Raw genomic sequence first — 55,772 nt, 5'->3', positions numbered from 1 at the left:
ACAGGGGTTTTGGGCCCTCGGCCTCACACCGGCACGCCCTAAGCCCCACACCCCACGCCCCACGCCCTCGCCCTCACAGCGGCGGCTTCACCCGCGCGAGGCCCCTCAGCGCCCCAGGCGCCCACCGCGACAGCCAGCGCGCACCCCGCGCCTCCGGAGTCACCGGCACCACCGCCTCGTTGCGCGTCACCGCCCGCAGGATCGCGCGGGCGACCTTCTCCGGCGGATAGTTCCGCAGCCCGTACAGGCGGGCGGTGCGCTTCTGCAGCCGCTTCTCCTCCAGGGCGTCGACCCCGGCGAAACGTGCCGTCGACGTGATGGCGGTGTTCACGATGCCCGGGCACACCGCCGTCACGCCGATCCCCTGCCCGGCGAGCTCCGCCCGCAGGCACTCGCTGAGCATCAGCACGGCCGCCTTGGAGGTGCTGTACGCGGGCAGCGTCCGGGACGGCTGGTACGCCGCGGCCGACGCCACGTTGACGATGTGTCCGCCCTGCCCGCGCTCGGCCATCCGCCGGCCGAAGAGCCGGCAGCCGTGGATGACCCCCCACAGGTTGACGTCGAGGACCTTCTTCCAGTCCTCCGGTGTGGTGTCGAAGAAGGAGCCGGACAGCCCGATCCCGGCGTTGTTCACGAGGACGTCCACCACTCCGTACTCCGTGGTGACCTTGTCGGCGAGCTTCTCCATGGCCTGTTCGTCGGAGACGTCGGCCGTCTCCGCCCAGGCGTCGGGGGCGCCCAGCAGGCGGGACGACTCGGCGGTGCGGACCGCGGCCTCCGCGTTCCGGTCGACGGCCACCACCCGCGCGCCTGCCTCGGCGAACGCGAGCGCCGTCGCCCGCCCGATGCCGCTGCCCGCCCCGGTGACCAGCACGAGCTGCCCGCCGAACCGCTCCGCGTGCTCACCGTTCGCCGCCGCCGGGGACCGCCCGCTCTCGACGGACGTCACGAACTCCTCGATCCAGGAGGCCAGCAGGTCCGGGCGGGTCCGCGGGATCCAGTGCCCCGCCTGGATCGTCCTGCGGGTCAACTGCGGGACCCACTGCTCCAGTTCGTCGTGGAGCCGCTCCGAGAGGAACCGGTCCTCCAATGGCGTGATGATCTGCACGGGCGCGTGGGCGTGCGCGTCCGGGCGCGGCCCGCGCAGCCGGGGCCGGACGTTGTCCCGGTACAGCCAGGCCCCGTGCGCCGCGTCCGACGGCAGGGACGCGGTGGGGTAGTCGCCCCGGGGCACCTTCTCGACGCGCTCCAGCACCCGCGGCCAGCGCTTGCCGAGCGGGCCGCGCCAGGCCAGCTCGGGCAGGACGGGCGTGTGCAGCAGGTACACGTACCAGGACCGGGCGCCCTGCCCGAGGAGCTGCCCGACCCGGCGCGGGGTGGGCCGCTGCACCCGCTCGCCGATCCAGTGGCCGAAGTGGTCGAGGGACGGCCCGGACATCGAGGTGAAAGAGGCGATGCGTCCCTCGGTACGCCGGACGGTGCTGAACTCCCAGGCCTGCACCGAACCCCAGTCGTGCCCGACCAGGTGCACCGGCGCATCCGGACTCACCGCGTCCGCGACGGCCAGGAAGTCGTCCGTCAGCTTCTCCAGGGTGAACCCGCCCCGCAGCGGCCGCGGGGCCGTCGACCGGCCGTGGCCGCGGACGTCGTACGCCACGACGTGGAAGCGTCCGGCGAGCCGCCCGGCGACCTCGGACCACACCTCCTTGCTGTCGGGGTAGCCATGGACCAGGACGACCGTGGGCCGCCCGGGATCCCCCATCTCGGCCACGCACAACTCGACTTCGCCCGTCCGCACCCTGCGCTCGCGCGCGCCCGTCAGCAACGTCATCCGGCGAATCTGGCAGTTGTTAGAGAGTTCGTCAATAGGGCGCTGCCCCGGCTCCCACCCGGCGTGGTAACTCTCGAGAACCAGCTCCCCTAGGGGCCCGTAATACTCAGGGCTGATCCGAAGACAGCTCTGCGGAGTGATGCCCGCCACGCGCACGGCCCCTAAGTTCGAAGGGTGACTGTGATCGCGACCGAAAGCCTGAGCAAGCGGTTCCCCCGGGTGACCGCGCTTGACCGGCTCTCCGTGGACGTCGGACCCGGTGTGACCGGACTCGTCGGAGCCAACGGAGCCGGCAAGTCCACACTGATCAAGATCCTGCTGGGTCTGTCCCCCGCCACCGAGGGCCGCGCCGAAGTGCTCGGTCTCGACGTCGCCACCAAGGGCGGCGCCATCCGCGAGCGGGTCGGCTACATGCCCGAGCACGACTGCCTGCCGCCGGACGTCTCGGCCACCGAGTTCGTCGTCCACATGGCGCGCATGTCCGGTCTGCCGCCCACGGCAGCGCGCGAGCGCACGGCCGACACCCTGCGCCACGTCGGGCTGTACGAGGAGCGCTACCGCCCCATCGGCGGCTACTCGACGGGGATGAAGCAGCGCGTCAAACTCGCGCAGGCCCTCGTCCACGACCCTCAGCTGGTCCTCCTGGACGAGCCGACCAACGGCCTCGACCCGGTCGGCCGCGACGAGATGCTCGGCCTCATCCGCCGCATCCACACCGACTTCGGCATCTCGGTCCTGGTCACCTCCCACCTGCTGGGCGAACTGGAGCGCACCTGCGACCACGTCGTCGTCATCGACGGCGGCAAGCTCCTGCGCTCCAGCTCCACCACGGACTTCACGCAGATCACCACCACCCTCGCGATCGAGGTCACGGACACCGACGAGCACCCGGACGGCACCCGCGCCGTCCGCGAGGCGCTGCACGCGCGCGGGGTGAGCGTCGAGGACGGCAGCGGCCTTCCGGGCGCCGGCCACGTCCTGCTGCTCACCACGCAGGGCGAGGAGACGTACGACGTGGTCCGGGACGTGATCGCGGACCTCGGACTCGGCCTGGTGCGCATGGAGCAGCGCCGGCACCACATCTCCGAGGTTTTCACCAGCACAGACGAGCGCGAGCAGCGGAAGGAGGCGGTCGGCCATGGCGGTTGAGCACTCCACGGGGACAGCCGCCCCGGCACCGGGCGACCAGACCCGCATCCACAACATCGGCTACCGCACGTACGACGGTCCCCGCCTCGGCCGCGCCTACGCCCGGCGCTCCCTGTACTCGCAGTCCCTGCGCGGCTCCTACGGCCTTGGCCGTTCGGTGAAATCCAAGGTGCTGCCGATGCTGCTCTTCGTGGTGATGTGCGCGCCAGCGGCCATCATGGTCGCCGTCGCGGTCGCCACCAAGGCCAACGCCCTGCCCGTGGACTACACGCGCTACGCGATCATCATGCAGGCGGTCATCAGCCTCTACGTCGCCTCGCAGGCACCCCAGTCCGTCTCGCGTGACCTGCGCTTCAAGACGGTGCCGCTGTACTTCTCGCGGCCCATCGAGACCGCCGACTACGTCCGTGCCAAGTTCGCGGCGCTGGCCTCGGCACTTTTCATCCTCACCGCCGGCCCCCTGCTCCTGCTCTACGTGGGCGCGCTGCTGGCCAAGCTCGACTTCGCCGACCAGACCAAGGGATTCGCACAGGGGCTCGTCTCGGTGGCACTGCTCTCACTGCTCTTCGCCGGCATCGGCCTCGTCATCGCGTCCTTCACGCCGCGCCGCGGCTTCGGTATCGCGGCCGTGATCGCCGTGCTGACCATCACTTACGGCGCGGTCTCCACCCTCCAGGCCATCGCCGACGCGCAGGGCAGCGGCGACGCCGTGCCGTGGATCGGGCTGTTCTCCCCGATCACGATCATCGACGGTGTGCAGTCCGCGTTCCTGGGCGCGACGTCCGCCTCCCCCAGCGGGGTGGGCCCGAGCACCGCCGAGGGCGTCGTCTACGTCGTCGTCGCCCTGGGCCTGATCGCGGCGAGCTACGGCCTCCTGATGCGCCGCTACAAGAAGGTGGGACTGTGACCACGCTCAACATCGACCACGTCTCCCGCTGGTTCGGCAACGTGGTCGCCGTCAACGACATCACCATGACGATCGGCCCCGGCGTCACGGGCCTGCTCGGCCCCAACGGTGCCGGAAAGTCCACCCTCATCAACATGATGGGCGGCTTCCTGGCCCCCTCCACCGGCACGGTCACCCTCGACGGCCAGGCCGTGTGGCGCAACGAGCAGATCTACAAGCACATCGGCGTCGTCCCCGAGCGGGAGGCGATGTACGACTTCCTCACCGGCAAGGAGTTCGTCCTCGCCAACGCCGAACTGCACGGCCTGGGCGCCAAGGCGGCGCAGAAGGCCCTGGCCACGGTCGAGATGGAGTACGCGCAGGACCGCAAGATCCAGACGTACTCCAAGGGCATGCGCCAGCGCGTGAAGATGGCGAGCGCTCTGGTCCACGACCCGTCGCTGCTGCTGCTCGACGAGCCCTTCAACGGCATGGACCCCCGTCAGCGCATGCAGCTGATGGACCTGCTGCGCCGCATGGGCGACGAGGGCCGCACGGTGCTGTTCTCGTCCCACATCCTCGAAGAGGTCGAGCAACTCGCCTGGCACATCGAGGTCGTCGTCGCCGGCCGGCACGCCGCCAGCGGTGACTTCCGCAAGATCCGCCGCCTGATGACCGACCGGCCGCACCGCTACCTGGTGCGTTCCAGCGACGACCGCGCCCTCGCGGCCGCGCTGATCGCCGACCCGTCGACGGCCGGCATCGAGGTCGACCTCGCCGAGAGCGCGCTGCGCATCCAGGCCGTCGACTTCGGCCGCTTCACGGCCCTGCTGCCGCGGGTGGCCAGGGACCACGGCATCCGGCTGCTCACGGTCTCGCCGTCCGACGAGTCCCTCGAGTCCGTCTTCTCGTACCTCGTCGCGGCGTAGGAGGCCCTGATGTACGACCCCACAGTCGCCCGGCTCACGTACCGGGCCCTGCTCGGCCGGCGCCGGGCTCTCATTCTCGGCGCCCTGCCGATGCTGCTGATTGTGATCGCCCTGGCGGTGCGCGGCCTGGCCGGGGCGGACGACCAGACCGCGGCCGACCTGCTGGGCGGCCTCGCCCTCGCCACGATGGTGCCGATCATCGGCGTCATCGCCGGAACGGGCGCGATCGGGCCGGAGATCGACGACGGCTCGGTGGTGTACCTGTTGTCGAAGCCGATCAAGCGGCCGACCATCATCTTCACCAAGCTGATCGTCGCGATCGCGGTGACCATGGTGTTCTCCGCGGTGCCGACGCTCATCGCCGGCTTCATCCTGAACGGCAACGGCCAGCAGGTCGCCGTCGCCTACACGGTGGCCGCGTTGGTCGCGTCCATCGCCTACGCGGCCCTGTTCCTGCTGCTCGGCACGGTCTCCCGGCACGCGGTGGTGTTCGGTCTCGTCTACGCGCTGGTCTGGGAGGCCCTGTTCGGCTCCCTGGTGCCCGGTGCGCGCACGCTGAGCGTCCAGCAGTGGTCGCTGGCGGTGGCCCAGAAGGTCTCCGGAGGGGACCTGGTCTCCTCGGACGTGGGCCTGACCACGGCGACGGTGCTGCTCGTGGCCGTCACGGTGCTGGCCACCTGGTTCGCCGGACAGAAGCTGCGTTCCCTCACCCTCGCCGGCGAGGAGTGACGTGCCCCGGCCTTGACGGAGGCTTCACCTCTGTCAGGGCACACTGGGTGAACGGGATGTAGGGGAATCAATACGGAAGTTGGACGGCGGGGAGGACGGGAATGGCGGGCGAGAGGGCTCAGTACGGCGACCGCGGATCCGAGGCTGGATCCCAGTCCGGGTCCCCTTACGGGGGCGAGGCCCCGGACGACCTCGACGGGGTCGTCCTGGACGAGGACTTCATACGCTCCGCCGGGACCTCCGAGCCGTCCGCCCGTGCCCGGATGCTCGCCGCGAAGTGGCGCCGTGAGGAACCGCAGCCGCAGCCCTGGCGCTCCGACGAGCCGCCCGCGGGCTGGTTCTTCAGCAAGGTCCGGCGGCGCAGGTGGCGCAGGAAGTAGCCGGCCACGCCGCCGGACCGGCAGCCGATTTAATCAGTGGCGTCCAATTCGCCCGGCGGGCACAGTGGTTGTCATCACGGCCGGGCGGAGAGCCCGGCGCCGCGTTCTGGGAGAGGAGCGGGACGATGTCCATGCACGGCAGTACGTCCAGCTCCCTTCAGGGCAGCCCGCGGCGGGATCCGGAGTAGCCACTACCCTCCGTCGAACCCGCCCCACACGGGGAGCTGCCCGGGGCGGCCGCTTCGAGCACGCGAATCACACATCGCGTGGGCCGCCCACCCGGAGGATTGGCCGAGTGGTAAGGCACTGGCTCGCGCTGCGTTTGATCAGAAGCGAGTCAAGATCGGGCCCAACAGCCCGCGCACGTTCGATCCGTGCATCCTCCGCCGAGCACCGCCCGACGCCGGGCGACCGTCCCCACACTCAGTCGAGCGTCGGGCGTCGGGCGTCGGGCGTCGGGCGACGAGCCACGGGCGACGAGCCAAGAGCCACGGGCGACGAGCGACGAGCGACGAGCGACGAGCGACGAGCTGCGAGCCACGGGCGACGGGCGACGGGCGACGGGCGACGGGCGACGGGCGACGAGCCACGAGCCACGGGCGGAGGCCCGACGCTCAGCCCAGCAACCGCTCCAGCACCACCGCGATGCCGTCCTCGTCATGGGAGGCCGTCACCTCGTCGGCCACCGCCTTCAGTTCCTCGTGGGCGTCCGCCATGGCGACGCCGTAGGAGGCCCAGGCGAACATCGGTATGTCGTTGGGCATGTCGCCGAAGGCGATCGTGTCGGCCGCCTTCATCCCGAGCCGGCGGGCCGCCAGGGACAGCCCCGTCGCCTTGGACAGGCCCAGGGGGAGAAGCTCTACGATGCCCTCGCCCGCCATCGTGACCGTGACGAAACCGCCGGCGGTCCGCGTGGCCGCCTCGCACAGCTCGTCGTCCGACAGGGTCGGGTGCTGGATGTACAGCTTGTTCAGAGGCGCGGTCCACAGGTCCGACGCGTCCGTGAAGGGCGTGGCGGGCAGGGTGCCCTGGACCGCGTAGCCCGGGCCGACCAGCACCTCGCCGTCGAGGCCGTCGCGGCTCGCCGCCAGGTACAGCGGGCCGACCTCCGCCTCGATCTTGGCCAGCGCCACCCCGGCCAGCTGCCGGTCCAGCGTCACCGACGTCAGCAGGCGGTGCGCGCCGGCGTCGTAGACCTGCGCGCCCTGGCCGCAGACGGCCAGGCCCTGGTAGCCGAGGTCGTCGAGAATGTGCCGGGTCCACGGGACGGCGCGGCCGGTGACGACGATGTGCGCGGCGCCCGCCGCAGTGGCCGCGGCGAGCGCGTCACGGGTGCGCGGCGACACCGTGTCGTCGGAGCGCAGCAGCGTCCCGTCGAGATCGGTGGCGACGAGCCGGTACGGGAAACCGCCCGGGGCAGCCGTGTCGCTCACTTGGCCACCGGCTCCAGGACCTCCCGGCCGCCCAGGTACGGGCGCAGCACCTCGGGCACGCGCACCGAGCCGTCGGCCTGCTGGTGGTTCTCCAGGATCGCCACGATCGTGCGGGGAACGGCGCACAGCGTGCCGTTGAGCGTGGCCAGCGGCTTGACCTGCTTGCCGTCACGGACGCGGATCGACAGGCGGCGGGACTGGAACTCGGTGCAGTCCGAGGTCGAGGTCAGCTCGCGGTACTTGCCCTGGGTCGGGATCCACGCCTCGCAGTCGAACTTGCGGGAGGCCGAGGCGCCCAGGTCGGCGCTCGCCACGTCGATCACGCGGTACGGCAGCTCCAGCGAGGTCAGCCACTGCTTCTCCCACTCCAGCAGGCGCTGGTGCTCGGCCTGCGAGTCCTCGGGAGCGACGTAGGAGAACATCTCGACCTTGTCGAACTGGTGCACGCGGAAGATGCCCCGGGTGTCCTTGCCGTGCGAGCCGGCCTCGCGGCGGAAGCAGGGCGAGAAGCCCGCGTAGCGCAGGGGCAGGCGGTCGGCGTCGAGGATCTCGTCCATGTGGTACGCCGCGAGCGGCACCTCGGACGTGCCGACCAGGTAGAGGTCGTCGTCGGCGAGGTGGTAGACGTCCTGGGCCGCCTGGCCGAGGAAGCCGGTGCCCGCCATCGACTGCGGACGCACCAGCGCGGGGGTCAGCATCGGAGTGAAGCCGGCCGCGGTGGCCTGCGCCATCGCCGCGTTCACCAGGGCGAGCTCCAGGAGGGCGCCCACGCCCGTCAGGAAGTAGAAGCGCGAGCCGGAGACCTTGGCGCCCCGCTCGACGTCGATCGCGCCGAGGATCTGGCCGAGCGCCAGGTGGTCCTTGGGCTCGAATCCCTCGGCGGCGAAGTCGCGGATCGTGCCGTGCTTCTCGAGGGTGACGAAGTCCTCCTCGCCGCCCACGGGCACGTCCGGGTGGACGAGGTTGCCGAGCCTCTGGAGCAGCTCCTGGGTCTCGGTCGCGGCGGCGTCGCGCTCGGCGTCGGCCGCCTTGACGTCGGCGGCGAGCTGGCCCGCCTTCTTCAGCAGCTCGGACTTCTCGTCGCCGGCCGCCTTGGGGATGAGCTTGCCGAGCGCCTTCTGCTCGGCGCGCAGCTCGTCGAAGCGGACGCCGGACGACCTGCGCCTCTCGTCGGCAGACAGGAGGGCGTCGACGAGCGCGACGTCCTCTCCACGGGCGCGCTGCGACGCGCGCACACGGTCGGGGTCCTCACGGAGCAGGCGAAGGTCAATCACGCGCCCAAGGCTACCGGTGCGGGGTGACCGCCCACGACTCACTATTCCGATAGCGAATTACGTACCGTTATGGGCGAATTGCGCACAGTGTCAATAAAGAAGATGCCTCTCCCCGGAACGAGGCATCCGGCGGGTGCCGTCTTGACTCGAATCCCTTGCGGGAGAAGGGACTTGGGCTTGAGTTGTCCACAGGGATCCACATCCCGGCAAGAGTTATCCACAGGTTGTGTGCAAGATCTGTGGACTTCGGAATTGATCACTCCGGATGGCGTCGACCACCCCATGAATTCCCTCCGCAAACCCGCTCTACCCTCACTTTCGAGTGGAAAGAGGTCACCCGGGAGAGTTATGGAAGGGGAAACGGTGGACGAAGGGTGACCTGCCCGGTGATGGACGCATCGGGGGCCTGTAGGTGATTTGTCGACTGACTCACGCTTCGTTGTCGACTTGTCCCCAGGTCGAGAAGCGGACCTGTGGATAACTTCTGTGGATAACGACTATCAGCAGGTACGACCGGCCGGGGAACGGGCTCGGAGCCCGGTCAGAAACGCCCGTCCTGGCACCGCGCGACCCAGTCCGCCGCCCCCGCGAACTCCTCGTCGGAGGTCCCCAGCCGCGGCGGCTGCACGTCCCCCGGCCGCATGTCCGCGCGCGGGTAGGAGCCGAGGTAGCGCACCTGGAGGCAGATCCGCTTCAGGCCCATCAGGGCGTCGGCCATCCGGCGGTCGGAGATGTGGCCCTCGGCGTCGATGCAGAAGCAGTAGTTGCCGATGCCCGCGCCGGTGGGCCGGGACTGGAGCAGCATCAGGTTGATGCCGCGGGTGGCGAACTCGCCGAGCAGGTCGCGCAGGCCGCCGGGGTGGTCGTCGCGCTGCCACAGCACGATCGAGGTCTTGTCAGCGCCGGTCGGAGCGGCCGGCCGGGCCGGACGGCCCACCAGCACGAACCGCGTCTGGGCGTTCTCCGCGTCGTGGATCCCGGTCTCCAGGGCCTCCAGGCCGTAGCGGGCGGCCGCGAACTCACCCGCGAAGGCCGCGTCGTACTGGCCCTCCTGGACCAGGCGGGCGGCGTCCGCGTTCGAGGCGGCGGACTCCCAGTGGGCGTCCGGGAGGTGCTTCTTCAGCCAGTTGCGCACCTGCGGCTGCGCGGCAGGGTGGGCCGAGACGGTCTTGATGTCCGACAGCTTCGTGCCCGGGCGGACCAGCAGCGCGAAGGTGATCGACAGCAGCACCTCGCGGTAGATCATCAGCGGCGCGCCGGCGACCAGCTCGTCGAGGGTGGTGGTGATGCCGCCCTCGACGGAGTTCTCGATCGGCACGAACGCGGCCTCGGCCTCGCCCGCGCGTACCGCGTCGAGCGCGGACTGGACCGACACGTAGGGGATCAGCTCCCGGGTGGCGGCCTCGGGAAGCGTGCGCAGGGCGACTTCGGTGAACGTGCCCTCAGGACCGAGATACGCATAGCTCGCTGGCATGACCTCACCCTAGTGGGCCCGCGGAAGCGCTATCCCCCACAAGCCCATACAGGGGGGAACTCTCACCCCTCCAGCAACTTCTGCCCCACGTACTCGCCCTCCGCCGCCCCGCCGGGCACCGCGAACAGGCCGCTCGACTCGTGGCGGATGAACTGCGACAGGGCGTCGCCACGGTCGAGCTTGCGCTGCACCGGCACGAACCCGCGCAGGGGATCGGCCTGCCAGCAGACGAAGAGCAGGCCCGCGTCGGGCACCCCGTCGGCGTCGATGCCGTCATGGAAGGAGAACGGGCGGCGGAGCATGGCCGCGCCGCCGTTCTGGTCGGGCCGGGTGATGCGGGCGTGGGCGTTGATCGGGACCACCAGGTTGCCCTTGGCGTCCGTCTTCTCCAGGTCCATCGCGGTCTTCTCCGTGCCCCCGGACAGCGCCGCCCCGTCGGACTTGCGGCGCCCGATCACGTCCTCCTGTGCCCTGACGGAGAGCTTCTCCCAGTCGTCGAGGAGCATGCGGATCCGGCGTACGACGGCGTAGGAGCCGTTCGCCATCCAGGCCGGTTCGGCCTTCTCGGGGACGAAGATGCGCTGGTCGAAGTCGGTTTCGCCCGGCTTCGGGTTGCGGGTGCCGTCGATCTGGCCCATGAGGTTGCGGGCTGTCATGGGGTGGGCGGTGGCGCCCGGGGAGCGGTTGAAGCCGTTCATCTGCCAGCGGACCCTGGCCGCCCGGCCCGCGTCCTTCTGGATCGCGCGCAGGGCGTGGAAGGCGACCAGGGCGTCGTTGGCGCCGATCTGTACCCACAGATCGCCGTTGCTGCGGTTCTTGTCGAGGTGGTCGGAGGAGAACTCGGGCAGCGGGTCCAGGGCGGTGGGGCGCTGCTTCTCCAGTCCCGTCCGGGCGAAGAAGCTGTGGCCGAAGCCGAAGGTGATCGTCAGCGAGGAGGGACCGGCGTCGCGGGCCACGTCGGTGTCGTCGTGACCGCCCGGCTCGCCCGCCATCAGCCGCCGGGCCGTCTCCGACCAGCGGCGGAGCAGGGCTGCGGCTTCCTTGCGGCCGGCGCCCGCCGCCAGGTCGAAGGCCACGAGGTGGCCGCGTGCCTGGAGGCCGTCGGTGATGCCGGGCTGATGTTTCCCGTGAAACATCGCTCGGTCGGTGCCGAGCGAGGTGAGCGGAGCGGCCGCTTCGGAGGGGGCGGCGGCGTAGCCCACGGCGGCACCCGCCGTGCCGAGGACGAGCCCGGTGGCACCCGCGGTGCCGAGCAGCCGCCGCCGGGAGAGGCCCTCGTGAGTGGGGGCCGCGTCGCTCTGCGCCGTGCTGGCCTCGGGGGTGCGGGCCTTCGGAAGGGACTGGTCAGGCATGGTGGTTCAGCCGATCTGCGCGTTCTTGGAGACGGTCACCTCGTCGATGTCGGAGGTCCGCACGGTCACGTCGACCTGCCAGTCCCCGGCCATGGGGATCTGCACTCCGTTCGCCGACCAGTGTCCGGTGGCGATGTGGTCGGGGATGACGGGCAGGGGCCCGATGTCCTTGGCTTTCAGGGTGAACTCGACCTTCACCTCGGGGATGTCGAAGGCCCGGCCGTTGGGGCGTTCCACGTAGACGTGCATCTCGTTGCCGCCCACGCGGGCGGGGTCGACGTCGATGGTGACGATGCCCTTGCCGTCCTCGCCGCCGGTGTCGAACGGCATGTTCAGGGTCAGCGCCCCGGACGCGCCCTCGTCGGCGGAGGAGACCGCGGAGGCCGCGGTGGCCGCCTTGGCCTCCTGCTCGGTGCGTCCCGGCTCGGTCTGCGTCAGGACGGTGGTCACGGCGAGCAGAACGACCGCGATACCGGCCTCGGCCAGCACGGAGCGGCGCAGCCCGAAGCGGTTGGAATCCGCGTCCCGCATCCGCTTCCGCTGGGCCGCGTCCCGGGCGGCCTGCTGCCGGGCGAGCTGCGCGGCGCGTTCGGAGTCGGCGGGCTCGGAGTCGGCGGGCTCGGAGTCGGCGGGCTCGGGGCCGGCGGGCTCGGGGCCGGCGGATTCGGGGCCGGGCTGCTCGTCGGTGTCGAGGCGGGTATCCCCCTCGCCCTCGGCAGGGGCATCCCCGTCGCCGGTGCCGACGGCCGCGGTCTCCCCGGTGCCGACGGCCGCGGTCTCCCCGGTGCCGACGGCCGCAGTCTCCCCGGTGCCGACGGCCGCAGTCTCCCCGGTGCCGACGGCCGCGGTCTCCCCGGTGTCGTCCGCCCTCGCGCCGACCCGCTCCTTCTCCCGTACCGCCGATGCCTCCACCGGCACCGTCTCCGCCAGTCGCCCTGTCCAGCGGCGTGAGATCCACGCGACGCCGACCAGGACGACCACGAGGGCGATCTTGGCCAGGAGGAGCTGGCCGTAGCGGGTGTCGGTGAAGGCCGACCAGGAGCCGAGCTGGCGCCAGGACTGGTACGTCCCGGTCGCGATCAGGGCGAGGACGCTGCCGAAGGCGACCTGGGAGAAGCGGCGTACCGCCGGTGCGTCGACGGGTGTCTCGGCGGGCGCGCGGTACAGGGCGACCAGCAGCGCGCCCAGCCCGCCGAGCCAGGCGGCGACGGCCAGCAGATGCAGCACGTCGACCGGCATGGCGATGCCCGCCTGGAGGCCGACCGAGGCGTGCTCGGACATCGCCCAGCTCGCCGCGAGCCCGGCCGCCACCACGACGCCGCCGATCGAGAGCCCGAAGGTCAGGTCCCGCTTCTCCTCGGCGTCCTCGCTTGGGTCAGGCTGCCGGCGCGAAGCGCCGTCGGGCGGGGTGGTGGTGGGCGACGGGCGGGCATAGGCGCCGAACAGCACGGCGATGAAGAGGGCCGCCGCGGCGAGCAGCAGCAGCCGGGACACCAGGGCCGCACCGCTCTTGGTCTGCAGCACCTGCCCGAGCAGGGACAGGTCGAAGATGTCGGAGACCTTCCCGGAGCCCGTGAAGGAGCCGCGCAGAAGCAGCAGGGCGAGGGTCGACGCGGTGAGCGCGACCCATCCGGAGACGACGAACCGCTGCACGGGCCGCACCCCGGCACCGCGCCGCCAGCAGGCGAGCACGAAGGCGGCACCACCGGCCATCACGATCAAACCGGCGTACGACACGTACCGTCCGAAGCCGTACAGCCATCCCACGATCCCGTCGTCGGTCGACTGCCCGGAGACCGACACGGACGTCTTGGAGGGGGCGCCGATGGAGAAGGTGTAGGCGCCGGCGACGGGGTGGCTGTCCGCCGAGACGACCTGGTAGGCCACCGTGTACGTACCGTCGGGCAGGCCCGAGTGCAGGGGCACGGCGTACGTCGTGCCCCTGACGGTGGCCGGTTTGGCCGTGTCGACGCGCTTGCCCTCGGGGTCGAGCACGCGCAGCGAGTCGTCGGACAGTGCGACCTGTTCGGAGAAGGTGAGCGTGATCCGGGCCGGGGCCTTGTCGACCACCGCCCCCTGCCCGGGGTCGCTGCCGGTCACCGCGGCGTGCGCGGAGGCCGGGTCGGCTCCGGCGAGGAGTGCGCAGGCCGCGGCCAGGAGCAGCAGCACCACTGTCCGGACGCGGGAGGCGATGGTCTGCGTCACAGGGGTCCCTCCCTCAGTGTCCGGTCGGCGGGGTGTAGGTCGCCGGCTTCACCGGCATCTCGACCTTCATGGGGCCGGAGTGGGCGAAGTGCAGTTCGACGGAGACCGTCTGACCTTCCTTCGGCTTGCTCTTCAGCTGTTCGAACATCAGGTGGTCGCCGCCGCTCTTCAGCTCCAGCCGCCCGCCCGCGGGGATCTTGAGGCTCTTGACCTCCTGCATCGCCCCGTCGACGGTCTCGTGCACGGTGACCTGCCCGGCGATGTCGCTGGTGACCGAGGTCAGCTCGTCGGGGGCACCGCCCTTGTTGGTGACGGTGAGGAAGCCGGCCGCCATGTCGTCGGACACCGGCTGCGGCATGTACGCGGAACCGGCGGACAGTTCCGCCTTCCCGGAGCCGGAGCCGGAGCCGGAGTCGCCCGAGTCCGAGCCGCCGCAGCCCGCCAGGGCCAGCGCTCCGGCTATGACCAGGGCCGCCGGGCCGAGCCGCCGCCTCACGGGTTCTCCCCCTTGATGATCTTGGGGAGGTCCTTGATGTAGTCGTCGACCTTGGCGTTCTCGCCGTAGAGCACATAGCCGCCGTCGGTCTTCGGGGAGAACGCGATGACCTGGGTGCCGTGCTCGGAGACGAGCTTGCCGTTCTTGTCCTTCCGCGTCGGCTCGATGCTGATGCCGAGGGTGCGGGCGCCGGCCTGGATGGTCGCGAAGTCGCCGGTGAGACCGACGAACTCGGTGTCGATGCCCTTGAGCCACTTGCCGAGCTCGGCCGAGGTGTCGCGCTTGGGGTCGGTGGTGACGAACACCACGCGCAGCTCGTCCTGTTCGGCCTTGGGCAGCTGCTTCTTGGCGACGGCGATGTTGTTCATCGTCAGCGGGCAGACGTCGGGGCAGTGGGTGTAGCCGAAGTAGATCAGCGTGGGCTTGCCCGCGGTCTCCTTGCGGAGGTCGTACTTCTTGCCCTGCGTGTCGGTGAGGACCAGGTCCGGCTTCTCGAACGGCTTGTCGAGGACGGTGGCGGCCTTGTCGGTTCCGGCCTCCTCCGACACCACGGCGACGGGCTTGTTGCCGTCGTCGCCGCTGCCGCAGGCGGTCAGGGTCAGGGAGGCGGCGGCGAGGAGGGCGGCCGCGGCGAAGGTTTTGGTGCGCATAGAAAAATGTCCCAGATGTCGGTGACCCGGCGCGCACCGGGAGTCCCCGCAGGGGGCGGGGATCCGGTGCGCGCCGTCAACGGAAGCGGCCTCAGGCGTTGGACCGCCGGCGCCCGGCGAGCACGCCGTAGGCGACGCCCGCGGCGCCGACCACGATGCCGACGATGCCCAGCACGCGGGCGGTGGTGTCGGTGCCGTCGGAGGAGGCGGAGTCGTCGGAGGCGGTGTGGGCGGAGGCCTTCTCGGCCGACTTGGCGTCGGAGTCGTCATCGGCCGCCGAGCCGTGGTGCCCGTCCTCGGAGGCGGCGGACAGCTCCAGCACCGGGGCCGGGTTGTCGGGCTCCTCCTTGCCCTTCTGCGGCACCTCGATCCAGCGGACGACCTCCTTGTTGGAGTACGTCTGCAGGGCTTTGAAGGCCAGCTGGTCGGTGTCCTCGGGGAGCTGGCCGACGGAGAGCGGGAACTTCTCGAAGTAGCCGGGCTCGATCCCCTTGCCGTCGGCGGTCCAGGTGACCTTGCTGACGGCCTCGGTGATCTTCTCGCCGTGCATCTCCAGCGGCTTGTCCAGCTTGGACTTGGTGACCTCGATCTTCCAGCCGGGCATGGGCTCCGGCATGACGGAGGCCAGCGGGTGGTCGGTGGGGAAGTTGACCTCGATCTTGGTGGTCGAGGCGTCGTCGCGCTCGTTGGGGACCTTGAAGTCGATGACCGCGTAACCGCCCTTGGCGGCGGTGCCCTCGGGCTGCACGGTGACGTGCGCGAAGGCGGGGGCGGACAGGGCGAGAACGGTGACACCGGCGGCGGCACCGGCCGCGACGATTCGGGAAGCCTTCATGGAAGGAGCACTCCGCTGTGAGTCGGTCTGGATGAGGAAGGAGGGATGCGCGCCCACGCGCGTGCCGCACGACGGCGGCCCCTCCTCCGCGGGATCCAGGAATCCGGAACTCCGAAAAGGAGGTCCCGGGGGCATCCGAGAAGCGGAAGTGGTGGGGTCGCGTCGCGTCAGGCGGCGAGAGCGAGGGCGGCTGCGGAAGCCGGGGCGGTCGGCGGGCCGCGCCGGATCACCGAGTGCTGGAGTGCCATGGTGCGCGGCATCGGGGGCGCGGGCCGGGCGGTGTGCGCCGGGCGCGGGTGAACCTCCGGGGCTCCCGGAAGCCCGGCGCGCAGGGCGCGTACCAGCGCGAGAGTGGCCCGCAGGGAGCGCACCAGCGCTCCCTCGGCGACTCCCTGCGCCGACAGTTCGGTGAGCCGCAGCAGCGCCAGGTCACCGTGGCGCAGCAGCCAGCCGGCGGCGAGCGCCGCGAGGAGGTGTCCGAGCAGCATCGACAGGGACGGCCACAGCGAGGCGGCGGAGCCGGGGACGGCGTCCGCGGCCAGATGCGTGTGGGTCCCGGTGGGCGGCTGGATCCGGGCGTCGGCGAGGATCTTCTGCGCCTGCACCGGGCTGATCGCCGCCGCCGTGGTGCCGCACACGAATTGCGCGGCCTGCTGGACCAGCGCGGCGTCGCTCCCGCTCGCGGGCACCGAGGACGTGACGGCGGCCGTACCGTGCTGGCCGAGGCCGAACAGGGTGTGCAGCACCGTCTGACCGACCGCGAGCAGCACCGTGATCCCCGCCAGCGAGCGCACGCGCCCGGCGAGCGGAGCCGCCACAGCGGCCACCCCGAGGAACCCGGCGCCCAGCGTCCACAGCGGGATGCCGTCGCAGGAGGCGAGTGCGTGACCTGCCCCGGCCAGCACGACACAGACCGCGGCGAACACCGCGGCCCGCAGGATCCGGAGCGTGTGTCCGGAGCGCGTCGCGCGCGCGTGGGGGGCAGTCATGGCGGGCTCATCATCGCACTGGCTCCGTACGCCCCGTGCGGCAGGTCCACAAGATGCCGTACGACCGGAACGTCACGCTCTGGCCCCGCGCGCCCCTGGATGCGCCGAAGTCTGCCCCCACATACACCGATCAGGACCAGCGCGCATCCGCCGTATGGGCGGCGTCACGTCAACTTCACGCTTACACAGGGGCACAGAGGGCAATACGTAACGGTATGTCGAGCCGCAGCCAGGAGGCTGGAGCATGAGCATCTGGTGGTCACTCCATCTGCGGCGCGAAGCTGCGAGCGTGCCGCTCGCCCGCCGCCTGCTGATCGGCACGATGGAGACCGCGGGCGTCGACCCCGACATCTCCTACGACCTTTCCGTCGCCCTCAGCGAGGCGTGTGCCAACGCCGTGGAGCACGGCGGGGACACGGGGCGCGGCCCCGGCTCGGAGGCGTACCGGGTCACCGCGTACCTCGACGGCGAGAAGTGCCGGATCGAGGTCGCCGACGCCGGCCCGGGCTTCCCCGGGGCGTCCGCCGGCCGGTCCCGTCCGCCGATCCGCCCCGCGCACTCCGACGCGGAGAACGGCAGGGGGCTGTGCCTCATCGAGGAGCTCGCCGACCACGTCCACATCGGCAACAAGCCGGGCCGGGGCGGAGCCGTGGTGAGCTTCGACAAGGTCCTGAAGTGGCGTTCCGGCGCACCACTGATGGCGGTCTGACCTCCCCGGCGGGGCGGTGTTTCACGTGAAACACCGCCCGTGACCGGCCGGGTGAAGCACTGACCGCGAGCGGCCGTGTGGATCACCGCCCGTGACCGGGCAGGCGGCCTTACAGTGCGCCCCAGTCCAGCGTCGTACGCGCCAGCCCCGCCACCTCCGTCAGCAGCGCCAGCCGCGCCGCCCGGACCGCCGGGTCGGGGTCCATCACCAGCACCTCGTCGAAGAACACGCCGATCGCGTCGACCAGAGGGGCGGAGACCTCGATCAGGGCGCCGAGATCGTCCTCGCGGCCCTGCAACGCCTGGCGCACGGCCTGCGCGCTCTCGGCGAGAGCCAGTTCGGCGGGCGCGGTCAGCAGGGACACGTCGGCCCCCTCGACACCGCCCTCGGGCAGGATGCGCACCACTCGCTGGAACGCGGCAGCGAGCGCCTCGAACGCCTCGCTTCCGACATGCCGCTCCAGCGTGACCAGCGTGCGATCGCCATGGGCGGGCCGGTCGGCCCAGACCAGGACGGCCTGGACGAGCCGGTGCTCGTGCCCGGCGTCCGTGAGCTGCTGCTCATAGCGCCGGGTGATGAGCTCGGCGGCCTCGGCGACCCGCTCGGCGGGCACCTCGACGCCTTGTGCGGCATACCGTACGGCCGCCGCGCGCAGCCCCTCGCTCACCCGCACCCCGGCCACGGCGGGCAGGCCCCGCAGCACGTTGAGCAGCCCGATCGCGGCCCGGCGCACCCCGTACGGGTCGGAGCTCCCGGTGGGTGCGGCGCCGATCAGGAACATGCCCGTCACCAGGTCGAACCGGTCGGCGAGGGACAGCACGGCCCCCGCGTCCCCGGCGGGCAGGGCACCACCGGCGGACCGGGGCAGCTCCATCTCGGCCAGCGCCCGGGCGACCCCCGGGGACTCGCCGGCCCGGCGGGCGTACTCCTCCGCCATGACCCCGGCCAGCCCGGAGAACTCGATCACCATCTGCGACGCCAGGTCGAACTTGGCCAGCGCACCGGCCCGCCGTACGACCTCCACCGACTCCTCCGTGAGCCCGGCCCGCCCGGCCAGGTCCTGGGCGAGAGAGGCGAGCCGGACGGCACGGTCGGCGACCGTGCCCAGCCGGTCCTCGAAGGTCAGCTTGTCCAGCCGCCGCCGGAACTCCTCCGGCGCCACCTTCAGGTCCGCCCGCCAGAAGAACGTGGCGTCCTCGTAACGCGCCCGCAGCACCGCCTCGTTGCCCGCCCGCACCACGTCGTCGTCGCACAGGGCGTTGGCGAAGGTCACGAAGTGCGGCATGAGCCGCTCGCCGTCCAGCACCGGCAGATAGCGCTGGTGCTTGCGCATCACGGTGGTCAGGACGCTCGCGGGCAGTTCGAGGTAGCGCTCGTCGAACGACCCCCGCACGGCGTACGGGAACTCCAGGATGTCGGTGATCTCGTCGATGAGCCCGGCCTGGCCCTCGACGTCGATGCGTCCGCCCACCTCGGCGGCGGCCTCCAGGGCCCCGCGCACGACCGCGCCGCGCCGGGCGTCCCGGTCGAGCAGGATGCCGTGCATGTGCAGGAAGTGCGGGTAGCCCTCGGCGGAGGTCACCCGGACCTCCGGGTAGGGGGCCTGCCGCTGCACCCGCGTGGTGTCGCCGGCCGACAGCGAGGAGACCACCACGGGCAGGGGAGTACGGCCCAGCAGCGCGAGCAGCCAGCGCACGGGGCGTGAGAACGACAGCCCGGGGTCGCTCCAGCGCATGTTGCGCCCGGCCCGCAGCCCGGAGACGACCTCGGCCAGCAGATCGCTGAGCACTTCGACGGCCGGGCGGCCCTCCTCGTGCCGGGTCAGGGCCACGTACTCGACCCCGTTGGCCTCGATGATCCGCACGTCCGTCGGTTCGGCGCCCTGGCTGCGGGCGAAGCCCAGCAACGCGGGGGTGGGAGCGCCGTCCTTGAAGGCGGCGGCGACCTTCGGGCCGCGCACGGTCTTCATGGTGTCCCGCTCGCGCGGCTGCACACCGTCGACGGTGATCACGATCCGGCGCGGGGTGGCCAGCACGTTGATCGTGCCGTGCCCCAGCCGGGTCGCGGCGAGCTTGGCGGTGACCGACTCACGCACCGCTTCGGTGGTCGCGGGGACGTCGGCGTAGGGCAACTCCTCCACGCCGATCTCGAAGAGCAGCGTCTCGACGCCGGGCACCTTGGGCAGCATGGCCCGCTCGGCCGGAGGGGGTGCCGCCGCCCGCCCGAGCGGATGCTCCAGCGCGGCCCGCCGCCGCTCCCACAGCTTGGCCGTCTCGTGGGTCAGGCCCCGCATCAGCGAGAACGCCTTGGCCCGCTCGGTGGTGCTGATCGCACCGCGCGCGTCGAGCACGTTGAAGGTGTGGCTGCACTTGAGCACGTAGGTGTACGCCGGGACCGGCAGCTCCAGGTCCAGCAGGCGCCGGGCCTCGGCCGCGTACGACTCGAACAGCCGGTGGTTGGTGTCGATGTCGGCGTCGTCGAGGTAGTACCGGCTCATCTCGTACTCGTTCTGCCCGAACACCTCGCCGTAGGTGATGCCCGGCGCGTACGCGATGTCCTTGAAGTGGGACACGCCCTGAAGGTTCATCAGGATGCGTTCGAGGCCGTATGTGATCTCCACCGACACCGGGTCCAGGGCGACACCGCCGACCTGCTGGAAGTAGGTGAACTGGGTGATCTCCATGCCGTCCAGCCAGACCTCCCAGCCCAGCCCCCAGGCGCCGAGGGCGGGCGAGGCCCAGTTGTCCTCGACGAACCGCACGTCGTGTGCGTTCAGGTCGACGCCCAGGGCGCGCAGGCTGCCCAGGTAGAGCTCCTGCGGGTTGCCCGGGTCGGGCTTGAGGATCACCTGGAACTGGGTGTGGGTCTGGAGCCGGTTGGGGTTCTCGCCGTAGCGCGAGTCGTCCGGCCGTACGCTCGGCTCCACGTAGGCGACGCTCCACGGCTCGGGACCGAGCACCCGCAGCGCCGTGGCCGGGTTGGCCGTACCGGCTCCGACCTCGGTGTTCAGCGGCTGCGTGATCATGCAGCCGTTGTCGCTCCAGTACTTCTGGAGGGTGAGGATGGCGTCCTGCATGGTCAGCGCCGTCGATACGTTCTTCATGATGATCGCGCCTGTTCCCCGAGTCGGACCGGCAAGGTCGGCCATGATCTCATACGTCAACTACCGCTGACCTGCTGTTTCTTGACCGACCGGTCGGACGAGTCCGGCCGGTACTCACAGGGAGTCCAAAGCCGGCCCTCATGCCCCTCACGGGTGGCGTCCCTACATTCCGGTTCCCATGACGGGACCGCAGCACGGCACTTGCCGCGACGAGGCACTCGCACAGACCGCCGTCGACGCCCTGGTCGGCCAGCTGGCCCTGGCACCCAAGCCGGGCCTGCCCGACCCGCGCGATCTGACGGCCAGGGCCACCCGCCGGGACCACAGCGCCCTGTGCTGGTCGGCCCGGGCACTGCTCCCCGGCCTCACGGCGATGGCCGCCACGGCCCGCCGCACGGGCGAGCCCAGTGCCCGCCTCAGGACGGACCTGGGCGCGATCGGCCGCTCCACGGAACACACGGTGGCGTTGGCGGGCGGTGGTCATCGAGGCGCCCTGTGGACGCTCGGGCTGCTGGTGGCGGCAGCGGCACTGCGACCGGGAGCCGGACCGGCCGACACCACGGGCCTGGCCAGACAGCTGGCCGCCCACCCGGACCGCCGCGCCCCGCGCCGCCCCTCGCGCGGCTCCACGATGTCGGCCCGCTACGGCGCGGCCGGCGCGAGGGGAGAGGCCAGGGCGGGATTCCCGCACGTCCGCCGCGCCCTGGCCGCCCTCACCACGGCCCGCGGTCAGGGCGCCACCGAACCCCAGGCCCGGCTGGACGCCCTGCTCACGGTGATGTCCACGCTCCAGGACACGGAACTGCTCTACACCGCGGGCCCGCTGGGCCTGCGGCAGGTCCAGGCGGGAGCGCGCGGTGTGCTGGAGGCGGGCGGTACGGCCACAGAGCGGGGGGCAGCGGCGCTGTCAGCCCTGGACGCAGACCTTCATGAGCGCGGCTGGGTCCCCAGGGGCGCCGCCCCGCTGCTCGCAGGCACGCTGTTCCTGGATGCCATGGGTGCGCGGGGCTGAGTCTCTGTGCGGCTCCGTCGCGAGGGCGCGGCCAGCCCCCCCCACATCCGCACCCGAAACTCAGCCCTTGAGCGCCACTCAGCCCTTGAGCGCCACTCAGCCCTTGAGTGAACCTCAGCCCTTGAGCGACGCCATCCACGCCTCGACTTCATCCGAGCGCCGAGGCAGCGCCGCACTCAGATTCCGGTTCCCGTTCTCCGTCACGAGGATGTCGTCCTCGATCCGGACCCCGATGCCCCGGTACTCCTCCGGCACCGTCAGGTCGTCGGCCTGGAAGTACAGCCCGGGCTCCACGGTCAGGCACATCCCCGGCTCGAGGACACCGTCCACGTACGCCTCGACCCGCGCGGCAGCGCAGTCGTGCACGTCCATGCCGAGCATGTGCCCGGTGCCGTGCAGCGTCCAGCGCCGCTGCAGTCCGAGCTCCAGCACCCGCTCCACGGGCCCCTCGACGAGGCCCCACTCGACGAGCTTCTCGGCCAGCACCCGCTGCGCGGCGTCGTGGAAGTCGCGGTACTTCGCGCCGGGCTTCACCGCCGCGATCCCGGCCTCCTGGGCCGCGTACACGGCGTCGTAGATCTTGCGCTGGAGGTCACTGAACCGTCCGTTGACCGGCAGCGTGCGCGTCACGTCGGCGGTGTAGTACGTGTGCGTCTCCACACCCGCGTCGAGCAGCAGCAGCTCGCCCGAGCGGACCGCCCCGTCGTTGCGCACCCAGTGCAGCGTGCAGGCGTGCGGGCCGGCCGCGGCGATCGTGCCGTAGCCGACGTCGTTGCCCTCGACGCGCGCGCGGAGGAAGAACGTGCCCTCGATGTACCGCTCGGAGGTCGCCTCGGCCTTGTCGAGGACCTTCACCACGTCCTCGAAGCCGCGCACGGTCGAGTCGACCGCCTTCTGCAGCTCGCCGACCTCGAACTCGTCCTTGACCAGACGCGCCTCGGAGAGGAAGACCCGCAGCTCCTCGTCGCGCTCGGCGGTGACCTTGTCGGTCAGGGCCGCCTCGATGCCGGCGTCGTAGCCGCGCACGACCCGCACCGGACCGGTGGCCTCGCGCAGGGCGGCGGCCAGCTCGCGCACGTCGGAGGCGGGGATGCCGTACAGCGTCCCGGCCTCGGTGAGGGAGTGCCGGCGGCCCACCCACAGCTCGCCCTGGCCGTCCAGCCAGAACTCGCCGTTCTCCCGGTCGGAACGCGGCAGGAGGTAGATCGTCGCCTCGTGGCCCCCGTCCGTGGGCTCCAGGACCAGGACGCCGTCCTCGGTCTGGTTGCCGGTGAGGTAGGCGTACTCGACGGAGGCGCGGAAGGCGTACTCGGTGTCGTTCGAGCGGGTCTTCAGGTTGCCCGCGGGGATCACCAGACGCTCACCCGGGAAGCGCGCGGAGAGCGCGGCCCGGCGGGCGGCGGTCTCGGCAGCCTGGGGGATGGGCTCGAGGTCGCGCAGCTCCGTGTCGGCCCAGCCGCTCTTCATGTTCTCGGCAAGCTCGTCGGACACGCCGGGGTACAGTCCGTTCTTCCGCTGCTTGATCGGCTCTTCGCTCTTGTCCGGGCCCGCTGCGTCAGCAGCAGAATCGGGCACTGCCGGGGTGAGCTCCTGCGCCACGGTCATCCTCCTCGATACGGCACTGGACCGTCCTCCACTGTACGGCGGCGCGGAAGCGGCCCCGGGGCGATGACGAGGAGCGTTACTCGAATCGCACCGCCAGCAGGACGACGTCCTCCGTGCCCTCCGCCGCGTCCAGCCCGTCCGGCAGCACGCTCCGCAGGACGTGGTCGGCGATCGCGCCGGGGTCGCCGCGCAGGGCCCGGGGCACTGAGGCCGCCGCCGCGTGCAGCCGGGCGAAGGCGCGGTCGGTGGCCTCGCCGGTGCGGTGCAGCAGCCCGTCGGTGTAGAGCAGAACCGTCTCTCCGGGTTCGGCGAGGATCTCCACGCTCGGCGCCTCCCAGCAGGCGAGCATGCCCAGCGGGGCGGAGACGGACGTCTCGACGAACTCGGTGCGGCGCTGTCCGATCAGCAGCGGCGGGCTGTGTCCCGCACCGGCCAGCGTGATCTTGCGCGCGGCCGGTTCGCAGTAGCCGAACAGGGCGGTGGCCGAGCGGGCCGGTTCGGTCAGCCGCAGCAGCAGCTCCAGGTCGGACAGGACGGCGACCGGGTCCTCCCCCTCCATCACGGCGTACGCGCGCAGCGACGCCCGCAGCCGTCCCATCGCGGCGACGGCGCTGGGACCCGAGCCGGTGACGGATCCCACGGCGAGGCCCAGGGCGGCGTCGGGCAGGGGCAGGGCGTCGTACCAGTCGCCGCCGCCGCGCGGGCCGGTGCGGTGCCGGGCGGCGAGCTGGACGCCGGCGACCCGGGGCAGCCGCGCGGGCAGCAGCTCGTCGGACATCGTGGCCATGGACGTGCGTGTGCGTTCCAGTTCGAGGAGCCGGGCCAGGTGCTCGGCGGCGTAGCGCGCGTAGAGGCCGGCGAGGTGGCATTGCCGCTCGCCCGGTTCGGCGGGCTCGTCGTAGAGCCACACGGCGGCGCCGAGGCGGCCGGCGGTGTCGGTGGCCAGGGGGAGGGCGTAGCTGGCGGCGTAGCCGAGGCGGGCAGCGACCTCGCGGTGGCGGGGGTCGAGTCCCTCCTCCGCGAACAGATCGGGCACGGCGATGCCGTCCTCGCCGCCCGGCAGGCCTTCGAGGATCCGGCCGTAGGACAGGGCGCTGCGCGGCACCGTCTCGATGTGGCCGAGGTCGGCGCGGGCGAGACCCAGGCCGATGGTGGTGTCCGGGCCGAGTCCGTCGCCCGGTTCGAGGACGACGAGGGCGCGCCGGGCACCCACCAGGGCGGCGCCGGCCCTCAGCAGTTCCTGGAGCGCCTCGTCGAGGGTGGTCGTGCGGGCCAGGCGTTCGGTGAGCTCGTGCAGGGTAGTGAGGTCGGAGACCCAGCCGGCGAGGCGGTCCTGGAGCACCGCGCCGGGAGGGGGCGGGGGAGGTGCGGGGGCGGCCGGGGACGAACCCGCCGCCACGGGCGCGACAGTGTGTGCGGGTGCTGGAACCGTTGAATCGATTCCAGCCACTTTCGGAGGGTGCGGAGCGTTCATGGCGTCCGGCCTTCCAACCGGTACGTACTGCTCAAAAGCATCGCAAACCCCCATGTCATTCTGCGTCGCTAGCAGTGTCTCCACATGTACACGCACTCGTGAGGAGATGTCCAGCATTGTCCTGCCGGGATTCCTGGTGTCCGTGAGGTGAGAGGGAACAACTCCCCTTCCTCTTGCGGAAATGCAAAATTGGCTTAAAACTGCCTCAGGGGACGGCTTATTGCGGTCGACTGGGCTTGCTCGACGGAGCGTCACAACGGTCGTGATGGGTACGTACTCGGTAAAGGCCAGGGGTGGTTGGGAACCACCCGGAACCTGGTGACGGAACCGGGCGTCCTATCCACCGACGACCGTGCCCCATCCTCCCGTGGCGGAGGCGGAGAGAAATACGCGCGACGGCAAACGCCATACTTCGCCACCCCTGCGCCACGCCCGTGCTTTCTGCAGACGCAGTATGGGCGGTACGGCCGCGGAGGCAGCCCAAAGCTCGACCCATAGGGGTTCCCCTTGCTTCAAGCAGGGGTGTGATGCGCCAACAGGTACGCACAGTGAAGTGATCGACACATGATGTGACGTGGACCACGGTGTTGCCAGGCGTGCAACGGAAAGGAACGAGCGCTCATGCGCGAGATCCTCGGAAGGCGACGCAGGCTCTTGTCCCAGCGCAGCGACGGGAAGCCTGAGCTGATCGACGCGGCCCTGACCTATGCGACGCAGTGGCGGTGGCCTGTGATGCCGGGTGTGGCGGCGGACCCGCAGCGGCACTCCCGCTGCAGCTGCCCCGACCCCGACTGCACGGTGCCCGGAGCACATCCCTTCGACCCCGGCCTCCTCGCGGCCACCACCGACGGACGCATGGTGCGCTGGTGGTGGGGCAACCGGCCGACGGCGCCGATCGTCCTGGCCACCGGCGGCCACGCCCCCTGCGCGGTCTCCCTGCCGGCCCTGCCGGCCGCCCGCGCCCTCAAGGCGCTCGACCAGATGGGCATGCGGCTCGGTCCGGTCGTCGCCTCCCCCGCCCGCTGGGCGATCCTCGTGAAGCCGTACTCCATGGAGCAGCTCGGCGAGCTGCTCTACGCCAAGGACTTCGTGCCCGGCTCCCTCCGCTTCCACGGCGAGGGCGGTTACCTGGCCCTGCCTCCGTCCGAGACCGGTGGTGGCGAGATCCGCTGGGAGCGCGCGCCGCTGCCCGGCTCGGCCTCCCCGTGGGTGCCCGATGTCGAGGCCGTGGTGGACGCCGTGGTCGAGGCCCTCACTCGTACGGGTGTGAGCGCGCCCGAGTTCTAGGGCCGTCGGGCGCGCCGGGCCCGGTGACCGCCCCGGCGCGTTAAGTTCCGGAACCATGCGGCGACACGCCCGGGGCCGCTCCCGGGACTCCCGAAAGACCAGATTCCTCGCCCTGGCGGGCGTCGTGGCGGCGTGCGCGATCGCACTGCCGCTGGCGGCGGCGTCCGCGGGGTCCACCGGGTCCGCTGGGCCCAAGGGTGCCGTGGGTTCCAAGGGTGCCGCGGGTTCGGTGGGTGCCGTGGGTTCCAAGGGTGCCGTGGGTTCGGTGGGTGCCGTGGGTTCCAAGGGTGCCGTGGGTTCGGTGGGTGCTGCGGGCTCGGGCCGTGCCGACTCCCGCGCGTCCGGTTCCCGTGCCCTACGGCCTTCCTCGCGCGCCGACGACAAGGCGCCCGGGGCCCCGGAGCCCTCCGCCGTCGCCGCTCTCCCCGTGCTCGGCCAGGGACTGTCGACCGCCGTGCGCTGCGGCCCCGAACTCACCTCCCCCGACGGCATCGAGGCACAGACCTGTGTGGTGACGCAGGGTGCGCAGACCTGGGCGCGGACCTACTACCGCAATGCGACGGGTGAGGCGCTGGACGCCGTGCTGAGCCTGATGGGTCCTGATGACCGGAACGTGCGTATGACGTGCGCCGTGGGGGCGGAGGACGAGCCGGGGACCTGTGAGACGCCCCGGGAGCCCGCACGTGGAAATCCGGCGGCGTACACGGCCGTCGCGGAGTTCGCGGAGCGGGGCGGGCTGGGGCCGCTGCTGCTGCGCTCGGGGAGCAACTCACCTGCAGGAACGGGCAGTTGACGAGCTGCTGCGTTCGGTGAACGGAAGCGGAGACGCAAAGACCCGGTTGCTGGCGACGGGGGATGCACCAGCAACCGGGCTACAGGAACGGTAACAAGAGATCGGCGGTTCGCAAATTCGAACTCGCCTTTCCAGTCACCGACTGGCCTGTCCCCGACGGGAGTTGCGATCCGTCGAAGGCGCGACACCCCGGCCGGCCGGTGGTCCGGCCGACCGGGTGCCGGGCGGGCGTCAGCTGAGCGTGACCTGCCGGTTGGTGAGGCCGCCGCGGGCGCGGCGCTCGTCCGGGGTGAGCGGCTCGTCCGACGCCAGGGCGGTGGCGAGGCGCTCGGCGAACTCCGCCGCCGGCTTCTCGACGTCCTCGGCCGTGACCCCGCTGGGCAGGTCCCACACCGGCACCGTGAGTCCGTGAGCGCGGAAGGAGCCCACCAGGCGGGTGCCCTCGCCGAGGCTGGAGCGGCCCGCGGCGTGCAGCCGCGCGAGCGCGTCCAGAAGCAGCTCCTCGGCGTGCGGCATGACCCACCGCAGATGGTTCTTCTCCGGCGTCTCGCACCAGTACGCGGCGTCCACGCCCTGGAGCTTGACGGTCGGGATGGCCGCGGCGTTGGCCCGCTCCAGGGAGGCGGTCACGTCGGGCGTGGCATTCTCCGGATCCGGCACCCAGAACTCGAAGCCGCTGTGCACTTCTGGCTCGAACGCGCCCTCGGGGTCGAGCAGGTCCTGCAGCCGCGGGCTGTCGGCCGGGGCGCGGCGGCCCTGGACGGGCGTGCCCGGCTCGGCTTCCAGGGCGCGCTGGAGGGTGTCGGCGAGGTCGCGGCTGATGTCGCCGGACGAGGTGTCGTTCTGCAGGCCGAGCAGGACCGAGCCGTCGTCGCGGCGCAGCGCCGGCCAGGCCATGGGGAGGACCGTGGCCAGGGTGACCGCCGGGACGCCCTCGGGCAGGCCGTCCTTGAGGGTCAGCTCGACCGTGGCCGCCGGGACCAGCTCGCGCAGGGCCACCCAGTCGCACTCGCCGGGCAGGCCCTCGAAGGGGCGGTGCACCAGCTCGGTCGCGGCGTGCGAGGCGGCCCGGCCGTGGCAGGCCTTGTAGCGGCGGCCGCTGCCGCAGGGGCAGGGTTCACGAGCGCCGACGACCGGAACGTCTCCATCGGCACCAGCGGTGCGGGCTCCGCCCGTGGTCTGCGGGCGCTTGGCCTTCGTCTGGGGTCGCTTCTTGGCCATCGATGGGTCTCCCGGTTACGGCTCGTCTCGTACGGTCGCGAGCCTAGCCGTTCGTGCCCGGGGCGACGGGGTCCTGTGGACAACCGCCGGTCCAGCGCGGCGTACGGGCTCGGTACCTGCCGTTCTCGGTCCCCGCGGTTCTCGGTCCCCGCGGTTCTCGGTCCCCGCGGTTCTCGGTCCCTGCGGTTCTCGGTCCCTGCGGTTCTCGGTCCCTGCGGTTCTCGGTCCCTGCCGTTCTCAGTCCATGTCGTCGAAGGCGTCCGCGAAGTCGAGCCCGGGTATCCGGGAGACCGCGGGGGCGATGACGCGCGTGGCGAAGTCGTCGCGGCGGTGGCCCGCGTCCGGGTCGTGGACGTCGTCATGGACGATGACCCACACGGTGACCTCGCCGCGGGTGTCGTCCCGCACGCCCCAGTCGTCGGCGAGCGCGGTGATGATGTTCAGCCCGCGGCCGCCGTGTGCCGTGACCGACGGGGTCGCGGGGGCGGGGCGGGTCGGGCCGCCGCCGTCCGTGACCTCGACGACGAGCCGGCCGGCCGGTTCCACGCGCCAGGCGGCACGGACGTCGCCGTCACCGGCGAACGCGTCGCCCAGCGGCCTGCCGTGCTTGCACGCGTTGCTCAAGAGTTCGGACAGGATCAGTACGGCGTCGTCGATGACCGATTCCGCGACTCCACCTCTGCGCAGCTGCGCCCGCATCCGGTGTCGCGCCTCCCCCACGCCCGCAGGGCCATGGGGTACGGCCATGCTCGACGACGTGGGCACCTCCTGTGCCACCACCAACGCCACCCCCGAGACCTCCTTCGCCCCACGCCACGGTGTGGATGCCCCATTGGCCTGTACCGGAAACCGGCCGATCCACGTCCGGTGACGCATTCACCATGAGCGAATACGGACCGAACGCACCGGAGCGCTCCCTGTAATCGCATGGCCGGAATTCATCGGTGTGGCCGAGAAGGGAGGATCCCGCCCGCCGAGGCCCGGGGTCAAGAGGTGTGCGTGGTTCTGGTGTGACTTGAGAGGTTGGGGGTGCGGGAGCCGGACGTCAGCGGCCCAGCTGGTCCAGCACCGCGCGCGGGCGGTTGGTGATGATGGCGTCGACGCCCAGTCCGACGCAGTGGTCCACGTCCCCGGGCTCGTTCACGGTCCACACGTGCACCTGGTGTCCGGCCTGCTTCAGGCGCTCGATGTACGTGGGGTGGTTGCGCACGATCCGGATGGAGGGCCCGGCGATCCGTACGCCCGGGGGCAGCCGTCCGTCGCGCAGCCGGGGTGAGAGGAACTGCGTCAGGTAGACCGTCGGAAGGGTCGGCGAGGCGGCACGCACGCGGGTCAGCGAGCGGGCGGAGAAGCTCATGACCCGCACCTGTGACTCCTCCGCGGAGGCCGGGGCGTCGAGGCCGAAGCGCTTCAGCAGGACCAGCAGCCGGTCCTCGACCTGGCCCGCCCAGCGGGTGGGGTGCTTGGTCTCGATGGCCAGTTCCACCCGGCGCGGGGCGTCGGCGACGAGTTCCAGCAGCCGTTCCAGGGTGAGGACGGAGGTCGCCTCGCGGTCCTCCGGGCGGTGCTCCCACTCGGGTTCCTCGTCGCGTCCCTTCCAGGCCTCGCCCGTCTTCCAGGAGCCGAAGTCCAGGGCGGCGAGGTCGGCGAGCTCCAGCGCGGAGACCGCACCGCGGCCGTTGGACGTACGGTTGATCCGGCGGTCGTGTACACACACCAGGTGGCCGTCGGCGGTGAGGCGCACATCGCATTCGAGGGCGTCCGCGCCGTCCTCGATCGCCTTGGTGTACGCGGCCAGGGTGTGTTCCGGGGCGTCCTCGGAGGCTCCGCGGTGGGCGACGACTTGAATCACGTGCTGTCGTGCGTGGGTCACCGCGTCATGGTGCCACCGAGTGCGGGTACGCGTCCGGTCGGACGGACTCGACGGTGGGACAAGTCCGGACGGAGGCATTGGGATTGCATCCTTTTGGCCAGTAATGACCTATATAAAGAATGGCCGCGGACGCACAGGCACCGCTTATGGTGCTCTGACGGCCTGTGGGAAAAGCTGACGGCATACAAAGGGACAAGCACAGCTGCAGCGCGCCGGACCAGTCGACCGGCGTGGGACAGCGTGACCGAGTGCGACCCGGAAAACAGCCGTGGATCTAGGAGAGAAGCTGTGAGCACCGAGAACGAGGGCACCGCGGTACCCCCCGCCCCGTCCGCACCCCCCGTGCCGGGGGACGCTCCCGCTGCTCCGGCGCCCCAGGCACAGGCCCCCCAGGGGCCGTACGGGCAGGACGCCCAGGGGCAGGCCCCCCAGGGGCAGGGCGCATCCGGCGACGCCGGCCACACCGGCGCCTCCTCTTCCGCCCCCGACCCGTCCTGGCCCCCGCCCCCGCCGCCGACCGCCCCCTACGGCGACGGCGGTTCCGGGACCGGCCCGGGCGGCTGGGGCTCGTCGTACCAGCCGGCGCCGAAGTCCGGCCGCGGGCGCGGTGGTCTGGTCGCCGCGGTCCTGGTGGCCGCCCTGGTGGCGGGCGGCCTCGGCGGCGGGCTCGGCTACGTGCTGGCGAAGGGCAACGACGAGAGCACCGGCTCGACGACGGTCTCGGCCTCCGCGAACGGCGGTGACGTCAAGCGCGACCCGGGCACGACCGCGGGTGTCGCCGCCAAGGCGCTGCCCAGCACGGTCACGATCGAGGCCGAGAGCACCAGCGGCGAGGGCGGCACCGGCACGGGCTTCGTCTTCGACAAGCAGGGCCACATCGTCACCAACAACCACGTGGTGGCGGACGCGGTGGACGGCGGCAAGCTCACGGCGACCTTCCCGACCGGCAAGAAGTACGACGCCGAGGTGGTCGGTCACGCGCAGGGCTACGACGTGGCGGTCATCAAGCTCAAGGACGCCCCCTCCGACCTGAAGCCGCTCACCCTCGGCGACTCGGACAAGGTGGCCGTCGGCGACTCGACCATCGCGATCGGCGCCCCGTTCGGCCTGTCCGACACGGTGACGACGGGCATCATCAGCGCCAAGAACCGCCCGGTGGCCTCCAGCGACGGCAGCGGCAGCCAGGCGTCGTACATGAGCGCCCTGCAGACCGACGCCTCGATCAACCCGGGCAACTCCGGCGGTCCGCTGCTGGACGCGCAGGGCAATGTCATCGGCATCAACTCCGCGATCCAGTCCACCGGCAACGGCGGCTTCGGCACCGGTCAGTCGGGCTCGATCGGCCTGGGCTTCGCCATCCCGATCAACCAGGCCAAGTACGTCGCCCAGGAGCTGATCAAGAACGGCAAGCCGGTGTACGCGAAGATCGGCGCGTCCGTCTCCCTGGACGACAGCTCCGAGGGCGCGCAGATCACCGACCAGGGCGCGGGCGGCGCGGCGCCGGTCGAGCCGGGCGGCCCGGCCGCCAAGGCGGGCCTCAAGCCGGGCGACGTCATCACCAAGCTGGACGACCGGGTGATCGACTCCGGCCCCACGCTGATCGGCGAGATCTGGACCCACCAGCCCGGCGACAAGGTCACGATCACCTACGAGCGCGGCGGCAGGCAGCACACGGTCGAGGTCACGCTCGGCTCCCGCGTCGGCGACAACTGACGCCCACCCGCCCGCACCGACCCGTTACCCTTGTCCCCGCGCCGCCGATCACGGCCGGCGCGGGGAGGCGTGCCCGAGCGGCCGAAGGGAACGGTCTTGAAAACCGTCGTGGCAGCGATGTCACCGTGGGTTCAAATCCCACCGCCTCCGCGCAGGTCATAGATGTGGCAGTACGGAAGGGGCGCCTCTCGCCGAGAGGCGCCCCTTCCGCGTGGAACAACTGCGGCGGGCTCTGCGCCGTCTTCAGGCGTGAGCCCCCCCACGACGCCAGGAGTGCCATGACGAACACCAAGGCCCGGACCGCCGCGGTGATCACCCCCGTCGGGCATGAGGCCCAGGGCGAGGCGAGGGCGCTGGCGCGGGAGGGGCGGGCGGGCAAGGCCGTGCGGCGGTTGCGCAAGGACTCGTGGCTCAAGCGGGGGCCGGCGCGGGAGGCCCTGGAGTTGCTGGTCGACGGGCAGGAGCTGCCCACGAGCAGCGGTACGCGCTGGAGGCCCTGCGTCGGCCCCGTGCTCCGCTGGTCGGTACGCTCTGGGGCCCTGCGTCGGCCCGATGCTCCGCTGGTCGGGGAGCTGACCGCGCTGCTCGGCAGCGGCCGGCAGATCGCCGCGGTCTCGCTGCTGCGCGAGCGGACCGGGATCGACCTGGCCGGCGGCTATCACCTCGTCGTGGAACCGGGCAGCCGGCCGCTCACGCCCTGAGCACTACGATCACCAGGGCGTGCCGGTCGGAGAAGGGTGGGTGAGCGTCGCCGTGAGTCGGCGCATCGTCGTCGTCACCGCCGTGCACGGCCCCCATGCCCGGTTCCTGCCGGAGGCCTACGCGTCGTTGTGCGCGCAGCGGCTTCCCGAGGGCTGGGAGTGGCACTGGGTCGTGCGGGAGGACGGGGAGAGCGAGGACGTCGGGCCGTACGTGCCGAGGGACGCGCGCGTGACGTTCCGGCAGGGGCGGGCCGGGGGGCCCGGGGTCGCGAGGACCATGGCGCTGGCCCACGGGGACGGGCCGTACGTGAAGGTCCTCGACGCCGACGACCAGTTGGCGCCGGGCGCGCTCGCGCGGGATCTCGCCGTGCTGGAACGGGACCCGGACCTCGGATGGGCCACGTCCCGGGTGCTCGACCTCCTGCCCGACGGGTCGACCGTCGGGTTCCCGGGCGATCCGGACCAGGGGCCGATAGAGCGCGGAGCCGTGCTCGCGCACTGGAAGGCGAACGGCTTCCTCGCGCAGGTGCATCCCGCCTCGCTGTTCGTGCGACGGGAGTTGCTGCTCGCCCTGGGCGGCTGGATGGCGCTGCCCGCCTCGGAGGACACGGGGCTGTTACTGGCGCTGAACGCGGTGAGCCGGGGCTGGTTCTCGGGGGAGGTGGGCCTGCTGTACCGGAAGTGGGACGGGCAGGTGACCGGACAGGCGGCCCACGTGGACCGGGCCGAGCGCGAGGTGCGGATGGCGGTCGTGGAGGCCAGGGCCAGGGCGCTGTCCCGACTTCGGTGGGGTGCCTCGGCCGCGCTATGAGAGCAGTTCGGTCTGCGCCGTGGCCGTCGGCGTCAGGTCGTGGCGGGTGTAGTGCTCCGTGCCCAGCAGCCGTTCCCGTTCGGGCGCGGGGAGGGCGGCGACGAGGCCCGGCGCTGCTCCTCGCGTCACCTCCGTGCGGTGGGCCAGGATCGCCGCGACCTTCCGCTCCAGCCAGGGAGTGACGTCGACGGTGGCGGTGACGCGTTCACCGGGGACCGTGAAGAGGGCCTTCCCGACGGTGGCGAGGTGTCCACCCCATGCCTCGACCGCCGCGTGCGGGTGCGTGGACAGGTACAGGACGCTCGGCTGCCAGGGCTCTCCCGCGTCCGGATACAGGCGTTCCAGGCCGGCGGCATGGACCGCGAGCGCGGTCACGCGGTGGGTGTGCACATGGTCCTCGTGGCCGGTCGGGCCGCCGTAAGCGTCATGGGTGACGACGATCTCCGGGCGGAAGTCCCGGAGGTGTGCGACCAGTTCCCGCACCGTCTCGTCCAGTGGGGCGGCGCACCAACGGGGCCTGCCCGGAGCCGAGTGCGGGACCCGGGAGTCGGCGTAGCCCAGCATGCGCGGGGTGCCCGCGCCCAGGATGCGGAGCGCCTCGGCCAGTTCCACGGCGCGCGGGGTGTCCGCCGACCAGGTCGCCGTGACGACCGCCGTGCGCGCACCCTCCGACGCGTGGCGGGCGAGGACACCGCCCGCCGACAGGGACTCGTCGTCGGGATGGGCGAAGACCGCGAGCAGGCTCGGTGTCGGCATCCGTTCTCGCTACGGCCGGTCCGGTGCCGGCGGCGGTGCCTGGGTGATGCTGATCGCCTGGCTCGGGCACTTCTCGACCGCCTCCAGGATCGACGGATCCCCGCCCGTCTCCTCGCGGCCCGGGCGGACGACGCCGAAGCCGTCGACGAAGTCGAAGACCGCCGGGGCCCGGTGGGCGCACTCGGCGGAGCCGTAGCAGAGGTCGCGGTCCACGAAGACCCTCATGCCCCTTTGTCCCCCTCCTGACGGCATCGGGACCAGGAACCCCATGGCCGTCGGGAGTTGACTGCCCAGTGGGACGCGGGCTGAACCGGGCCGGTCACCGCGTGTCTCCGGCGGTCGCCAGCCAGTGGGCGACCCGTCGTACGGCGGCCTCGTCGAGTCGTTCGACCAGGGCCTGGACGGTCGTGTCGTCCTCGGGGGAGAAGTCGTAGAGGCCCGCCTTGGTCAGGGCGGCCATGAGGACCTGGTGGCGGCGGCCGGTCATCCGTTCCGCCAGCTTGGCCGGTCCGCCGGGGGAGCGCTCGGGCACGGGCTCGGGGATCGGCTCGGGAATGGGCTGAGAAGTGGTGGTCCGGCGATGCGGGGTGTCGAAGCGGTGCCATGCGCCGTCCCTCGGTCCCCACAGGGCGACCGTCACCTCGTCGCCCCGTGCGCGCAGGGTCTGGGTCATCTCGCCGAGGGCGTACAGCACGGGCGTGCGGTGGGGCGATTGCGCGGCCGTCCGCCAGGAGCCCGTGGCCGGTCGGTAGAACATCGCGACCCAGCGCGGAGCACCCTGCGGTCGTGGGCTCTCGGGACGTGACTCCACTGCGCTCACCCCTGTACATCGCTCCGGAAGCGGTACGGCAGGGCGACCATAGCTGACGGGTCGTCAGTTGGCCAGGGTCGATCGAGTGGGTTCGCCGGGTGCGAGTACACGGTCCGCCGGGGGTAGGGGGTGATGTCCGACGGGGGTGCGGGGCGGTGTCCGCCAAGGAGGCTCACCACGTCGTCCGGCACCGGTCCCTCCCCTCGTGGGGACCGGTACCGAACGGTGGAGCTGCCGTCGTCCGGCTCGGACGGAAGCTGACCGGATGGGTGCTCTGCTGCGTCCGGATCCTGCCATTTCCGGCCACGGAGGAGGAGGTTCCGGCGCTTGGCGGACGGTATTGCCGCAGGTCAGCCATATAGGGTGAGTTTTCCGGTCCGGACGTCCAGGCGTGGAAGTAAGGAGCTGAGACCTTGAGTTCCGACTCGGGGGCACGCACCGCCTTCGCGGAACGCCTCGCACTGCTGTACAAGGAAGCCGGCAACCCTCCCCTCAAGCGTGTGTCCGAGGCGGTCGTCCGGCTTCAGCGCGTCGACGAACGCGGTCGGCCCGTGCGGGTGTCCGCCCAGCGCATCAGTGACTGGCGCCGGGCCCGGAACGTACCCGCCCAGTTCCCCGCTCTTGCGGCGGTGCTGCACGTGCTGATCCCCGACGCGCGGCGCTCGCGGCCGACTCCGGTCTCCCCCGGTCTGTACGACCTCGGCCAGTGGCATCGGCTGTGGGAGAGCGCGGTGGCCGACCCGGTCGGCGAGCGTCCCGCGGGGTCCGCGTCCGCCGCCGAGGACGGGCAGCGGTCCGCGGACGACACCGCGTCGGCGCCCGGCGGGGTCTGCCCGTACCGGGGGCTGGCCTCCTACCGGCGCGAGGACGCCCGGTGGTTCTTCGGCCGGGAGCGGAGCACGGACGCGCTCGTCACCCAGCTCGGGGCCGTCGCGGGGGCCGGCGGGCTGGTCATGCTCGTGGGCGCGTCGGGGGCGGGGAAGTCCTCGCTGCTGAACGCCGGTCTGGTGCCCGCCCTGCGGGACGGCGCGCTGGGCGGTGACGACGGCGAGGGCGAGGGGAGCGGTGACGGGAACGCCGGCGGGAACGGGCGGGCGCGAGAGGTGGTGCAGCTCGTACCGGGCGGCGATCCGCTGGCGGAACTGGGCCGGTGCATTCCCGAGCTGGCGGCCCTCGTCTCGGCCTCGATCCCGCCCGGGAAGGCCTTGGCACGGCCCGAGGCAGTGGGGTCCGACGCCGCCCCCGCAGCGCCACCCGGATCTTCCGAGACCTCTCTCGCGGAGCGACCCGGATTTTCCGAGACCTCTCTCGCGGAGCGACCCGGATTTTCCGAGACCTCTCTCGCGGAGCGACCCGGATTTTCCGAGACCTCCCTCGCGGAGCGACCCGGATCTTCCGACGCCTCCCCCACAGGCGAGCCCACCCAGCCTCTCTCCCCGACAGGCGAGCCCACCCAGCCTCTCTCCCCGACAGGCGACCCCACCCAGCCTCTCTCTCCGACAGGCGAGCCCACGCAGCCACCCTCCCCCGCAGGCGACCCCGCCCCGCAGCAGCCCGGACACCCAACCGCCCCGGAATCCGACGCCCCGCCCTTAACGACCGCCCCGCCCTCCTCCACCGCCCCGCCCTCCTCCACCGCCCCGCCCTCCTCCACCGCCCCGCCCTCCTCCGAAGCCGTCCGCGCCGCCGTCTCCTCCTGGGCCCGGCGAGTGGACCCCTCCGGAGCCCGGCCGGTCGTCATCGTGGACCAGTTCGAGGAGACGTTCACCCTCTGCCCCGACGAGGCGGACCGGCGTACCTTCGTCGAGGTCCTGCACGCCGCCTGCTCGCCCGCCGGCCCCGGCGAACCGGCCCCGGCGATCGTGGTGCTGGGCATACGCGCCGACTTCTACGACCGCTGCCTGCGGTACCCCGAGCTGGCCGACGCGCTCCAGCACCGGCACATGGTGCTCGGGCCGCTCACCACCACGGAACTGCGCGAGGCGGTGACCGGCCCGGCCAAGGCCGTCGGTCTGGAGCTGGAACCGGGGCTCGCGGAGCTGATCGTCCGGGAGGTCAGCACCGACGGCCCGCGCGGGGCGCACGACGCCGGCGTGCTGCCACTGCTCTCGCACGCCCTGCTCGCCACCTGGCAGCGACGCAAGGCGGGCCGGCTCACGCTGGCCGGCTACCGCGCGGCCGGTGGCATCCAGGGCGCGGTCGCGGCGACCGCCGAACGGGCCTGGACCGGCCTCGACCCGGCCGCGCGCACCGCTGCCCGGCTGCTCCTGCTCCGTCTGGTCCGGCTGGGCGAGGACACCCAGGCCACGCGCCGCCGCGGGACCCGGCGTCAGCTGGCCGAGGAGTCGACCGACCCGGGCAAGACCGAGGAGTCCCTCGAAACGCTGGTCCGCGCCCGGCTGGTGACGCTCGACGCGGAGACCGTGGAGATCACCCACGAGGCCCTGCTGCACGCCTGGCCGCGCCTGCGCGACTGGATCGACGAGGACCGGCAGGGCAATCTGCTGCGCCAGCGCCTGGAGGAGGACGGCCGGGCCTGGGAGGAGTCGAACCGCGACGCCTCACTGCTCTACCGAGGCTCCCGGCTGGAGCAGGCTCACGGCTGGGCGAGGTCCGCCGGGGACACGTTCCTGACCCGCAGCGCCGTGGAGTTCCTGGCCGCGTCGGTGCGGCTGCGCAGGCGGATCATCTGGATCAGCCGGGGCGCGGTGGCGACGCTCGTCGTCCTGGCGGTGGTGGCCGTCGGGTCGGCCGTCGTCGCCTGGAAACAGCGGGACGAGGCCGTCTTCGAGCAGGTGCTCGCGCAGTCCGACCGCCTGCAGGACACCGATCCGTCGCTGTCCGCGCAGCTCGACCTGGTGGCGCACGGGCTGCGGCCGGACGACAAGGGCGCGAACAGCCGCCTGATCTCCATCGTGAACGCCCCGCTCTCCACACCTCTCACCGGCCACACGGGCGCCGTCTACCTCACGACCTTCAGCCCGAACGGACGGATCCTGGCCACCGCCAGCTACGACCGGACCGTGCGGCTGTGGGACGTCGCCGACCCCAAGCGCCCCAAGCCGCTGGGCAACCCCCTGACCGGGCACACGAGCTGGGTGAGCAGCGCGGTCTTCAGCCCGGACGGCCGGACGCTCGCCAGCGCCTCCGACGACGGCACCGTACGGCTGTGGGGCGTGTCCGACCCCGGGCACCCGAAGTCGCTGGGCAAGCCCCTGACCGGGCATGACGGCACGATCTACCTGATCGCCTTCAGCCCGGACGGGCGCACGCTGGCCTCCGCGGGCGACGACGGCACCGTACGGCTGTGGAACACGTCCGACCCGCGTCGGCCGCGGGCCCTGGGCGAGCCCCTGACCGGGCACACGGCCGCCGTGCGCTCGGTGGCGTTCGACCCGGACGGGCGGACGCTGGCCGCGGGGGGCGACGACGGCACGATCCGGCTGTGGGACGTCTCCGACCCCGCGCGCCCGGAGCCGGCCGGGACGCCACTGGCCGGGCACACGGCCACCGTGCACTCCGTGGCCTTCAGCCCCGACGGCCGCACCCTCGCCAGCGGCAGCGCGGACGGCACCGTACAACTGTGGAACATGGCCGGTCCGGGCCGCCCGGCCGCGATCGGCGCGCCGCTGACCGGTCACACCGGTCCGGTCTGGTCGGTGGCCTTCAGCCCCGACGGGAACATGCTCGCCGCGGCCAGCGCGGACAGCACCGCGAGCCTGTGGAAGGTCAGCGACCCGGAGTACCCGTCGCAGGTCGGCGGTCCCCTCGCGGGCAGCAGCGGCGAGATGTACGCGCTGGGCTTCAGCCCCGACGGGCGCACCCTCGCCACCGGGGCGGGGGACAACAAGGTCCGCCTGTGGTCGCTGCCGACGTCGGACATGACCGGCCGGACCGGAGTGTTCCGGCCGGACGGGCGGCTGCTCGCGACGGCGGCGCGGGACGGGCGGATCCGGCTGTGGGACGTGCGCAGGCCCGGCAGGCCGGTGCGGTTGGGCGAACCGTTCCGCCCGGGCAAGGGCGACGTGCGCTCCCTGGAGTTCTCCCCGGACGGCCGCACGCTCGCGGTCGTGACGGGCGACCGGGTGGTCGAGCTGTGGAGCCTCGGCGACCCCGAACGCCCGGTCCGCCACGGCTCTCCCGCCCCCCTGCACATCCGGTACGCCGACCCGCTGGCCTTCAGCCCGGGCGGGCAGGTCCTGGCCACCGCCTACGACGACCGCACCATCCAGCTGTGGAACGTGGGCGATCCGGCCCGCCCGCGCCCGCTCGGCAAGCCCCTCACCGGCCACAAGGGCTATGTCAACCACCTCGTGTTCAGCCCGGACGGCCGGACGCTCGCCAGCGGCAGCGCGGACGGCACGATCCGGCTGTGGAACGTGACCGCCCCCGGCCGGGCGACCCTGATCGGGAAGCCGCTGCGGGGCCACCTCGGAGCGGTCAACGCGCTCGCCTACAGCCGTGACGGCCGCACCCTGGCCAGCGCCGGTGACGACAACTCGGTGCGCCTCTGGGACATCTCGGGCCGCGCCGAGGCCTCCCAGCAGGCGCGGCTCACGGGCCACACGGAGGCGGTCGTGTCGCTGACGTTCAGCCGGGACGGCCGCACCCTGGCCAGTGGCGGCAACGACAGCACCGTCCGGCTGTGGAACGTCTCCGACCCCTCGCACGCCACCGCGATCGGTCAGTCGATGAGCCCCAACTCCAAGACCGGCACCTTCCTGGCGTTCAGGCCGAACAGCCAGATGCTGGGGGTGTCGAGCGGCGCGGACACCATCCGGCTCTGGGACCTCGACGTCGACACGGCCGTGCGCCGCATCTGCTCGATGACCCGGGGTGTGCTGACGCAGGACACCTGGCGGGAGTACCTGCCCCGGCTCTCCTACGATCCGCCGTGCGACGGCTGACGCGGTCGTCCCGTCCAACGAGCCCGGCAATCACGACAGTTGCGTGATACGAGTCACAACCGGGCCTTCGTGGCGGCCAGTCGGCTCGTGGTGGGCAAGCGCTTGTTACCCTTGGCCATAGCTCGACCGCTGGTGCATCCCCCGTCGCCAGCGGTCGAGCCTTTTCCAACGGCCTGTTCAGCGCCCCGTTCAGCGCCCCGTTCAGCGCCCCGTTCAGCGCCCCGTTCAGCGCCCCGTTCGGTGCGGCCGAGGCACAGCTCTCAGCGCAGGTCGAGGCGCATCAGGATCCGGGGATGACCGGCCAGGACCGACGTCGTGTCCGCCGCGTGGACGAAGCCGGCGCGCTCGAAGTTCTTCCTGAGACCCGCGTAGGCCATCGTCAGGTCGACCCTGGCGTCGCCGTTGTCCAGGGGATACGCCTCGATCACCGGCGCGCCCCGGTCCCGGGCGAATGCGACGGCGCCGGCGATGAGGGCGTGCGAGATGCCCTGCTTGCGGTGGCCGGGGCGGACCCGGACGCACCAGAGCGACCACACCGGCAGGTCGTCGACGTGCGGGATCTTGCGGTTGCGGGCGAACGAGGTGTCCGCACGCGGGGCGACGGCGGCCCAGCCGACCGGTTCGTCACCGTCGTGGGCGAGCACCCCCGGGGGCGGCTGCGCGCGGCACAGCTCGGCGACGTACTCGCCGCGGGCCGGGCCGCGCAGTTCGTTGTTGAGCCGGGAGGGGAGCCGGTAGCTCAGACACCAGCAGGCGTTCGCCCCGGGCGACTTCGGCCCGAGCACGGCACGGACGTCCTCGAAGTCCCCGGCCGGCCGGACGACGATGCTCATGCCCCCACGATGCCACGCACGGGGCGGCCGCGCCCCGGGAGACAGGGCCCGGCCGGGCCGAACGCGTTCACCGCGTCTCGCCCTGTGCGGACGCCGCCCGCAGCAGCCGCAGTTGGCCGATCTCGGCCACGTTCTTCATCAGCTCCGCGTTCACCCAGGCCAGCATGTGGGCGACGGTGTACTCGGGGTCGTCCGGCAAGGGGAACGAGGCCGCGGCGTCCAGGTCCGGGTCGGTGAGGTCGTCCAGGACCTTGAGCCACTCGGTGCGCAGGCCGCGCAGCCACTCCACCGTGGGGGCGCCCTCGCCGGGCCAGACGATGTCCTCGCGGTCGCGCGGCGGGCGGCCCTGTACGTGGTCGAGGGTGACGCTCCACCACCATCCGAGGTGCCAGCTCACCCAGCCGAGGGTGGGGACGGGCACCGGGTCGGGTTCGGTGTCCGCCCAGTCCGGGACCCAGGTGCCGTCGGGCCCCCGGCGCATCGCCCAGCAGTACGCCACGGGCTCCCACAGGAAGTCCTCCGGCTCCAGCCGCTCCAGGTGGTACTCGAACAGCGACCAGGTCAACTCGAACTGCCGGCGCAGCAGTTCGGTACGGGAAGCGCTCATCGGACGACCCTACGTACGTGCCGGGGCGTCCCGGGCCAGAACCGGCCAGTCGAGGGTGCGCAGCGCGGGCTCGGCGTCACAGTCCGAGGGCAGGCGCGGCGTGGACTGGAACCAGACGACGGTCAGGCGCGAGCGGTAGGCGACCGGGTCGCGGGCCGGGTCCAGGGCCGCGGAGTGGAACGTGCCGAGGCAGGCCACGGCGGGCAGCACCTCGACCGGCCCGAGGCCGCCCGCGTACTGGTCGGGGTACTCGCGCCGGGGCGGGACGAGGTGCACCGGTGTGCCCGGGCGGGACCGCTCGGCGGCCCGCAGGAGGTCCCGGATCCGCAGGTCGTTCAGCGGCTTGCAGGGGTAGCCGTCCTGGAGGTCGCCGTAGGTCGAGGAGAAGCGCAGCTCGGCGAGGTCCACCGGGCGGCCGGAGGCCAGGACGAGGCGGGCGAGCGCCAAGGCGGGTGTTCTCGCATGGTGGGGCGCCGGGGCCGGCGATGGTGCGTGGCGGTGCATCGAGGTCTTCCGGTGGGGGTCATGGGCGGGGTGCTGCTCACGGCCGGTGCCCCGTCATCCGTGCCGCCGAGGCGATCGTCGTCCGGGCCTCCCGCTCGGACAGGCCGGTGTGCAGAGCCGCGTCGACCAGGGGGGTCACGAGCGCCGGGCCGATGCCGTCCTCGTAGGCGCGGCAGGCCGCCCAGAACAGGCGGGTGTTGCGCTGGCCCTCGTGCGCGGCCAGGACGAACTGGACCAGGCCCTGGCCGTGCCCGTCGGCCGCCGTGGCCACCGGGTGGTGGGCGCGGGGAGGCGGGAGCAGCAGCCGGAGCAGGGAGCGGGGGCAGGGGGCGGGGGCGAGGTGTGCGGTGCCGGGGGCGGCGGCGTACACACCCTGGCCCGTGCGGGAGCCGGGGCCGACCAGGTAGCCGCCCGCGCCCCGGATGTCGATGCCGGGAGCGAGCCGGCCCGCCGAGTTGGGGACGACCACCTCGGGCGGGCCGCTCAGCCACAGGTGCCGCCCGCCGGACGGGGTCACGACGACCACGGTCGGCGGGATCGTGAACAGGTGCCGCAGCGCCAGCTCGCGCAGGGCGGCCGAGGAGTCCGTGCCGGTCTTCACGTCCAGGTCGAGGCCGATCAGATGGTGCGGGGGCAGCCCGCAGGCGATGCCGTAGCCGGTCGCCCAGGGCGCGGCGGCGAACAGCTCGCGGATGCGGTCCGGGTCGCTGGAGGCGTCGTAGACCCCGTGCCCGAGGCGGCCGCACGCGCCGTGGCAGGGGGAGGGGGCGGGGTCGTCGGGGTGCGGGGAGCGCAGGGCCGGGAGCTTGGAGCGGGACAGGGGGATGACGGCCAGTCCGCGTTCGGCGGCTGACAGGGCGTGTGCGAGGGCCAGCGTCGTGGCCTGCCGGTCGGTGGTGGCCATGACGCTAGTTTCGTACGTACGTTCGAAAAAGGAAAGAGGGGGCGGGTGCGACGCGCCGGGGTCGGGCGGTGGCCGGCGAAAGTGCTGGAACGCTTCGTCCCTTGCGGCACCCGGGTTCGAACGCTCCCTTTCACTCCCGTCCGGTACGGAAGTGACGGAGAGGGGTTTATCGACATGACCTCACGCTTGTGTGCGATAGCGGCTTCCGGTGTGGTTCGCCGGGGATTCGGTGGGCAACTCTGGACTCGCGACGTCGAGCACCGCACCGGGACGGTCGGCCGACTTGCTTGGTGGCGGCAGTGGTGCAGGTACGGGCGGTCGTCAGCCGGTGCGCCCTCGGTTCCCGAAAGTCCTGGAGGGGCAAAAAACATGGTCAAGCATCCCTACCGCCCGCGTCATCGCGGCCGTCTGCGCCCTTCCGCTCGCAGTCGCCCTCTTCACCGGTGTCGCGACGGCGGACAACGGCGCCTTCGCGGACAACGGACCCATCGCGTCCGTCACGGAGGCCTAGCAGGGCATCCTCGGCAGCGGCAGCGGCAGCGGCGACAACTTCGGCAACGCGGCCACCACCCAGCAGCGGGCCGTCGGTGACGGCGCCTCGAACCAGAGCAACACCGCGCAGGTCAACGGCTCGGAGTTCACGGCCGTCGACCAGGGCAACGCCAACACCGCTGTCGGCTTCTCCCCGCTGTGGTGGTGAGCTGACCGGGCCGGTGCGGCGGCAACGGCCCAGGTGTCGTGGGGGTGTGTCTCGTGGGGTGACACATGTCTGAGCGGCGGTACTCCGGTACCGCCGCGCAGGCGATTTCGCGTCTGCGGGGTCTTGACGGAGCACGGTATCTGACGGACAGTCAGAAACCGTGAGTGGTGAGCCGGAGGTCCACGAGGAGTTCGAGGCGCGCCTGAAGGCCTACGAGGGCCGGCCGGCCGCCACCGGGGTCGGCCGCGACCCGGTCAACGAGCCGATGATCAGGCACTGGTGCGAGGCCATGGGCGACACGAGCCCCTCGTACTCGGGACCGGACGCCGTCGCGCCGCCCACCATGCTCCAGGCATGGACCATGGCCGGCCTCACCCGCCGCCCGGAACGCACGGCCGCCTACGACGAACTCCTCACCCTGCTGGACGAGTCGGGCCACGACGCGGTCGTCGCCACCGACTGTGAACAGGAGTACCTGCGCCCGCTGCGCCCGGGCGACGAGATCACGTTCGACTCGGTGATCGAGTCGGTGTCCGGCCGCAAGACCACGAAACTCGGGACGGGTTACTTCATCACGACCCGCACCGACGTCCGCGCGGGCGGCGAGCCGGCCGGCACCCACCGTTTCCGCATCCTCAAGTACGCACCCGCACACCGGCCTTCGAGGCGGGCCGAACGCCGCCCCCGCCCCGTCGTCAACCGCGACAACGCCGGCTTCTGGGAGGGCGTCGCCCGCCACGCGCTCCTCATCCAGCGCTGCACCGCCTGCACCACCCTGCGTTTCCCCTGGCTGCCGGGCTGCACCGGCTGCGGCTGTCCCGACTGGGACACCGTCGAGGCGAGCGGCGAGGGCACCGTCCACTCCTACGTCGTCATGCACCACCCGCCCTTCCCGGCCTTCGAACCGCCCTACGCCGTCGGGCTGATCGAGCTCGCCGAGGGGGTGCGGATCGTCAGCAACGTGGTGGGCGTGCCGTACGACAAGGTGCGGATCGGCATGCCGGTGCGGCTGGAGTTCCGGCGCTACGACGACGAACTGGTGCTGCCCGTCTTCCAGGGGGTGGCGCCGTGAAGGCCGGCGACCGACTCCCGCCGCTGGAGATTTCCATCACCCGCACCCTGATCGTCGCCGGGGCGATCGCCTCCCGCGACTACCAGGACGTCCACCACGACCCGGACCTGGCGCGGCAGAAGGGCTCCCCCGACATCTTCATGAACATCCTGACGACCAACGGCCTGGTGGGCCGCTACATCACCGACCACTTCGGCCCGCGGGCGGAGTTGCGCCGGGTCGCCATCCGGCTCGGCGCGCCCAACCACCCCGGCGACACGATGGTGCTGACCGGCACGGTCGAGGAGGTCGACCGTGACACGGCGACCGTCCGGGTCGTCGGCGCGAACGGCCTCGGCGAGCACGTCACCGGCACCGTGACGGTGAGGGTCCCGGCATGAGCCTCAGGAGGAGGGACGGACTCGGCGGGCGGGCGGCCGTCGTCGGCGTGGGGGCCACCGCGTTCTCCAAGGACTCGGGCCGCAGCGAACTGCGCCTCGCCGTCGAGGCGGTGCGGGCGGCCCTCGCGGACGCGGGGCTGACGCCCGCCGACGTCGACGGAATGGTCACCTTCACCATGGACACCAGCCCCGAGATCACCGTCGCCCAGGCGGCGGGCATCGGGGAGCTCTCCTTCTTCTCCCGCATCCACTACGGCGGCGGCGCGGCCTGCGCCACCGTCCAGCAGGCCGCCCTGGCGATCACCGCGGGCGTGGCCGACGTGGTCGTCTGCTACCGGGCGTTCAACGAGCGCTCGGGCCGCCGCTTCGGCTCCGGTGTGCGGCACCGGGAACCTTCGGCGGAGGGCGCGGCCCTCGGCTGGTCGCTGCCGTTCGGCCTGCTCACCCCGGCGTCCTGGGTGGCGATGGCCGCCCAGCGCTATCTGCACACCTACGGGCTGACCCCGGAGGCGTTCGGGCACGTGGCGGTCGTCGACCGGAAGTACGCGGCGACCAACCCGGCGGCCCACTTCCACGGCCGCCCCATCACCCTGGCCGACCACGCCGCCTCGCGCTGGATCGTCGAACCGCTGCGGCTGCTGGACTGCTGCCAGGAGACGGACGGCGGCCAGGCCCTCGTCGTCACCTCGCTCGACCGGGCCCGTGACCTGCCCCACCCGCCCGCCGTGATCGCCGCGGCGGCCCAGGGCGCCGGACGCGCCCAGGAGCAGATGACGAGCTTCTACCGCGACGACCTGACCGGCCTGCCCGAGGCCGCGGTCGTGGCCCGGCAGCTGTGGCGGACCTCGGGGCTCGCGCCGGCCGACATCGACGTGGGCATCCTCTACGACCACTTCACGCCGTTCGTGCTGACGCAGCTGGAGGAGTTCGGCTTCTGCGGCCCCGGCGAGGCGGCGGACTTCGTGGCCGGGGAGCACCTGCCCCTCAACACGCACGGCGGGCAGCTGGGGGAGGCGTATCTGCACGGCATGAACGGCATCGCGGAGGCCGTCCGGCAGATCAGGGGCACCGCGGCGAACCAGGTGCCCGGAGCGGAGCGGGTCCTGGTGACGGCGGGGACGGGCGTACCCACGTCGGGGCTCGTTCTCACCGCCGACCCGCAGGGGTGAACCCGCGGTACCCCGGGGCCGGCGCTCCACCTGTGGGAGGTGCAGCGGGCCCTACCCCTACAACCTGAGGGGGACCCCGCTCCGGGACCTGCGGCCGATCCGCTCGCGGTGCTCTCGCTCATAGCGTTGAGCCATGACCACACTCGTCTGCACGAGCGCTTCGAAGGCGGCCGGACCAGCGGCGCAGACCCTTCCGTACCCGTCGTTCTCGTCGTACGTCAGGGCCCGCCAGCCGGTGCTGCTGCGTACCGCCCGCTCGCTCACCGGCAACCCGAGCGACGCGGAGGACCTGCTGCAGACCGCCCTCACCAAGACGTACGTCGCCTGGGAGCGCATCGAGGACCACCGTGCCCTCGACGGCTATGTGCGCCGGGCCCTGCTGAACACCCGGACCTCGCAGTGGCGCAAGCGCAAGGTCGACGAGTTCGCCTGCGAGGAGCTGCCCGAGCCGGACCCGGTTCCGGGCGGTGACGACCCGGCCGAGCAGCAGGCGCTGCGGGACGCGATGTGGCGGGCGATCATGCGGCTGCCCGCCCGGCAGCGGGCGATGGTGGTCCTCAGGTACTACGAGGACCTCAGCGAGGTGCAGACGGCCGAGGTGCTCGGCGTTTCGGTGGGTACGGTGAAGTCGGCCGTCTCCCGGGCGCTCGGCAAGCTCCGCGAGGACGCTGAGCTGGGGCTCGTCCGCCAGTGAAGAGCCGTTCCGCCCGGCTGTGAGCTGTTCCTCCGGCATGGCGTGATGTGATCGATCGCCCGGCCCTAGTGACATACCACGCGGTATGTGCGCAGAATCAGCGCAACCCTTACCACCGCGTAGGCAATGTCGCCCCCGGGAGGACGCCGTGCTGAGCACGATGCAGGACGTACCGCTGCTGATCTCGAGGATCCTGACCCACGGGTCGACGATCCACGGGACATCGCAGGTGACCACCTGGACCGGCGAGGACGAGCCGCACCGCCGCTCCTTCGCGGAGATCGGCGTCCGCGCGGCCCAGCTGGCCCACGCACTGCGGGACGACCTCGGCGTCACCGGCGACGAGCGCGTCGCGACCCTCGCCTGGAACAGTGTGCCCAAAACATGCGGGGGTCCATTGGGTCTCTGAGCAGGGACGATACGCGGTAGGGGTAGCAAGCGACCCCGGCACCTGTGGTCATGGTGCCGGGGTCGCTTGCGTTCGGGACCGTGCCGCCCACGCGGGGGAACGGGGGCGGCACGGCCGTCAGGGGGTGAGTAGTTCGATCTTGATCGCGAGGGCGCCGAGCGCTTCCTTTTCGGGCGGGTAGATGTTCCGGATGTTGGCGAGCTGTTCCTCGCGGGTCGCCGTGGGGTTGACGTTGGCCGGCCCCTCGCCGTCGAGCAGAGCCTCGAAATTCGGGTACTCCGTGACCTGCTTTACGAGCACGTCGCATGACTCGTCGGTGCCCTTGATCCGGAACCGGATCACGTCGCCCTCGGTGATGTCGGCGAGGTGCGGGTATTTCACCCGTACTTCGGTCGTCTTCTGCCCAGCGGCGACCAGGTCGAAGTATTGCCGGTAGAGGTTCAGCTCGCGGACACGAGCGGCGGCGATTTCCGTCATGGGGCGGGAACGCTCCTAGGTGTTGGTGCGGTCATCATCCGGCGGAGTTCGCCGGCGGAGTACGAGCGGAAGAAGTGCCGGGGGTCGGAGAGAACGACCTCGGTCATGCCGAGCAGTCGCTCGACGTACTCGGACAACGATCCGGGCCACTCCCGAGTGTCGAGCATCCAAGGGGCCGCGCCCTCGGGCAAGGGTGCGCGCCCTTCCCGGATAAGCGACTTGGACAGTTTGGCGCCCGTGTCGCTGACGATCTGCGGGCAGAACAGGCGGGCGGGCAGTTGGCCGCGGGTGAGTCCGACGGCCTGTAAGGCGCCGTCGACCAGATGCGAGCCGAACACCCAGTCGCCGCCCTTGACCATCACGTACAAGGTGCCGCGCTCGCCGGTGACGGCGAGTTCCTTGACCAGGTTCCGGTACAGCGTGGCGAGGTCGAGGTATCCCTCGCCGGTCGGATCGATGGTGACCGCGTAGTCGCCGTGGTGCAGGCAGACGGCCGTGATCGTGGCGCCGTCGGCGTCCGCGTTCTGTACGTGCGTGCGTTGGGCGTATTTCTCGGCCCAACCACAGCCGGGCCGTGGGCAGGGGACACGGAGGTGCGCCACGCCCGAGGACGGCGCGAGCCACCATCGGGCGGCGTCCATCCGTGGGAGCACACGCAGCCATGTGCGGCGGAAGTGTTCGCCGGCCTGCTGCTGGCTGTAGGTCTCGACGGAGTACGGCACGTGCAGCCGTTCGGACAAGGCGTTGAACAGGGGGCGGTACAGCGTGTTGACCTGGTCGGCTATGCCCTGCTCGCCGAGGGCGTGCGCGTAGGTCCGTTGGTAGCGGTTGCCGGTCTCGTGATCGCTGACGACGGCGTACGGCGCGTTGTCGAGGGCGCCGAACTGGACCTCGGCGGGTACGCCGAACTTGTCCCGGAGCCGGGTCGCGGTGGCGAACGTGAGGGACTGCACCAGAGAGGTACCGATGTGCGGTGCCCCGTTGATCTGAGTCCCCACGACGAACACGATCCGTTCGGGCGCGGCGTCGAGGACTCGGGGCGTGAGCACGTCCTCGGCGTGGCTGAGCGCGTTCGCGAGGACGGTGTTCGGTGATACGGGGTACATGGTCACCCTGTCTTCCCCTCGGTAGATGGGCAGGACTGCGCGGGCGTTGCGGGGGTGTGCTTCGGCGCGGTGGGCCGAGCGTCGGCGTCCGGTTCGCTGTGTGCTGGCCGGGGTGCCTTGTACGCTCGGCCCCAGCGGGTCGGCCCGGGGTCCAATCCACCTCGGGGCGGCCCGTCCGTCGGTCGTTCAGAAGCGCCGGCGGGCGAACGTCGTCCCCCACATGAGCTGACCGTTCGCGAGGCTGGCGCGGATGTGCGCGTCTGTCTCGTCTTGGTCGGCGGCCAGTGCGAGAGGGGCGATCACCAGGCAGACGCGGCATGCTGCGCCTACAGCTACCAGGGCTAACCAGTCCTGCGAGGGTTGCGGGATCGTCATCACGTATTCGTCGTGGCCGTAGTCCAGGGCGACGTGTCCCCTGCTGGTCATGAGCTGTGCGCCGATTACTGGGGGGTCCTGATCACCAGGGCCGAGGCGCAGCGCGGCCGCGAGTCGCCTCATTCCCGCTTCGACGGTCTCGGTTGTCTCACGCTGCCGGCGAGGGCCGGGGTGTGTGATGAGTAATTGGGCGACGGCGAAGTTTCCGCGGTGGTGGATGCCGGTCGCAGCGGCCACCGTCGCGACGAATCCGGGCCCCGGGGGGACGTCGAGGCTCGACGACGTCATAAGGCCTTCACCTCCGCCCATACGGTTTTGCCGAACGGCGCGTCGGTGACTCCCCATTCGCTGCACAGGGCGTCAAGGATGATCAGACCGCGGCCTCGGTCGCGTTGCCGCGATTCGGGGCGCGGTTGGGGACGGCGTCTCACAGGGTCTTGTACCTCCACTCGGGTGCGGGCGTTGTCGGTTTCGAGCGCGAGCTGTAGTGAATCGCCGGGCTCCGTGCCGTACCGGATCGAGTTGGTGACCATCTCGCATGCCACCAGGACGACCGTTTCGATGTGGTCCTCGGACGCCTCCGGCGCGTGGTGCCGGATGAACTCGCGCACGAACTCGCGCGCCGTGCTTGCTGATTCCGGCTCACCCGCTAACACCAGGACCGACGGCAAGCCGTCGGAAGGAGCGCAGCAGACGGGAGCCGGGTCCCGTCGTCGTTCGATCACGCGTCTCCCCTTACGGGTGGACAGTTGCGGCCCGGTTCGCGGACCGATTGGTTCCTCCGTCTAGGCAACACGCGTGACGAAAGCCGGGGTACCGTCGTGGGGGGTGTCGAAGGGTGTCGCTTTCGCTACCCCACGTCGCGGGAGGGCTGGAGGATGAAGACGCCGAATGACAAGCTCGCGCAGTTGCTCGAACGGTCGAGGATGAGCCGGGGCGAGTTAGCCCGACGCGTGAAATCCAAGGCACTTCAGTGGAATCAACCGCACATCTCGCCGGACGCGACGCGCGTTCGGTGCTGGCTCGAAGGTGAGACACCGCGGGACCCCGTTCCCGACATCCTCGCCGGTGTCTTCTCCGACCACTTCGGTTTTCGGGTCACGACGTACGATCTCGGCCTCGGCGACGGCGGATCGGCCGATGCCGCGCTCGTGTACAACCCCTCATACGTGGCTACGGTGGAAGTGGTCGCAGACTTGGGGAGAGCTGACGTGGACCGACGGAAGTTCCTTGCAGCCGCGCCGTTCGCCGCCGTGGCTGGTGTAGGTCCCTCGCGGGACTGGCTGTTGAACACGCTTGACCAGGAACCGGAACCGGGCCCACGGGTACGCCTTGAGGACGTATCCGCCGTGAAGAACATGTTCACGACCTTCCAGCGCATGGATATCTTCCAGGGCGGAGGATCGGGTCGGCTGGTCTTGGCCGAGTACATGACGCAGCACGTCTACCCGCTGCTACGACGTGCCCACAGCGAGGACGTTCGGCACGCGTTGTGCGAGGCGGCGGCCGAACAGACGTACCTACTCGGCTGGATGGCCTACGACAACGGCGAACACAGCATCGCTCAGCGGTACTTGATTCAGTCGCTACGCCTCGCCCAAGAGTCGCGGAACCCGGCGCTAGGCGCGCACGTGCTCGCGGGCATGGCTGATCAGGCGACGCTACTCGGTGACCCCGCCGAAGGCCGTCGCCTCGCGCAGGCGGGACGGCAAGGGTTGTCGAGGGCGACCTCGCCGGCCTGCTTGGCGGACCTGTGGTGCCTGGAAGCGCGGGCGCTCGCCCTGCTCGGCGACAGGTCGTCGGCGGCTCACGCGGTCGTGCAGTCCGAGCGGGCGTACGAGCGTGTGAACCTCGACGAAGAACCGGACTGGGCGGCGTTCATCGACCCGGCGTACTTGCACGGCGAGCACGCGAACACCTTCCGCGACCTGGGCGACGCGGAGGCGGCCGAGGAACACGCGCGCCGTTCCATCGCGCACGCGGCCATGCAGAAGCGGGCCCGGCGCGGTGCCATGTCACAGGCCGCGCTCGCGGTCTCGCACCTGCAACGGCGCGACCTTGATTCGGCGTACGCCGCTGGAGTGCGCACGCTGAAGCTGACGCGACAGGTCAAGTCGTCGCGAGCGGTCGAGGCGGTACAGGACCTACAGAAGCGCATGCAGCCCTTCGGGCGTAGCCGGCTCGTCGCCGACTTCAACGCGCAGGCTCGCGAGCTGGTCGCCGCGTAGTCGCAAACAACGAAGCGCCCCCGTACGGCCATGAGTGGCCGTACGGGGGCGCTTCTGTGTCACCTGGTGGTGTCCACGTAGGGACTCAACTCTGATCTACGGGGCCGGTCTCCTGCCTCGACTTCACTGCCTTGACCACCGCTCGCGCCGCTTGCTCCGGGTCTTCGTGTTCCCACACGCGGATGACGAGCCAACCCGCGTTGCGCAGTGCTTCATTGGTCTCTGCGTCACGTGCTCGATTCCCGGCGATCTTCTCTTGCCAGAACACCGCGCCCTTCTTCGCGGGCCGGTGATGTTCAGGACAGCCATGCCAGTAACAACCATCGACGAAGACGGCGACGCGAGCCTTGGTGAACACCACGTCGGCTGTCCGGCGCAGGCCGGGGAGCGGTCTCGCTCCCACCCGGTATCGCAGTCCCTGTCTGTGGAGCGCGGACCGCAACAGCTTCTCGGGCTTCGTATCCCGTCCCTTGTTGGCGGACATGACCGCTCGGGACGCGGCGGAGGACGCCCACGATTCGGGGGGAACGGCCTCCGTGGTCACGAGACCGGCCGCGTGAGCCATCTCCCACGCCTGTGCCAGGTTCGCGGCGCGAGTCTCGGCGTCTACCTCGCCGACGTACCGTTCCTGTGTCTCGCCCTCTTGCGACCACCGCAGGTAGGCGCGGATGCGGCGGGTTCTGCGGTACAGGCGCAGCGCGATGGACGCGCGGGCGTACCGACCCTCGCCGAGGTCGACCGCGCGCGCGAGGCGGCTGCCGGCGGCCCGGTCCTGCTCAGAGGCTCGGGCCTCCCTGCTTATCCCCGCTCGCGGCTTCCACGCCCGATCGGGAGGCATCCGATCCTTCCAACGCCTCTGCCGATCGCTCGCGGCTTCGGTCACTGCCGCTTCTCCGGGTCCTCCAGAGCCCCAACCGACTTGAGAGCGTTGGCGACCGCCGTTGAGAAGGCCGTTCCTAGCTTTACGGGCACGGCGTTGCCCAACTGCCGCATCTTCTCGCCCCGTGGTCCGTCGAGCACCCAACGGTCCGGGAACGTCATGACTCGCGCGGTCTCCCGCACGGTCATGTACCGGTATCCGTCGCCGCCCCCGAAGTTGGCGAAGTTGGGATTGTCCAGCTGCATGACGGATTCTCCACCTGGCACGCCATGTACACCCGCCTTCACGGTCTTCGCGGGCCGGTCGAGCAGGTTCGGGGTGTGCCCGGTGTACATGCGAGCGCCGGGCCAACCGATGTGATCGGGGATGCTGCCTACTGGGAGCTTGTCCTTGACGGCCGCTTCCGTAACGTACGGAAGCGGCTTTCCCTCGTTCTCGTCAATTCCCGCGATCGCATCGCGCAGCGTGCGCCACGGCTCCAGCTTCAGCTTCTCCTTGACCTTCTCGTTCTCGTAGTCGAGTTCCGGAAGGTTGGCGATGACGCGCTTGCGGACCTCGGCGGGCACCTTCTTGTGTCGCTCCGTCCAGTAGGGTCCGCCCTCGCGCATGGAGTGGATCATTGACTCCTCGGAGTGCGTCTCCTTGGGCATGAACTCGTCCCAGTCGATGCCGAGGTCGGCGCGGAACGCGACGATGATCACTCGATTTCGAATCTGTGGCACACCGTAGTCAGCCGCGTTGACCTCCATCTCCTTGACCACGTATCGCTCCGACAGGTCAACCGAGTCGTTGGCGATCAGCTTCTCAAGGATGTCGTTGTGGTCTTCCCACGTCGCGTTGTTGTCGCGCTTCTCGAACGGCAGGCGCATTTCGTTCAAGATGTACTTGAAGTAGGGCCTGAAACCCGGCCGAAGCAGGCCGCGTACGTTCTCGCAGATGACCGCCTTCGGTCTCATCTCCCGAATGGCGCGGAACATCTCCGGGAACATGTTCCGCTCGTCTTCCATGCCCTTGTGCACACCCCCCAGGCTGAACGGCTGGCAGGGCGGCCCACCGGCGAGAACGTCGACCTCGTCCGTGACGACATCGGTGAAGTCGATGTCACGCACGTCGCCCGGGATGAGCGGCCAACGCTTCGTCGGCTCTTCGGGGTCCGGGGGGTTGATCCTCAAGGTCTCGCACGCCCGCTTGGCGTACTCATTCACCAGGAGCGGACGGAAGCCCGCAGCATGCACAGCCATCGCGAGCCCCCCGCCGCCGGCGAACAGTTCGACACAGGTCCCCACCTCTTGGCGTTCTTCTCGCAGTTCAGGCATGAGAGAAGCGTACCGCGGAGTTTATGATCATGGTGACCTATCTCGCAACTTGGTACGCGTGTCCCCCAGTTGCACCAGGTAGGGTGCCGGTGATCAGCAGTTTCGTAGGGGACGGGGTGCTCACGTGGCAGACGGGTACAGCGATCAGTTCCGGCTCAGCATCACCGAGGCGCTGAGTACACAGCTGTACGCCGCCCTGAAGGAGTTGGAGCCCGCGCCCCTCACTCAGGAGAACCTCGACGCCCTCGTCGCCCAGGCCGAAAGGCTCGGTCTTCCCAGTAAGTCCGGGGTGTACCAGCTCTTTCGCCAAGAGCCCGGCAAGGAACGCCAACTCACCTATGTCGGAAAAGCTGACGAGCCACTCCCTGAGCGGCTGGGGAATCACCTTTACAAGCTGTCCGGGCGAGAAGGTATTTCCATTGATGAGATGTCGTTCAAGTGTCTGTTCGTGGAAGAAGATCTCTCCTCAGTCTCTCCGGAAAAGATGCTCATCAAAGAGCATCTGAAAACCGGAAAGATCGTCTGGAATAATCGTGGATTCGGCAATAACGATCCGGGTCGCAATCGCGACCGAACCACGATCAAGAGCACTCATTTCGATCTTGAGTTCCCTATCGACCTCTCGCGCGAGGTAAAGGGGCTGACTCCCGGTGTCCAGTCCCTTCACGACGTGCTGTGGGAGATCAAGCGCGGCATACCGTTCAATTTTCGCTTCAAGCACTCGGCTGCCTTCAAGGAGCTGATGGTCACTGTCCCCGAAGGGAACATGACCGTAGACGAAGCGTTTCGTTTCGTCGCACAGCACCTGCCTGACAAGTGGCAGATCTGCGCTCTGCTCGGCTGGGTGATCATGTACGACGACAGCCCTACGACGTATCCGAGCGCTCGGCGTTACTACCGGTTTGACGGGGTCTCCACCCAGACTCCGAAGAGTCGAAAGCCGGGCAAGGGCGACGCGGAAGACGACGACGAAAACGGCGACTTCGACGAGTAGCGTCGCACAGTGCCAAGTGCGCTCTTCTCTATCTGAGTTGGGCGAGTGCGGCGAGGACGAGACCGGCGAAGCCGATCAGGGCGCCGATGCTCGGGAGAGGCCACCGGCGGGTTTCGAGGTCGTCGACACGGGATTCGAGTTCGTCGAGGCGTCCGTCGGTCTGGTCACCGCGCTGGACCAGTAGGGCGAGGGCGCCGTCGACTCGGGCGAACCCTTCGGCCATGGTGCCGCGCAGCTTCTCCAGTTCGACGGCGACGGACTCGGGCGGGGGCGGCTGTGTCACGCGCTACCGCCCTGGTCGTCGTCGACCAGGCCGAGGCCGACACGGTCGAGCAGCTGCTCGACGGCGGGCAGGGCCATGACGCGCGCGAGTCCGCCGGCGACGGCGAGGGCGCCGGCGACCCACGGCAGGGACTCGGGTATGCCGGACGCGGCCACGATGGCGGGGAGAGCGACGGCGAACATGACGACGCCCTGAATGACGGTGCGGACGGTGCGCTTGTTGGCGGGGCTCATGAGGGAACTCCTCGTTTCGGTGTGTGGATACGGGACCCGCCCCGGCGGCGCGGCGCCGGGGCGGGCGGGTGCCTACTTGCCGTAGGCGAGGCGGTGCAGCGCGGCCCACCCCTTCGGCCCGATGGCCGGGTCGCGGGTGACTCCCTCGGCGCGGTACTGCGGGTGCTTGTTGTGGAACGCGATCACGGCGGCCTGCGTCTTGGGCCCGTAGTTGTCGGACTCGGTGACGCTCTTGGACATGAACCCGGCGGCCTTGAGTGCCTTCTGAAGCGGGCGGGCCGAGGGCTTGGCCTTGCCGGGGGCGAGGCCGGCCGGGAACTTCGGCGGGGTGTACGTCGCCGGCTCGTCGTCGGCGTCGCCCTGGGCCCACTGACGCAGTGCCGAGGGGGACATGTACGCGATGTTCCGGTCGACCGGGGTCGATGTGAACTGCCAGAACGTCACGGTGCGTCCGCTCGGCTTGGGCCGGGTGGCGGCCTCGGCGCGTGCGTAGGTCGCGGCGCCCCACGGGTACGCCGGGTACCAAAGGGGTACGCCCGACGGGACGTGGTCGGCGGCGATGTCCGAGGCGGACGTGTAGATGCCGACGACCTGCCCCGGGAACGCCTTCTTCACCGCGGCGATCCACGCCGAGGCGTACGCCTTGATCTGTGCGGCCGTGCGGCCCTTGTAGTTGCGCCGGTCGCTGTACGCCTCAAGGTCGAGCCAGTGCAGGAAGCCGGGGCCGGCGTACGCCTTCACGGCGGCGATGTAGTTCGCGGCCTCGGTGGCGGCCGACTGGTTCGGCCACGCGAAGTGATACGCGCCGGCGACCAGGCCGGCGGCCTTGATGCCCTTGATGTGGGTCGCGAACTTGGGGTCGTGGGTCTTCTGTCCCTCGCTCGCCTTGGCGAACGCGAAGGTGAGGCCGTCGGCCTTGAGCGCGGTCCAGTTCTGGGCGGCCTGGTACGCGGACACGTCGATGCCGCGTGAGGTGGTGCTCATACGGGGTGCCTCCTGGGCATGAAGAAACGCCCGGCGCGGTGCGCTCGGGCGTGCGGTGTGAGGGGAGTTGCGCGGTCTACGCGAGGGCGGCCCAAAAGCGGTTCGCGCCGTTCTCCATCGAGGTCAAGGTGATGGACGCGGGGGCCGCGGCGACGCCGGTCGTGTAGACGCCGAACCGGCGGACCAGGGTGTAACCGAACTGGTTGGGAGGGGCGCCGGCTCCGGACTCGGCGGCG

52 protein-coding genes, 2 tRNA genes and 2 pseudogenes (1 of these 56 only partly in view) are annotated in these 55,772 nt (G+C 71.2%); 23 read left to right on the top strand and 33 right to left on the bottom strand.

Annotated features, from left to right (window positions below; all coding sequences use genetic code 11):
- Nucleotides 1–73: 73 nt before the first annotated feature.
- Nucleotides 74–1,831, bottom strand: a complete 1,758-nt coding sequence (locus tag HDC93_RS07245; protein WP_185008342.1) for an SDR family oxidoreductase — start codon at nt 1,829–1,831, stop codon at nt 74–76.
- Between the two features lie 180 nt (nt 1,832–2,011).
- On the opposite strand from HDC93_RS07245, the gene HDC93_RS07240 reads away from it, so the two are divergent.
- The 6 genes from HDC93_RS07240 to HDC93_RS07215 all read left to right on the top strand — a co-directional run bounded on the left by HDC93_RS07240 (nt 2,012) and on the right by HDC93_RS07215 (nt 6,290).
- Nucleotides 2,012–2,980, top strand: a complete 969-nt coding sequence (locus HDC93_RS07240) for an ABC transporter ATP-binding protein (RefSeq protein ID WP_185008874.1) — start codon at nt 2,012–2,014, stop codon at nt 2,978–2,980.
- Nucleotides 2,970–3,887, top strand: a complete 918-nt coding sequence (locus HDC93_RS07235) for an ABC transporter permease subunit (protein ID WP_185008340.1) — start codon at nt 2,970–2,972, stop codon at nt 3,885–3,887. The genes HDC93_RS07240 and HDC93_RS07235 overlap by 11 nt, the downstream gene beginning before the upstream one ends.
- The gene (locus tag HDC93_RS07230) at nt 3,884–4,795 is read left to right on the top strand and encodes an ABC transporter ATP-binding protein (RefSeq protein WP_185008338.1); all 912 of its coding nucleotides are present in this window, start codon (nt 3,884–3,886) and stop codon (nt 4,793–4,795) included. The genes HDC93_RS07235 and HDC93_RS07230 overlap by 4 nt, the downstream gene beginning before the upstream one ends.
- 9 nt (nt 4,796–4,804) lie before the next feature.
- Nucleotides 4,805–5,524, top strand: coding sequence for an ABC transporter permease (locus HDC93_RS07225; protein WP_185008336.1), 720 nt, complete (start codon nt 4,805–4,807; stop codon nt 5,522–5,524).
- Nucleotides 5,525–5,625: 101 nt separating this feature from the next.
- Nucleotides 5,626–5,904: a hypothetical protein gene (locus tag HDC93_RS07220; RefSeq protein ID WP_185008334.1), complete on the top strand. Its 279-nt coding sequence runs from the start codon at nt 5,626–5,628 to the stop codon at nt 5,902–5,904.
- Nucleotides 5,905–6,185: 281 nt separating this feature from the next.
- Nucleotides 6,186–6,290: transfer RNA gene (locus HDC93_RS07215), tRNA-OTHER, on the top strand.
- 228 nt (nt 6,291–6,518) lie between these two features.
- On the opposite strand, the gene HDC93_RS07210 is transcribed toward HDC93_RS07215, so the two are convergent.
- The 9 genes from HDC93_RS07210 to HDC93_RS07170 form a co-directional block, all read right to left on the bottom strand.
- On the bottom strand, nt 6,519–7,337 hold the full coding sequence (locus tag HDC93_RS07210) for an HAD family hydrolase (RefSeq protein ID WP_185008332.1): 819 nt from the start codon (nt 7,335–7,337) through the stop codon (nt 6,519–6,521).
- Nucleotides 7,334–8,611 carry a serine--tRNA ligase gene (gene serS, locus HDC93_RS07205; protein ID WP_185008331.1) on the bottom strand — a complete coding sequence of 426 codons (1,278 nt, stop codon included), beginning with the start codon at nt 8,609–8,611 and terminating at the stop codon, nt 7,334–7,336. Before serS ends, HDC93_RS07210 begins: the two co-directional genes overlap by 4 nt.
- 541 nt (nt 8,612–9,152) lie before the next feature.
- Complete coding sequence (gene pheA, locus HDC93_RS07200) at nt 9,153–10,085, bottom strand: prephenate dehydratase (protein WP_031104065.1); 933 nt, start codon at nt 10,083–10,085, stop codon at nt 9,153–9,155.
- Between the two features lie 62 nt (nt 10,086–10,147).
- The gene (gene efeB, locus HDC93_RS07195) at nt 10,148–11,437 is read right to left on the bottom strand and encodes an iron uptake transporter deferrochelatase/peroxidase subunit (protein ID WP_185008329.1); all 1,290 of its coding nucleotides are present in this window, start codon (nt 11,435–11,437) and stop codon (nt 10,148–10,150) included.
- Between the two features lie 6 nt (nt 11,438–11,443).
- A complete protein-coding gene (locus tag HDC93_RS07190) occupies nt 11,444–13,642 on the bottom strand; it encodes a copper resistance protein CopC (RefSeq protein WP_185008327.1) in 2,199 nt (732 codons plus the stop codon).
- 13 nt (nt 13,643–13,655) lie between these two features.
- Nucleotides 13,656–14,138, bottom strand: coding sequence for a copper chaperone PCu(A)C (locus HDC93_RS07185; protein ID WP_185008325.1), 483 nt, complete (start codon nt 14,136–14,138; stop codon nt 13,656–13,658).
- The gene (locus HDC93_RS07180) at nt 14,135–14,788 is read right to left on the bottom strand and encodes an SCO family protein (RefSeq protein ID WP_185008323.1); all 654 of its coding nucleotides are present in this window, start codon (nt 14,786–14,788) and stop codon (nt 14,135–14,137) included. The genes HDC93_RS07185 and HDC93_RS07180 overlap by 4 nt, the downstream gene beginning before the upstream one ends.
- Before the next feature lie 91 nt (nt 14,789–14,879).
- Nucleotides 14,880–15,623 carry a YcnI family protein gene (locus HDC93_RS07175; protein WP_185008321.1) on the bottom strand — a complete coding sequence of 248 codons (744 nt, stop codon included), beginning with the start codon at nt 15,621–15,623 and terminating at the stop codon, nt 14,880–14,882.
- Nucleotides 15,624–15,790: 167 nt separating this feature from the next.
- Complete coding sequence (locus tag HDC93_RS07170; protein ID WP_185008319.1) at nt 15,791–16,612, bottom strand: hypothetical protein; 822 nt, start codon at nt 16,610–16,612, stop codon at nt 15,791–15,793.
- Nucleotides 16,613–16,856: 244 nt separating this feature from the next.
- On the opposite strand from HDC93_RS07170, the gene HDC93_RS07165 reads away from it, so the two are divergent.
- Complete coding sequence (locus HDC93_RS07165; RefSeq protein WP_185008317.1) at nt 16,857–17,321, top strand: ATP-binding protein; 465 nt, start codon at nt 16,857–16,859, stop codon at nt 17,319–17,321.
- 109 nt (nt 17,322–17,430) lie between these two features.
- On the opposite strand, the gene HDC93_RS07160 is transcribed toward HDC93_RS07165, so the two are convergent.
- Nucleotides 17,431–20,424: a glycine--tRNA ligase gene (locus HDC93_RS07160; protein ID WP_185008315.1), complete on the bottom strand. Its 2,994-nt coding sequence runs from the start codon at nt 20,422–20,424 to the stop codon at nt 17,431–17,433.
- A gap of 178 nt (nt 20,425–20,602) precedes the next feature.
- On the opposite strand from HDC93_RS07160, the gene HDC93_RS07155 reads away from it, so the two are divergent.
- Nucleotides 20,603–21,436, top strand: a complete 834-nt coding sequence (locus HDC93_RS07155) for a triphosphoribosyl-dephospho-CoA synthase (protein WP_185008313.1) — start codon at nt 20,603–20,605, stop codon at nt 21,434–21,436.
- Nucleotides 21,437–21,550: 114 nt separating this feature from the next.
- Here HDC93_RS07155 and HDC93_RS07150 read toward each other — a convergent pair whose 3' ends face one another.
- Both HDC93_RS07150 and HDC93_RS07145 read right to left on the bottom strand, forming a co-directional pair.
- Nucleotides 21,551–23,041, bottom strand: coding sequence for an aminopeptidase P family protein (locus HDC93_RS07150; protein WP_185008311.1), 1,491 nt, complete (start codon nt 23,039–23,041; stop codon nt 21,551–21,553).
- 76 nt (nt 23,042–23,117) lie between these two features.
- Nucleotides 23,118–24,632, bottom strand: coding sequence for a PP2C family protein-serine/threonine phosphatase (locus HDC93_RS07145; RefSeq protein ID WP_185008309.1), 1,515 nt, complete (start codon nt 24,630–24,632; stop codon nt 23,118–23,120).
- A 504-nt stretch (nt 24,633–25,136) separates the two neighbouring features.
- Between HDC93_RS07145 and HDC93_RS07140 the strand changes: the two genes are divergently transcribed.
- Together HDC93_RS07140 and HDC93_RS07135 are read left to right on the top strand one after the other, a co-directional pair.
- Nucleotides 25,137–25,802, top strand: a complete 666-nt coding sequence (locus HDC93_RS07140; RefSeq protein WP_185008307.1) for a bifunctional DNA primase/polymerase — start codon at nt 25,137–25,139, stop codon at nt 25,800–25,802.
- 55 nt (nt 25,803–25,857) lie between these two features.
- Complete coding sequence (locus HDC93_RS07135; RefSeq protein ID WP_185008305.1) at nt 25,858–26,595, top strand: hypothetical protein; 738 nt, start codon at nt 25,858–25,860, stop codon at nt 26,593–26,595.
- 231 nt (nt 26,596–26,826) lie between these two features.
- On the opposite strand, the gene HDC93_RS07130 is transcribed toward HDC93_RS07135, so the two are convergent.
- The 3 genes from HDC93_RS07130 to HDC93_RS07120 form a co-directional block, all read right to left on the bottom strand.
- Nucleotides 26,827–27,816: a DUF5926 family protein gene (locus tag HDC93_RS07130; RefSeq protein WP_185008303.1), complete on the bottom strand. Its 990-nt coding sequence runs from the start codon at nt 27,814–27,816 to the stop codon at nt 26,827–26,829.
- A gap of 237 nt (nt 27,817–28,053) precedes the next feature.
- The gene (locus tag HDC93_RS07125) at nt 28,054–28,692 is read right to left on the bottom strand and encodes an ATP-binding protein (RefSeq protein WP_185008301.1); all 639 of its coding nucleotides are present in this window, start codon (nt 28,690–28,692) and stop codon (nt 28,054–28,056) included.
- 169 nt (nt 28,693–28,861) lie between these two features.
- The gene (locus HDC93_RS07120; protein ID WP_185008299.1) at nt 28,862–29,689 is read right to left on the bottom strand and encodes a glycerophosphodiester phosphodiesterase; all 828 of its coding nucleotides are present in this window, start codon (nt 29,687–29,689) and stop codon (nt 28,862–28,864) included.
- 288 nt (nt 29,690–29,977) lie between these two features.
- Between HDC93_RS07120 and HDC93_RS07115 the strand changes: the two genes are divergently transcribed.
- From HDC93_RS07115 to HDC93_RS07100, 4 genes are all read left to right on the top strand, one after another.
- A complete protein-coding gene (locus tag HDC93_RS07115; RefSeq protein ID WP_185008297.1) occupies nt 29,978–31,402 on the top strand; it encodes a S1C family serine protease in 1,425 nt (474 codons plus the stop codon).
- Nucleotides 31,403–31,465: 63 nt separating this feature from the next.
- Nucleotides 31,466–31,552, top strand: a tRNA-Ser gene (locus HDC93_RS07110).
- Nucleotides 31,553–31,680: 128 nt separating this feature from the next.
- On the top strand, nt 31,681–32,103 hold the full coding sequence (locus HDC93_RS07105) for a hypothetical protein (RefSeq protein ID WP_185008295.1): 423 nt from the start codon (nt 31,681–31,683) through the stop codon (nt 32,101–32,103).
- A gap of 40 nt (nt 32,104–32,143) precedes the next feature.
- The gene (locus tag HDC93_RS07100) at nt 32,144–32,914 is read left to right on the top strand and encodes a glycosyltransferase family 2 protein (protein ID WP_311774503.1); all 771 of its coding nucleotides are present in this window, start codon (nt 32,144–32,146) and stop codon (nt 32,912–32,914) included.
- Here HDC93_RS07100 and HDC93_RS07095 read toward each other — a convergent pair.
- From HDC93_RS07095 to HDC93_RS07085, 3 genes are all read right to left on the bottom strand, one after another.
- Nucleotides 32,909–33,670 (bottom strand): PIG-L deacetylase family protein, encoded by a 762-nt coding sequence (locus tag HDC93_RS07095; protein ID WP_185008294.1) that lies wholly within the window; start codon nt 33,668–33,670, stop codon nt 32,909–32,911. The two genes, HDC93_RS07100 and HDC93_RS07095, sit on opposite strands and share 6 nt — an antisense overlap.
- A gap of 9 nt (nt 33,671–33,679) precedes the next feature.
- Nucleotides 33,680–33,895, bottom strand: a complete 216-nt coding sequence (locus tag HDC93_RS07090) for a ferredoxin (RefSeq protein WP_185008291.1) — start codon at nt 33,893–33,895, stop codon at nt 33,680–33,682.
- 94 nt (nt 33,896–33,989) lie between these two features.
- Nucleotides 33,990–34,427: a hypothetical protein gene (locus HDC93_RS07085; RefSeq protein ID WP_221516350.1), complete on the bottom strand. Its 438-nt coding sequence runs from the start codon at nt 34,425–34,427 to the stop codon at nt 33,990–33,992.
- Nucleotides 34,428–34,894: 467 nt separating this feature from the next.
- On the opposite strand from HDC93_RS07085, the gene HDC93_RS07080 reads away from it, so the two are divergent.
- Nucleotides 34,895–39,388 carry a PD40 domain-containing protein gene (locus HDC93_RS07080; RefSeq protein WP_185008287.1) on the top strand — a complete coding sequence of 1,498 codons (4,494 nt, stop codon included), beginning with the start codon at nt 34,895–34,897 and terminating at the stop codon, nt 39,386–39,388.
- A gap of 260 nt (nt 39,389–39,648) precedes the next feature.
- Here HDC93_RS07080 and HDC93_RS07075 read toward each other — a convergent pair whose 3' ends face one another.
- The 4 genes from HDC93_RS07075 to HDC93_RS07060 form a co-directional block, all read right to left on the bottom strand.
- Nucleotides 39,649–40,221 carry a GNAT family N-acetyltransferase gene (locus tag HDC93_RS07075; RefSeq protein WP_185008285.1) on the bottom strand — a complete coding sequence of 191 codons (573 nt, stop codon included), beginning with the start codon at nt 40,219–40,221 and terminating at the stop codon, nt 39,649–39,651.
- A gap of 67 nt (nt 40,222–40,288) precedes the next feature.
- Nucleotides 40,289–40,828: a DinB family protein gene (locus HDC93_RS07070; protein ID WP_185008283.1), complete on the bottom strand. Its 540-nt coding sequence runs from the start codon at nt 40,826–40,828 to the stop codon at nt 40,289–40,291.
- A gap of 9 nt (nt 40,829–40,837) precedes the next feature.
- A complete protein-coding gene (locus HDC93_RS07065; RefSeq protein WP_260419456.1) occupies nt 40,838–41,275 on the bottom strand; it encodes a hypothetical protein in 438 nt (145 codons plus the stop codon).
- A gap of 94 nt (nt 41,276–41,369) precedes the next feature.
- Nucleotides 41,370–42,236, bottom strand: a complete 867-nt coding sequence (locus tag HDC93_RS07060; RefSeq protein WP_185008280.1) for a bifunctional DNA primase/polymerase — start codon at nt 42,234–42,236, stop codon at nt 41,370–41,372.
- A 352-nt stretch (nt 42,237–42,588) separates the two neighbouring features.
- Between HDC93_RS07060 and HDC93_RS38170 the strand changes: the two are divergent.
- The 6 genes and pseudogenes from HDC93_RS38170 to HDC93_RS07035 form a co-directional block, all read left to right on the top strand.
- Nucleotides 42,589–42,936 (top strand): annotated as a pseudogene (locus tag HDC93_RS38170) (hypothetical protein).
- 160 nt (nt 42,937–43,096) lie between these two features.
- Nucleotides 43,097–44,008 carry a bifunctional MaoC family dehydratase N-terminal/OB-fold nucleic acid binding domain-containing protein gene (locus HDC93_RS07055; RefSeq protein ID WP_185008278.1) on the top strand — a complete coding sequence of 304 codons (912 nt, stop codon included), beginning with the start codon at nt 43,097–43,099 and terminating at the stop codon, nt 44,006–44,008.
- Nucleotides 44,005–44,388, top strand: a complete 384-nt coding sequence (locus HDC93_RS07050; RefSeq protein WP_185008276.1) for a MaoC family dehydratase — start codon at nt 44,005–44,007, stop codon at nt 44,386–44,388. The genes HDC93_RS07055 and HDC93_RS07050 overlap by 4 nt, the downstream gene beginning before the upstream one ends.
- Nucleotides 44,385–45,557: a lipid-transfer protein gene (locus HDC93_RS07045; RefSeq protein WP_185008274.1), complete on the top strand. Its 1,173-nt coding sequence runs from the start codon at nt 44,385–44,387 to the stop codon at nt 45,555–45,557. Before HDC93_RS07050 ends, HDC93_RS07045 begins: the two co-directional genes overlap by 4 nt.
- A 133-nt stretch (nt 45,558–45,690) precedes the next feature.
- Nucleotides 45,691–46,251 carry a SigE family RNA polymerase sigma factor gene (locus HDC93_RS07040; RefSeq protein WP_031108631.1) on the top strand — a complete coding sequence of 187 codons (561 nt, stop codon included), beginning with the start codon at nt 45,691–45,693 and terminating at the stop codon, nt 46,249–46,251.
- A gap of 148 nt (nt 46,252–46,399) precedes the next feature.
- Nucleotides 46,400–46,624 (top strand): annotated as a pseudogene (locus HDC93_RS07035) (fatty acid--CoA ligase); the annotation flags it as partial.
- A 153-nt stretch (nt 46,625–46,777) separates the two neighbouring features.
- On the opposite strand, the gene HDC93_RS07030 reads toward HDC93_RS07035, so the two are convergent.
- The 4 genes from HDC93_RS07030 to HDC93_RS07015 form a co-directional block, all read right to left on the bottom strand.
- Entirely contained in the window at nt 46,778–47,137 is a 360-nt protein-coding gene (locus HDC93_RS07030) for an ASCH domain-containing protein (RefSeq protein ID WP_185008271.1), read from the bottom strand.
- A complete protein-coding gene (locus tag HDC93_RS07025) occupies nt 47,134–48,249 on the bottom strand; it encodes a hypothetical protein (RefSeq protein ID WP_185008269.1) in 1,116 nt (371 codons plus the stop codon). The genes HDC93_RS07030 and HDC93_RS07025 overlap by 4 nt, the downstream gene beginning before the upstream one ends.
- 180 nt (nt 48,250–48,429) lie before the next feature.
- Entirely contained in the window at nt 48,430–48,906 is a 477-nt protein-coding gene (locus HDC93_RS07020; RefSeq protein ID WP_185008267.1) for a hypothetical protein, read from the bottom strand.
- A complete protein-coding gene (locus tag HDC93_RS07015) occupies nt 48,903–49,343 on the bottom strand; it encodes an ATP-binding protein (RefSeq protein ID WP_185008265.1) in 441 nt (146 codons plus the stop codon). Before HDC93_RS07015 ends, HDC93_RS07020 begins: the two co-directional genes overlap by 4 nt.
- A 153-nt stretch (nt 49,344–49,496) precedes the next feature.
- Between HDC93_RS07015 and HDC93_RS07010 the strand changes: the two genes are divergently transcribed.
- Nucleotides 49,497–50,846, top strand: coding sequence for a transcriptional regulator (locus tag HDC93_RS07010; protein WP_185008263.1), 1,350 nt, complete (start codon nt 49,497–49,499; stop codon nt 50,844–50,846).
- Between the two features lie 85 nt (nt 50,847–50,931).
- On the opposite strand, the gene HDC93_RS07005 is transcribed toward HDC93_RS07010, so the two are convergent.
- Together HDC93_RS07005 and HDC93_RS07000 are read right to left on the bottom strand one after the other, a co-directional pair.
- Nucleotides 50,932–51,729: a very short patch repair endonuclease gene (locus HDC93_RS07005; RefSeq protein WP_311774502.1), complete on the bottom strand. Its 798-nt coding sequence runs from the start codon at nt 51,727–51,729 to the stop codon at nt 50,932–50,934.
- Nucleotides 51,726–53,042: a DNA cytosine methyltransferase gene (locus HDC93_RS07000; RefSeq protein ID WP_185008261.1), complete on the bottom strand. Its 1,317-nt coding sequence runs from the start codon at nt 53,040–53,042 to the stop codon at nt 51,726–51,728. The genes HDC93_RS07005 and HDC93_RS07000 overlap by 4 nt, the downstream gene beginning before the upstream one ends.
- A gap of 124 nt (nt 53,043–53,166) precedes the next feature.
- Between HDC93_RS07000 and HDC93_RS06995 the strand changes: the two genes are divergently transcribed.
- Nucleotides 53,167–54,036 carry a GIY-YIG nuclease family protein gene (locus HDC93_RS06995; RefSeq protein ID WP_185008259.1) on the top strand — a complete coding sequence of 290 codons (870 nt, stop codon included), beginning with the start codon at nt 53,167–53,169 and terminating at the stop codon, nt 54,034–54,036.
- Between the two features lie 28 nt (nt 54,037–54,064).
- Here the strand turns inward: HDC93_RS06995 and HDC93_RS06990 are convergent, their stop codons facing one another.
- The 4 genes from HDC93_RS06990 to HDC93_RS06975 form a co-directional block, all read right to left on the bottom strand.
- Nucleotides 54,065–54,319, bottom strand: a complete 255-nt coding sequence (locus tag HDC93_RS06990; protein ID WP_185008257.1) for a hypothetical protein — start codon at nt 54,317–54,319, stop codon at nt 54,065–54,067.
- Nucleotides 54,316–54,552 (bottom strand): hypothetical protein, encoded by a 237-nt coding sequence (locus HDC93_RS06985; RefSeq protein WP_185008255.1) that lies wholly within the window; start codon nt 54,550–54,552, stop codon nt 54,316–54,318. Before HDC93_RS06985 ends, HDC93_RS06990 begins: the two co-directional genes overlap by 4 nt.
- 72 nt (nt 54,553–54,624) lie before the next feature.
- Complete coding sequence (locus HDC93_RS06980; protein WP_185008253.1) at nt 54,625–55,536, bottom strand: GH25 family lysozyme; 912 nt, start codon at nt 55,534–55,536, stop codon at nt 54,625–54,627.
- Between the two features lie 76 nt (nt 55,537–55,612).
- A protein-coding gene (locus HDC93_RS06975; protein WP_185008251.1) for a hypothetical protein crosses the window boundary here: on the bottom strand, nt 55,613–55,772 show its 3' end. Its footprint extends 1,577 nt past the window's final position; only the last 160 of its 1,737 coding nucleotides appear in the window; the start codon falls outside the window, past its right edge; its stop codon occupies nt 55,613–55,615.

The sequence above is a fragment of the Streptomyces sp. AK010 genome (assembly GCF_014207295.1).
In the GTDB taxonomy this organism is placed as follows: domain Bacteria; phylum Actinomycetota; class Actinomycetes; order Streptomycetales; family Streptomycetaceae; genus Streptomyces; species Streptomyces massasporeus.
The sequence above is the reverse complement of the archived record's forward strand: the minus strand, read 5'-3'. Positions and strand labels throughout refer to the sequence as shown.

Bases quoted from the DNA above. Each gene is read 5' to 3' on its own strand.
- HDC93_RS07245 (WP_185008342.1), bottom strand. From the start codon at position 1,831: ATGACGTTGCTGACGGGCGCGCGCGAGCGCAGGGTGCGGACGGGCGAA.
- HDC93_RS07235 (WP_185008340.1), top strand. From the start codon at position 2,970: ATGGCGGTTGAGCACTCCACGGGGACAGCCGCCCCGGCACCGGGCGAC.
- HDC93_RS07225 (WP_185008336.1), top strand. From the start codon at position 4,805: ATGTACGACCCCACAGTCGCCCGGCTCACGTACCGGGCCCTGCTCGGC.
- HDC93_RS07220 (WP_185008334.1), top strand. From the start codon at position 5,626: ATGGCGGGCGAGAGGGCTCAGTACGGCGACCGCGGATCCGAGGCTGGA.
- pheA (WP_031104065.1), bottom strand. From the start codon at position 10,085: ATGCCAGCGAGCTATGCGTATCTCGGTCCTGAGGGCACGTTCACCGAA.
- efeB (WP_185008329.1), bottom strand. From the start codon at position 11,437: ATGCCTGACCAGTCCCTTCCGAAGGCCCGCACCCCCGAGGCCAGCACG.
- HDC93_RS07180 (WP_185008323.1), bottom strand. From the start codon at position 14,788: ATGCGCACCAAAACCTTCGCCGCGGCCGCCCTCCTCGCCGCCGCCTCC.
- HDC93_RS07175 (WP_185008321.1), bottom strand. From the start codon at position 15,623: ATGAAGGCTTCCCGAATCGTCGCGGCCGGTGCCGCCGCCGGTGTCACC.
- HDC93_RS07170 (WP_185008319.1), bottom strand. From the start codon at position 16,612: ATGACTGCCCCCCACGCGCGCGCGACGCGCTCCGGACACACGCTCCGG.
- HDC93_RS07165 (WP_185008317.1), top strand. From the start codon at position 16,857: ATGAGCATCTGGTGGTCACTCCATCTGCGGCGCGAAGCTGCGAGCGTG.
- HDC93_RS07160 (WP_185008315.1), bottom strand. From the start codon at position 20,424: ATGAAGAACGTATCGACGGCGCTGACCATGCAGGACGCCATCCTCACC.
- HDC93_RS07155 (WP_185008313.1), top strand. From the start codon at position 20,603: ATGACGGGACCGCAGCACGGCACTTGCCGCGACGAGGCACTCGCACAG.
- HDC93_RS07150 (WP_185008311.1), bottom strand. From the start codon at position 23,041: ATGACCGTGGCGCAGGAGCTCACCCCGGCAGTGCCCGATTCTGCTGCT.
- HDC93_RS07145 (WP_185008309.1), bottom strand. From the start codon at position 24,632: ATGCTGGACATCTCCTCACGAGTGCGTGTACATGTGGAGACACTGCTA.
- HDC93_RS07140 (WP_185008307.1), top strand. From the start codon at position 25,137: ATGCGCGAGATCCTCGGAAGGCGACGCAGGCTCTTGTCCCAGCGCAGC.
- HDC93_RS07135 (WP_185008305.1), top strand. From the start codon at position 25,858: ATGCGGCGACACGCCCGGGGCCGCTCCCGGGACTCCCGAAAGACCAGA.
- HDC93_RS07130 (WP_185008303.1), bottom strand. From the start codon at position 27,816: ATGGCCAAGAAGCGACCCCAGACGAAGGCCAAGCGCCCGCAGACCACG.
- HDC93_RS07125 (WP_185008301.1), bottom strand. From the start codon at position 28,692: ATGCGTCACCGGACGTGGATCGGCCGGTTTCCGGTACAGGCCAATGGG.
- HDC93_RS07105 (WP_185008295.1), top strand. From the start codon at position 31,681: ATGACGAACACCAAGGCCCGGACCGCCGCGGTGATCACCCCCGTCGGG.
- HDC93_RS07095 (WP_185008294.1), bottom strand. From the start codon at position 33,670: ATGCCGACACCGAGCCTGCTCGCGGTCTTCGCCCATCCCGACGACGAG.
- HDC93_RS07090 (WP_185008291.1), bottom strand. From the start codon at position 33,895: ATGAGGGTCTTCGTGGACCGCGACCTCTGCTACGGCTCCGCCGAGTGC.
- HDC93_RS07085 (WP_221516350.1), bottom strand. From the start codon at position 34,427: ATGTTCTACCGACCGGCCACGGGCTCCTGGCGGACGGCCGCGCAATCG.
- HDC93_RS07075 (WP_185008285.1), bottom strand. From the start codon at position 40,221: ATGAGCATCGTCGTCCGGCCGGCCGGGGACTTCGAGGACGTCCGTGCC.
- HDC93_RS07070 (WP_185008283.1), bottom strand. From the start codon at position 40,828: ATGAGCGCTTCCCGTACCGAACTGCTGCGCCGGCAGTTCGAGTTGACC.
- HDC93_RS07060 (WP_185008280.1), bottom strand. From the start codon at position 42,236: ATGGCCACCACCGACCGGCAGGCCACGACGCTGGCCCTCGCACACGCC.
- HDC93_RS07045 (WP_185008274.1), top strand. From the start codon at position 44,385: ATGAGCCTCAGGAGGAGGGACGGACTCGGCGGGCGGGCGGCCGTCGTC.
- HDC93_RS07040 (WP_031108631.1), top strand. From the start codon at position 45,691: ATGACCACACTCGTCTGCACGAGCGCTTCGAAGGCGGCCGGACCAGCG.
- HDC93_RS07030 (WP_185008271.1), bottom strand. From the start codon at position 47,137: ATGACGGAAATCGCCGCCGCTCGTGTCCGCGAGCTGAACCTCTACCGG.
- HDC93_RS07020 (WP_185008267.1), bottom strand. From the start codon at position 48,906: ATGACGTCGTCGAGCCTCGACGTCCCCCCGGGGCCCGGATTCGTCGCG.
- HDC93_RS07010 (WP_185008263.1), top strand. From the start codon at position 49,497: ATGAAGACGCCGAATGACAAGCTCGCGCAGTTGCTCGAACGGTCGAGG.
- HDC93_RS07000 (WP_185008261.1), bottom strand. From the start codon at position 53,042: ATGCCTGAACTGCGAGAAGAACGCCAAGAGGTGGGGACCTGTGTCGAA.
- HDC93_RS06985 (WP_185008255.1), bottom strand. From the start codon at position 54,552: ATGAGCCCCGCCAACAAGCGCACCGTCCGCACCGTCATTCAGGGCGTC.
- HDC93_RS06980 (WP_185008253.1), bottom strand. From the start codon at position 55,536: ATGAGCACCACCTCACGCGGCATCGACGTGTCCGCGTACCAGGCCGCC.